This window comes from Nocardia sp. CA-107356 (assembly GCF_050946365.1).
Taxonomy (GTDB): domain Bacteria; phylum Actinomycetota; class Actinomycetes; order Mycobacteriales; family Mycobacteriaceae; genus Nocardia.
In genome coordinates this window covers 10144456-10201382 of record NZ_CP191992.1, presented here as the reverse complement: position 1 = coordinate 10201382, position 56927 = coordinate 10144456, and the positions used below count along the sequence as shown (strand labels likewise).

General features: G+C 65.4%; 53 protein-coding genes and 1 pseudogene (2 of these 54 only partly in view). 26 read left to right on the top strand and 28 right to left on the bottom strand.

What is annotated here, in order from left to right:
* The 3 genes from ACQP1G_RS45895 to ACQP1G_RS45885 all read right to left on the bottom strand — a co-directional run.
* Window positions 1-320 carry the 5' end (the start) of a cytochrome P450 gene (locus ACQP1G_RS45895; protein WP_433197021.1) on the bottom strand. The gene continues 1099 nt to the left of window position 1, outside the view, so only the first 320 of its 1419 coding nucleotides appear in the window; its start codon is at window positions 318-320; its stop codon lies off the left edge, out of view.
* A 16-nt stretch (window positions 321-336) separates the two neighbouring features.
* Window positions 337-1560, bottom strand: coding sequence for a serine hydrolase domain-containing protein (locus ACQP1G_RS45890; protein WP_433209441.1), 1224 nt, complete (start codon window positions 1558-1560; stop codon window positions 337-339).
* An 85-nt stretch (window positions 1561-1645) separates the two neighbouring features.
* Entirely contained in the window at window positions 1646-2233 is a 588-nt protein-coding gene (locus ACQP1G_RS45885) for a DUF6764 family protein (protein ID WP_433197019.1), read from the bottom strand.
* A gap of 223 nt (window positions 2234-2456) precedes the next feature.
* Between ACQP1G_RS45885 and lppU the strand changes: the two genes are divergently transcribed.
* Window positions 2457-3125, top strand: coding sequence for an LppU family putative lipoprotein (gene lppU, locus ACQP1G_RS45880; RefSeq protein ID WP_433197017.1), 669 nt, complete (start codon window positions 2457-2459; stop codon window positions 3123-3125).
* A 39-nt stretch (window positions 3126-3164) separates the two neighbouring features.
* On the top strand, window positions 3165-4616 hold the full coding sequence (locus ACQP1G_RS45875) for an MFS transporter (protein ID WP_433197015.1): 1452 nt from the start codon (window positions 3165-3167) through the stop codon (window positions 4614-4616).
* A gap of 49 nt (window positions 4617-4665) precedes the next feature.
* Here the strand turns inward: ACQP1G_RS45875 and ACQP1G_RS45870 are convergent, their stop codons facing one another.
* Complete coding sequence (locus ACQP1G_RS45870; RefSeq protein ID WP_433197013.1) at window positions 4666-5340, bottom strand: S1 family peptidase; 675 nt, start codon at window positions 5338-5340, stop codon at window positions 4666-4668.
* 632 nt (window positions 5341-5972) lie between these two features.
* On the opposite strand from ACQP1G_RS45870, the gene ACQP1G_RS45865 reads away from it, so the two are divergent.
* The 9 genes from ACQP1G_RS45865 to ACQP1G_RS45825 all read left to right on the top strand — a co-directional run bounded on the left by ACQP1G_RS45865 (window position 5973) and on the right by ACQP1G_RS45825 (window position 15510).
* Window positions 5973-6791, top strand: coding sequence for an MlaE family ABC transporter permease (locus ACQP1G_RS45865; RefSeq protein ID WP_433197011.1), 819 nt, complete (start codon window positions 5973-5975; stop codon window positions 6789-6791).
* 4 nt (window positions 6792-6795) lie between these two features.
* A complete protein-coding gene (locus ACQP1G_RS45860; RefSeq protein ID WP_433197009.1) occupies window positions 6796-7659 on the top strand; it encodes an MlaE family ABC transporter permease in 864 nt (287 codons plus the stop codon).
* 6 nt (window positions 7660-7665) lie between these two features.
* On the top strand, window positions 7666-9165 hold the full coding sequence (locus tag ACQP1G_RS45855) for an MCE family protein (RefSeq protein WP_433197007.1): 1500 nt from the start codon (window positions 7666-7668) through the stop codon (window positions 9163-9165).
* Window positions 9162-10205, top strand: coding sequence for an MCE family protein (locus tag ACQP1G_RS45850; protein WP_433197005.1), 1044 nt, complete (start codon window positions 9162-9164; stop codon window positions 10203-10205). Before ACQP1G_RS45855 ends, ACQP1G_RS45850 begins: the two co-directional genes overlap by 4 nt.
* Entirely contained in the window at window positions 10205-11200 is a 996-nt protein-coding gene (locus ACQP1G_RS45845; protein ID WP_433209438.1) for an MCE family protein, read from the top strand. Before ACQP1G_RS45850 ends, ACQP1G_RS45845 begins: the two co-directional genes overlap by 1 nt.
* On the top strand, window positions 11197-12318 hold the full coding sequence (locus ACQP1G_RS45840) for an MlaD family protein (protein WP_433197003.1): 1122 nt from the start codon (window positions 11197-11199) through the stop codon (window positions 12316-12318). The genes ACQP1G_RS45845 and ACQP1G_RS45840 overlap by 4 nt, the downstream gene beginning before the upstream one ends.
* On the top strand, window positions 12315-13421 hold the full coding sequence (locus ACQP1G_RS45835; protein WP_433197001.1) for an MCE family protein: 1107 nt from the start codon (window positions 12315-12317) through the stop codon (window positions 13419-13421). Before ACQP1G_RS45840 ends, ACQP1G_RS45835 begins: the two co-directional genes overlap by 4 nt.
* The gene (locus ACQP1G_RS45830; protein ID WP_433196999.1) at window positions 13418-14596 is read left to right on the top strand and encodes an MlaD family protein; all 1179 of its coding nucleotides are present in this window, start codon (window positions 13418-13420) and stop codon (window positions 14594-14596) included. The genes ACQP1G_RS45835 and ACQP1G_RS45830 overlap by 4 nt, the downstream gene beginning before the upstream one ends.
* Window positions 14597-14766: 170 nt before the next feature.
* Window positions 14767-15510 carry a hypothetical protein gene (locus ACQP1G_RS45825; RefSeq protein WP_433196997.1) on the top strand — a complete coding sequence of 248 codons (744 nt, stop codon included), beginning with the start codon at window positions 14767-14769 and terminating at the stop codon, window positions 15508-15510.
* Window positions 15511-15603: 93 nt separating this feature from the next.
* On the opposite strand, the gene ACQP1G_RS45820 is transcribed toward ACQP1G_RS45825, so the two are convergent.
* From ACQP1G_RS45820 to ACQP1G_RS45780, 9 genes are all read right to left on the bottom strand, one after another.
* Window positions 15604-16209, bottom strand: coding sequence for a ribonuclease H family protein (locus tag ACQP1G_RS45820; protein ID WP_433196995.1), 606 nt, complete (start codon window positions 16207-16209; stop codon window positions 15604-15606).
* A gap of 10 nt (window positions 16210-16219) precedes the next feature.
* Window positions 16220-16690, bottom strand: coding sequence for an SRPBCC family protein (locus ACQP1G_RS45815; RefSeq protein ID WP_433196993.1), 471 nt, complete (start codon window positions 16688-16690; stop codon window positions 16220-16222).
* A gap of 149 nt (window positions 16691-16839) precedes the next feature.
* Window positions 16840-18018 carry an L-2-hydroxyglutarate oxidase gene (gene lhgO, locus ACQP1G_RS45810; protein WP_433196991.1) on the bottom strand — a complete coding sequence of 393 codons (1179 nt, stop codon included), beginning with the start codon at window positions 18016-18018 and terminating at the stop codon, window positions 16840-16842.
* A gap of 18 nt (window positions 18019-18036) precedes the next feature.
* Window positions 18037-18660, bottom strand: a complete 624-nt coding sequence (locus ACQP1G_RS45805) for a hypothetical protein (protein ID WP_433196989.1) — start codon at window positions 18658-18660, stop codon at window positions 18037-18039.
* Between the two features lie 526 nt (window positions 18661-19186).
* Window positions 19187-19978 carry a TIGR03084 family metal-binding protein gene (locus tag ACQP1G_RS45800; RefSeq protein WP_433196987.1) on the bottom strand — a complete coding sequence of 264 codons (792 nt, stop codon included), beginning with the start codon at window positions 19976-19978 and terminating at the stop codon, window positions 19187-19189.
* 197 nt (window positions 19979-20175) lie between these two features.
* A complete protein-coding gene (locus tag ACQP1G_RS45795) occupies window positions 20176-21531 on the bottom strand; it encodes a hypothetical protein (RefSeq protein WP_433196985.1) in 1356 nt (451 codons plus the stop codon).
* 274 nt (window positions 21532-21805) lie between these two features.
* A complete protein-coding gene (locus ACQP1G_RS45790) occupies window positions 21806-23563 on the bottom strand; it encodes a bifunctional 3-(3-hydroxy-phenyl)propionate/3-hydroxycinnamic acid hydroxylase (RefSeq protein WP_433196983.1) in 1758 nt (585 codons plus the stop codon).
* Entirely contained in the window at window positions 23560-24609 is a 1050-nt protein-coding gene (locus ACQP1G_RS45785) for a VOC family protein (protein ID WP_433209435.1), read from the bottom strand. The genes ACQP1G_RS45790 and ACQP1G_RS45785 overlap by 4 nt, the downstream gene beginning before the upstream one ends.
* 23 nt (window positions 24610-24632) lie before the next feature.
* Complete coding sequence (locus ACQP1G_RS45780) at window positions 24633-25502, bottom strand: alpha/beta fold hydrolase (RefSeq protein ID WP_433196981.1); 870 nt, start codon at window positions 25500-25502, stop codon at window positions 24633-24635.
* Window positions 25503-25874: 372 nt separating this feature from the next.
* Between ACQP1G_RS45780 and lon the strand changes: the two genes are divergently transcribed.
* Complete coding sequence (gene lon, locus ACQP1G_RS45775) at window positions 25875-28232, top strand: endopeptidase La (RefSeq protein ID WP_433209432.1); 2358 nt, start codon at window positions 25875-25877, stop codon at window positions 28230-28232.
* 18 nt (window positions 28233-28250) lie between these two features.
* Window positions 28251-28460 (top strand): FAD-dependent monooxygenase, encoded by a 210-nt coding sequence (locus tag ACQP1G_RS45770; RefSeq protein ID WP_433196979.1) that lies wholly within the window; start codon window positions 28251-28253, stop codon window positions 28458-28460.
* A 152-nt stretch (window positions 28461-28612) separates the two neighbouring features.
* On the opposite strand, the gene ACQP1G_RS45765 is transcribed toward ACQP1G_RS45770, so the two are convergent.
* Window positions 28613-29344, bottom strand: coding sequence for a TetR/AcrR family transcriptional regulator (locus ACQP1G_RS45765; RefSeq protein ID WP_433196977.1), 732 nt, complete (start codon window positions 29342-29344; stop codon window positions 28613-28615).
* 45 nt (window positions 29345-29389) lie between these two features.
* Between ACQP1G_RS45765 and ACQP1G_RS45760 the strand changes: the two genes are divergently transcribed.
* Window positions 29390-29788 carry a hypothetical protein gene (locus tag ACQP1G_RS45760; RefSeq protein WP_433196975.1) on the top strand — a complete coding sequence of 133 codons (399 nt, stop codon included), beginning with the start codon at window positions 29390-29392 and terminating at the stop codon, window positions 29786-29788.
* Between the two features lie 188 nt (window positions 29789-29976).
* Here ACQP1G_RS45760 and ACQP1G_RS45755 read toward each other — a convergent pair whose 3' ends face one another.
* Together ACQP1G_RS45755 and ACQP1G_RS45750 are read right to left on the bottom strand one after the other, a co-directional pair.
* The gene (locus tag ACQP1G_RS45755; RefSeq protein WP_433196973.1) at window positions 29977-30972 is read right to left on the bottom strand and encodes an oxidoreductase; all 996 of its coding nucleotides are present in this window, start codon (window positions 30970-30972) and stop codon (window positions 29977-29979) included.
* Between the two features lie 134 nt (window positions 30973-31106).
* Window positions 31107-32192, bottom strand: a complete 1086-nt coding sequence (locus ACQP1G_RS45750; RefSeq protein WP_433196971.1) for a DNA polymerase IV — start codon at window positions 32190-32192, stop codon at window positions 31107-31109.
* A 138-nt stretch (window positions 32193-32330) separates the two neighbouring features.
* On the opposite strand from ACQP1G_RS45750, the gene ACQP1G_RS45745 reads away from it, so the two are divergent.
* Window positions 32331-32939 (top strand): DUF1707 domain-containing protein, encoded by a 609-nt coding sequence (locus ACQP1G_RS45745; RefSeq protein ID WP_433196969.1) that lies wholly within the window; start codon window positions 32331-32333, stop codon window positions 32937-32939.
* A gap of 18 nt (window positions 32940-32957) precedes the next feature.
* Window positions 32958-33158: pseudogene (locus ACQP1G_RS45740) on the top strand (PaaI family thioesterase); the annotation flags it as partial.
* A 187-nt stretch (window positions 33159-33345) separates the two neighbouring features.
* On the opposite strand, the gene ACQP1G_RS45735 reads toward ACQP1G_RS45740, so the two are convergent.
* Window positions 33346-35226: an ABC transporter ATP-binding protein gene (locus ACQP1G_RS45735; protein WP_433196967.1), complete on the bottom strand. Its 1881-nt coding sequence runs from the start codon at window positions 35224-35226 to the stop codon at window positions 33346-33348.
* Window positions 35227-35624: 398 nt separating this feature from the next.
* Here ACQP1G_RS45735 and ACQP1G_RS45730 point away from each other — a divergent pair, with 398 nt between their 5' ends.
* Both ACQP1G_RS45730 and ACQP1G_RS45725 read left to right on the top strand, forming a co-directional pair.
* On the top strand, window positions 35625-38543 hold the full coding sequence (locus tag ACQP1G_RS45730; protein WP_433196965.1) for an FAD-binding and (Fe-S)-binding domain-containing protein: 2919 nt from the start codon (window positions 35625-35627) through the stop codon (window positions 38541-38543).
* A gap of 335 nt (window positions 38544-38878) precedes the next feature.
* A complete protein-coding gene (locus ACQP1G_RS45725; RefSeq protein WP_433196963.1) occupies window positions 38879-39826 on the top strand; it encodes a DNA-3-methyladenine glycosylase family protein in 948 nt (315 codons plus the stop codon).
* Window positions 39827-40011: 185 nt separating this feature from the next.
* Here ACQP1G_RS45725 and ACQP1G_RS45720 read toward each other — a convergent pair whose 3' ends face one another.
* Window positions 40012-40218 (bottom strand): hypothetical protein, encoded by a 207-nt coding sequence (locus ACQP1G_RS45720; RefSeq protein ID WP_433196961.1) that lies wholly within the window; start codon window positions 40216-40218, stop codon window positions 40012-40014.
* Window positions 40218-40508, bottom strand: a complete 291-nt coding sequence (locus ACQP1G_RS45715; protein ID WP_433196959.1) for a hypothetical protein — start codon at window positions 40506-40508, stop codon at window positions 40218-40220. The genes ACQP1G_RS45720 and ACQP1G_RS45715 overlap by 1 nt, the downstream gene beginning before the upstream one ends.
* Before the next feature lie 471 nt (window positions 40509-40979).
* Here ACQP1G_RS45715 and ACQP1G_RS45710 point away from each other — a divergent pair, with 471 nt between their 5' ends.
* Genes ACQP1G_RS45710 through ACQP1G_RS45700 form a run of 3 tightly spaced genes read left to right on the top strand, consistent with a single transcriptional unit; the run spans window position 40980 to window position 42258 of the window.
* Entirely contained in the window at window positions 40980-41825 is an 846-nt protein-coding gene (locus tag ACQP1G_RS45710; protein ID WP_433209429.1) for a helix-turn-helix domain-containing protein, read from the top strand.
* Window positions 41822-42019 carry a DUF397 domain-containing protein gene (locus tag ACQP1G_RS45705; RefSeq protein WP_433196957.1) on the top strand — a complete coding sequence of 66 codons (198 nt, stop codon included), beginning with the start codon at window positions 41822-41824 and terminating at the stop codon, window positions 42017-42019. Before ACQP1G_RS45710 ends, ACQP1G_RS45705 begins: the two co-directional genes overlap by 4 nt.
* 14 nt (window positions 42020-42033) lie before the next feature.
* Window positions 42034-42258: a DUF397 domain-containing protein gene (locus ACQP1G_RS45700; RefSeq protein WP_433196955.1), complete on the top strand. Its 225-nt coding sequence runs from the start codon at window positions 42034-42036 to the stop codon at window positions 42256-42258.
* 122 nt (window positions 42259-42380) lie between these two features.
* On the opposite strand, the gene ACQP1G_RS45695 is transcribed toward ACQP1G_RS45700, so the two are convergent.
* Complete coding sequence (locus tag ACQP1G_RS45695) at window positions 42381-43058, bottom strand: DUF6461 domain-containing protein (protein WP_433196953.1); 678 nt, start codon at window positions 43056-43058, stop codon at window positions 42381-42383.
* A gap of 364 nt (window positions 43059-43422) precedes the next feature.
* On the opposite strand from ACQP1G_RS45695, the gene ACQP1G_RS45690 reads away from it, so the two are divergent.
* Window positions 43423-43620, top strand: a complete 198-nt coding sequence (locus tag ACQP1G_RS45690; protein WP_433196951.1) for a hypothetical protein — start codon at window positions 43423-43425, stop codon at window positions 43618-43620.
* 54 nt (window positions 43621-43674) lie between these two features.
* On the opposite strand, the gene ACQP1G_RS45685 is transcribed toward ACQP1G_RS45690, so the two are convergent.
* Genes ACQP1G_RS45685 through ACQP1G_RS45675 form a run of 3 tightly spaced genes read right to left on the bottom strand, consistent with a single transcriptional unit; the run spans window position 43675 to window position 47225 of the window.
* Window positions 43675-44421: a succinate dehydrogenase/fumarate reductase iron-sulfur subunit gene (locus ACQP1G_RS45685; protein WP_433196949.1), complete on the bottom strand. Its 747-nt coding sequence runs from the start codon at window positions 44419-44421 to the stop codon at window positions 43675-43677.
* 2 nt (window positions 44422-44423) lie between these two features.
* Window positions 44424-46364, bottom strand: coding sequence for a fumarate reductase/succinate dehydrogenase flavoprotein subunit (locus ACQP1G_RS45680; RefSeq protein ID WP_433196947.1), 1941 nt, complete (start codon window positions 46362-46364; stop codon window positions 44424-44426).
* 30 nt (window positions 46365-46394) lie between these two features.
* Window positions 46395-47225 (bottom strand): hypothetical protein, encoded by an 831-nt coding sequence (locus ACQP1G_RS45675; RefSeq protein ID WP_433196945.1) that lies wholly within the window; start codon window positions 47223-47225, stop codon window positions 46395-46397.
* A gap of 392 nt (window positions 47226-47617) precedes the next feature.
* On the opposite strand from ACQP1G_RS45675, the gene ACQP1G_RS45670 reads away from it, so the two are divergent.
* Complete coding sequence (locus tag ACQP1G_RS45670) at window positions 47618-48865, top strand: acetyl-CoA C-acyltransferase (protein WP_433196943.1); 1248 nt, start codon at window positions 47618-47620, stop codon at window positions 48863-48865.
* Window positions 48866-48992: 127 nt separating this feature from the next.
* Here ACQP1G_RS45670 and ACQP1G_RS45665 read toward each other — a convergent pair whose 3' ends face one another.
* The 3 genes from ACQP1G_RS45665 to ACQP1G_RS45655 all read right to left on the bottom strand — a co-directional run bounded on the left by ACQP1G_RS45665 (window position 48993) and on the right by ACQP1G_RS45655 (window position 51116).
* A complete protein-coding gene (locus tag ACQP1G_RS45665; protein WP_433196941.1) occupies window positions 48993-49280 on the bottom strand; it encodes a hypothetical protein in 288 nt (95 codons plus the stop codon).
* Between the two features lie 177 nt (window positions 49281-49457).
* Window positions 49458-50423, bottom strand: coding sequence for an alpha/beta fold hydrolase (locus tag ACQP1G_RS45660; RefSeq protein WP_433196939.1), 966 nt, complete (start codon window positions 50421-50423; stop codon window positions 49458-49460).
* A gap of 255 nt (window positions 50424-50678) precedes the next feature.
* Window positions 50679-51116, bottom strand: coding sequence for a hypothetical protein (locus ACQP1G_RS45655; protein WP_433196937.1), 438 nt, complete (start codon window positions 51114-51116; stop codon window positions 50679-50681).
* 501 nt (window positions 51117-51617) lie between these two features.
* On the opposite strand from ACQP1G_RS45655, the gene ACQP1G_RS45650 reads away from it, so the two are divergent.
* Entirely contained in the window at window positions 51618-52052 is a 435-nt protein-coding gene (locus ACQP1G_RS45650) for an ester cyclase (protein WP_433196935.1), read from the top strand.
* 57 nt (window positions 52053-52109) lie between these two features.
* Here ACQP1G_RS45650 and ACQP1G_RS45645 read toward each other — a convergent pair whose 3' ends face one another.
* Window positions 52110-54065: an acyl-CoA dehydrogenase family protein gene (locus ACQP1G_RS45645; protein ID WP_433196933.1), complete on the bottom strand. Its 1956-nt coding sequence runs from the start codon at window positions 54063-54065 to the stop codon at window positions 52110-52112.
* 283 nt (window positions 54066-54348) lie between these two features.
* Here ACQP1G_RS45645 and ACQP1G_RS45640 point away from each other — a divergent pair, with 283 nt between their 5' ends.
* Together ACQP1G_RS45640 and ACQP1G_RS45635 are read left to right on the top strand one after the other, a co-directional pair.
* Complete coding sequence (locus ACQP1G_RS45640) at window positions 54349-55728, top strand: protein kinase domain-containing protein (protein ID WP_433196931.1); 1380 nt, start codon at window positions 54349-54351, stop codon at window positions 55726-55728.
* A gap of 401 nt (window positions 55729-56129) precedes the next feature.
* Complete coding sequence (locus ACQP1G_RS45635) at window positions 56130-56552, top strand: peptidoglycan-binding domain-containing protein (protein ID WP_433196929.1); 423 nt, start codon at window positions 56130-56132, stop codon at window positions 56550-56552.
* Window positions 56553-56561: 9 nt separating this feature from the next.
* On the opposite strand, the gene ACQP1G_RS45630 is transcribed toward ACQP1G_RS45635, so the two are convergent.
* A protein-coding gene (locus ACQP1G_RS45630; protein WP_433196927.1) for an AAA family ATPase crosses the window boundary here: on the bottom strand, window positions 56562-56927 show its end. Its footprint extends 816 nt past the window's final position; the window shows 366 of its 1182 coding nt (coding positions 817-1182); its start codon lies off the right edge, out of view; the stop codon is at window positions 56562-56564.

The following is a 56927-nucleotide window of genomic DNA, read 5'->3' as shown; positions in this document are numbered from 1 at the left end:
CGATGCCGTTCACCAGCGGTCAGGATGAGCGAGGCGGCGCCGACCAGCGGTTCGATCGGATTCGGCCGCGGCGGTTCGAGCAGTTCGATCGGCGCGCGAAAGATTTCGCGGGCGCCAACGGCCGTGCCGGTGAACAGCACGGCACCCAATCCGGGAAACCGGACATAGAACGGATCACCCTCGCGCCCCCGTCGCCATCGGAAGTACCGTTCGAAATCGATGCCAGCGGCCAGCGCGTGCGCGATAGCCATCCGGGGCGTGCGCGGCGGCGGACGTACGGCGTCCGGCGCCGTTTCGGGTGGTGCGTCCGCCTGCTCCATATCTATAGCTACGAACTCACTGGTCGCCCGGTTCGACCACCCGCTCCGGTCTCGCCTTGCGCACCATGTGGCTGGCAATGGCGGCCAAGCGCGCGAGGCGGGCGTCCCCGAGCGCGGTCACCGCATTGCCGAGGCGATTGGTGACGAAGGCGATCGACATGCCGAGCTCGGGATCGGCATAGGCACCCGAACCGCCGAGACCGTAGTGGCCGAAGGCATTGTGCGGCTGCTGTTTGGACATCACCACCGGTCGGTGATAGCCGAGAGTGAATTTCAGCGGCAGTCCGAGTACATAGTCGCGACTGTCGGTCTGCTGCGTTTGGTTGATGAGCTCAATTGTCTCCGGTTTCAGGAACTGCACCGCGCCGATGCCGGGTCCGTCGCCCTCCGGATCCAACGCCTCGACCCGGCCACCATTCGCCAGTGCCCCGTACATCCTGGCCAGTGCGCGCGCCGAGAAGACGCCGTTCCAGCCCGGCATCACCGCATCGTGCACGCGCGGATCGCGGACCAATTCGTCGAAGTTCTCCGGCATGCCCGCCTCGGCGAGCCCACGGATCGGCCGTACCCAGGACAGCACCGATGATGCGGTATTCCAACGGATTCCGGGCGGGCTCAGATGCGGAAAGATCTTGGCGATCCGGTAGCGCTCGGATACCGGTACCTGGAACCAGAATTCTTGATAGCCGAGTGGCTCCGCGATCTCGCGCCGCACCAGATCGGTGAACGGATCACCCGTGACGCGCTGCACGATCTCGGCCACCAGCCAGCCGAAGGTTATCGCGTGATAGCCCGAAGTGCGGATCCGCCGCGGATCGGCCGGGCTCTCGGCCAGCGCCGCCACGACGGCATCGTAGTCGAGGATGCCCTCGCGGCCGGGGACCAGGCCGCGGACCCGATGCAGTCCGGCGCGGTGCGCGAGCACATCGCGCACGGTGATGTCGCCCTTGCCGTGCGCGGCGAACTCCGGCCAATACGTCGCGACGGGGGTGTTGTAGTCGATCAGTCCCCGCTCGGCAAGTCGGTGCACCACGGTCGTCGCGACGCCCTTGCCGGTGGAGAAGGTGAGCGCGACATTGGCGCCGTTCCAGCGGCGATCCTTGGCTGCCCAGCCCGCCCAGATATCGACGACGGGCCGACCGTCGAGGTAGATGGCGAGGGCGCCGCCGCCGCGCGTCGGCTGGGTGAACATGCCGAAGAAATGGTCGGCGAGCCGGACGAATCTCGGGTCGACGAGCATTTCCCGTGGCGCGGACGGCCACCGGTCCGGTGCCGGGATGGCAGAAACCACGGGCGCACCTCCTGCTGGGTAGCGGGCCGAAATCTCAGCCTAGCTCGGATCGCGGTGTTTGCCAGCGTCCGAAAGGCGTGGTCAGACAGGTTGTGCCGGTTGCCGAATTCCAGGCGAAGGCCGCCGTGCCGAGGCACACCACCGAACTGTCGGCGGTCGCGACCTGCGCCCGTGAGCCTTCGAAGGCGACCGATACCGCGAACAGCGGTGTGGCCGCCTGCGGCGGGCCGGTCTCGGAATCCGTTGTCGCAGTGCCGATCGTGGTCAGTGCGATCGCGTCCGTACCGAAGCCGAAGGCGATCGGAATCCCGCCGACCCCGTCGCTGGCGCCGACTCCGCCCGCCGCGCCGATGCCGAGTGCGGCTGCGCCGCGGGCGGCGTGCGCGTACCCGACCCCGTCGTATCCGGCCGCCCTGGCCCGGCCGTGGGTTTCCGCCACGGCCCGGCATGCGGTGCGTCCATCGATCACCGTCACATCCGTGCCACTGTCGGCTGCGCAATGCACATCGGTTGCTGATGCCATCGTCGGAAGGATCAGCGAGGTGCCGACCGCGGCGGTTGTACAGGCAATTGTGCTGATCAGCTTCACAGACGTGCTCCTCTCGCGCCGGAATCCCACCATACCCAGATCGTTTGCTGGAAGGTCGATTCCGCGGGTCCGTCGGCTCGAGGAAGTGATCGAGCCGACAACTCGGGCAGTGCTGTGGTTCTCCGGTGTGGATGCTGTCGACTCGACGCGCGAGCGGTCGGTGGTGTAAGCATTGCGTGGTATCACGCACTGCTAGATCAACTTCGGATTCCGACGGGGGTATGAGTTCGGAGCGTTACAGCCGGGAGGACTGTACGTGTCTCGTCAACTGATCTCGGGTCGCCTCGCGATGGCGGCCGTCGCCGCGGTCGCGGTGGTCGCCGCACTCTCGCTCGCGGGCTGCGGTAACAAAATCAGCGGCACCGCCCAGCCCGCAATAGGGGATGGGACCATTGATGCGGTCTCGTCCACCAATACTCCGAAAACCTCAGGGGCCAGGCCCACTTCGGGTCGGCCGACGACCAGCGCCCGCCCGTCCTCGGGCAAGCCGACGGCGACCACCTCGGCGACCAAGGGCGGCAGCACCGACTTCCAGGCCAGTGTCGGTGATTGCGTGACACTCGGCGGCACGACCGATAACGCCACCATCGCCAAGGCGTCCTGCGGCAGCCGGGCGTCGAACTACAAGGTGATCGGCAAGGCTGCGAGCAGTTCGCAGTGCGTCGCCGACCGCGACTCCGCCTACTTCGAAACCCTCAACGGCGCGCAGCAGGGCGCGATCTGCCTGGATATCGACTGGGTTGTCGGCGGCTGCATGGATATCGGCGGCGAGGACCCCAAGCGCATCGACTGCACCGAACGCGTCAGCCAGGGTGTGAAGGTGACCAATATCCAGCAGGGTGCCGACGATGCGGGCGTCTGCGGCAGCAGCAGCGGGTTCGAGTACCCGACGCGGCATTTCGTGGTCTGCGTCCAGAATCTCTGACCGCACCGAAAACCGGCCCGCGAAGGTTACGTTGGGCCAGTGAGTGCGCAAGAGTTACCCCGGCTCAATTCGGCGACCGGCCGCTGGATCCTGCTGGCCACCATCCTCGGTTCATCGGTGGCTTCGCTGGACGCCACCGTCGTCAATATCGCGCTACCGCGCATCGGTGAAGCCCTCGACGCCGATGTCGCGGGACTGCAGTGGACGCTCAATGGCTACACGCTGACCCTGGCCTCGTTCATCCTGCTCGGTGGTTCGCTCGGCGATCGTCTCGGTCGCCGCAAGGTCTTCGTGTGGGGCGTCATCGGTTTCGCCTTGGCCTCGGTGCTCTGTGGTTTCGCGGTGAATATCGAGATGCTGGTGCTCGCGCGGATTCTGCAGGGTGTGGCGGGTGCGATGCTCACACCGGGCAGTCTGGCCCTGATCTCCTCGTCCATCGATCAGCGTGATCAGGGTGCGGCGATCGGCCTGTGGTCCGGCTTCGGCGGTGTTGCGGGGGCGCTCGGGCCCTTCCTCGGCGGCTGGTTGATCGAGCTGGCGGGCTGGCAGTCCATCTTCTTCATCAACGTGCCGCTCGCACTGGTCGTCGTGCTCGTCACGCTGAAGCAGGTGCCGGAGAGTCATGACCCGAATGCCGCGGCGCGACTGGATATTCCGGGTGCGGTAGTGGTCGCGCTGTCGCTGGGCGCGCTGACGTTCGGTCTGATCGATACGATGCCGCTGCTGGTCGTCGCCGGTCTGCTTCTGCTCACCGCCTTCGTGGTGATCGAACTGCGCAGCGATCATCCGCTGGTCCCGCCGTCGCTGTTCGCCTCCCGGGTTTTCACGGCGGCCAACCTGGTCACCCTCGCGGTCTACGCCGCACTCGGTGGGGTCTTCTTCCTGCTGATCCTGCAGTTGCAGCTGGTGGCGGGGTATTCGCCGCTGCGCTCGGGGATGGCGACGGTCCCGGTCACGCTGATCATGTTGGTGCTCTCCGCGCCCGCGGGCCGCTGGGCGCAGGTGCACGGTGCGCGTATTCCGATGACGGCCGGTCCGCTGCTCGCCGCGGGCGGGCTGGTGTTACTGCAGCGCATCGGACCCGATGCCACCTATTCGACCGATGTCCTGCCCGGCGTGCTCGTCTTCGGTCTCGGCCTGTCGGTGTTGGTCGCTCCGCTCACCGGCGCCGTACTCGGCGCGGTGCCGTCGAGTGAGGCGGGTATCGCCTCGGGGGTGAACAATGCCGTCGCCAGGACGGCCCAGTTGCTCGCTGTCGCCGCGTTGCCCGGTCTCGCCGGAATCTCCGGATCCCTCGGCGACCCGGTCGAATTCGACCGGGGCTTCGGCGTCGCGATGTGGATCTGTGCCGGCCTGCTCGTGGCCGGTGCGCTGCTCGCCGCCGTACTGCTGCGCGCGCCACGGCACGCTCCGACGCTGGACAACGTCGACTGCATGCCGCAGTGCGGGGTGGCGGGACCGGCGCTGGCCCCGCTCCATACAACAGAGTGAGCGGGTCGTTCGACCCGCTCACTCGGCGTATCACTGATCAGGCAGTCGGCTAGATCGGATTGAAGCCAGCCCCGACGCTGCCACGGGCATTGATATCACCCATGATCGCGCTCATATTGGTGCCGACCTCGGGACCGAAGCAGGCGATGGCGAGATAGGCGTTCACCATGCCGACCAGGGTGGTGCCGACGACGACCGGCGCGCCGGAATCACCCTCGACCACGCACATCTGCGACCAGGTCTCCATATTCGTGCCGAAGATATCGCCGTAGGCGATGCCGCAGGTGTTGCCGGTGGTTCGGCCTTCCTTGCAGACGATCATCGGGAACTGGGCCGGGCCTCCGATCCCGGTGATCGTGACATTGCCGATCCGGTTGACCGGGGTGATCTTGCTGGGATCCAACTGGATGATGGCGTAGTCCAGATCGTGGTTGGAGTAGACGAACTTGCCGATCACGCCCACGCTGCGGTCCGCCTCGGCGTATACCTGGGCGCCCGGGTCGCCGCAGTGTCCGGCGGTCAAGCCGATCAACCGACCACCGCCGTCGTAACCGACCGTCGTGACAGTACATTCGAACTGATTATCGATGATGATTCCCGACCCACCGCCGACAACGGGTGGACCCGGCGCGGCATCCGCGATCCCGGACCCCGTTGCGACCAGCGCCGCACCAAGAGCTACGGCGAAGGCGGCGTTGGCCACCTTGGCGAGTTTGCTGAACATGTCCCTCCAGACGTCGGAAGTCCGCACGATATCAATCTGTCGCACCCATCGTGTCAGTATTCGGCTCCGGGCGCGTGTCGTATCCGTTGCGATCTCTGGCGGCTCGCTCGAAACGGGACCCATAGCGATCGCTTGCGGGTCGCTCGAACGGTCCGCTCTCTCGTGTCGATCGGGTCGGCGATGGCCTCACTTTTCGACATTTCTTATGTAGCGTCTCATTCTTCGCAATAGCGAAGCTCTATAACAGTGAACATCAAATGTGCGCGATAGTGTTTCAGTTCTGTCCGAATCGTCATCGCGCAAGCCATTCGTAACGTCACAGATTTTACATGAATATTATCCGCGTAATTGGCCGAACATGCCATATGCGGGGCTGATAGGACCTGGTCAAACTGTAACTTGTTCTAGAAGTATCGGGGTTAACTTTGGGACCTGTCCCAAGCTTCGCGCCACTGGTCATAGCGTTTCTCCAACAGTGACTCTGATCTATGACTGCAATCACACACAGATGGTGTGTTCTGCACTACTCCGTAGTAAGGTGCGTCAAGCAAACAAGTCGTCGGGGTTTGGTTACCGGCGTCGAGAGGGGTTAGCCAGTGCAGTCGACCGAGAGTCCACCAGCGCGTTCACGGATGAGTGACACAGTCGATTGGACGAAGGCCTACTGGGAAGACCATCCGAAGCGCTCATTGGAGACCTTCGGTCGGCAGATCACTATGGGGTTCGCGGCGGTCGCGGAGTTGTTCATCGCAATATTCCGGCGCCGGTTTCCCTACCGCGAGTTCATCCGCCAGTGCGCGTTCATGTCCAGCGTCGCTGCGGCACCGACGCTGCTGGTCGCCATCCCGATCGGCGTGATCGTCTCCATCCAGGTCGGTGCGGTCGCCGGCCAGGTCGGTGCGACCTCGTTCATCGGTGCGGCGAACGGCCTCGGCATCATCCAGCAGGGCGCACCGCTGGTCACCTCGCTGATGATCGCGGGCGCGGTCGGTTCGGCGATCACCGCCGATCTCGGCTCGCGCACCATCCGCGAAGAGATCGACGCGATGCGGGTGATGGGTGTGGATCCGCTGCGCCGCCTGGTCGCGCCCCGGCTCGGCGCGGCCATGCTGGTCAGTGTCCTGCTCTGCGGCTTCGTCGTATTCGTCGGATTTTTGACTGGCTACATATTCAACATTTTCGCGCAGAACGGCACCCCGGGTTCCTATGTCGGCACCTTCTCCTCGTTCGCCGTCACTATCGATCTTCTTGTCGCACTGGTGAAATCGTTGATCTTCGGGTTGCTCGCTGCGATCATCGCCTGCGATACCGGGCTCAATACCCGTGGCGGGCCCGGTGGTGTCGCCAACTCGGTGAACTCGGCAGTGGTCAGTTCCGCCATCATGTTGTTCGGCGTGAACTTGATCATCACCCAGATCTACAACGTTCTCCTCCCCCCACAGGTGGTCTGAGCCGGTGTCTTCAACCTATATCCCGCCGCTGCTGCGGCCACTTCAGCAAATAAAGAAGTCCGCGCAGGCCCCGGTGGAAATGGTTGCGCGCCTGGGTCACCAGGTGTTCTTCTTCCTGCGGTCGGTGGGCTCGATCCCGTTGGCGCTGCGGCACTATCCCAAGGAAGTCTGGCGACTGCTCTCGGATGTCACCTGGGGCAACGGCAGTCTGGTCGTCGGTGGCGGCACCATCGGCGTCGTATTGATCCTCAGTGCGTTCGGCGGCATGACGGTCGGCATCCAGGGCTACACCTCACTGAATCTGCTCGGCCTCAGCCCGATCACCGGCGCCATCTCGGCATTCGCGACGACCAGGGAATTGGGGCCGCTGCTCGCGGCACTGGCCTTCGCGGTGCAAGCCGGATGTCGATTCACCGCACAACTCGGTGCGATGCGGATCTCCGAGGAGATCGACGCACTCGAGTCGATCGCGATCCGGCCGCTGCCCTATCTGGTGAGCACCAGGATGTTCGCGGCGATGGTCGCCATCGTCCCGCTCTACTGCCTCGGCCTCGCCATGGCCTATATCTCGTGCTCGCTCACGGTCCAGCTGATCGGCAACACTTCGAGCGGTACCTACGCGCACTACTTCTATCAGTTCCTGATTCCAGGTGACGTGCTCTACTCACTGCTCAAGGCGATGGTGTTCGTCGCGATCACCACGTTCATCCAGTGCTACTACGGGTTCTTCGCCTCGGGCGGTCCGGAGGGCGTGGGTGTCGCGGCCGGTCGAGCCATCAAGATGTGCATCATTGTCGTGGTATTCGCGGACCTGTTCATGACATTGGCGATCTGGGGCGTCAATCCCGGCATCCGGATCTCTGGGTAGGACGAGATGATCATCGATCCCAGTGGGCGTGGGCCCACCATGCGACAGTTGCTGATCGCGGGCGTATGCGGACTCATCGTCTTCGCGCTCCTCCTCGGCTTCCTGATGGCCAGGTATCGCGGCTATTTCGTCCCCAAGGTGCATGTGGTCGCCGATCTGACCACCACCGGGGACGGGCTGCCGAGCGAGGCGGATGTGAAGTTCCGCGGTGTGTTGGTCGGCGCGGTCAAGGATGTCGAGGTCGCCAACAAGGGTGAGCTGCAGAAGGTGCAGATCGACCTGAAGCCGGAGTTCGCCAGCGACATTCCGTCGAACGTGACCGCGCGAGTGGTGCCGAGCAACCTGTTCGCCGTCACCTCGGTCGAGTTGGTCTTCAACGGTCCCGCGGACAAGTACCTGCACGAGGGCTCCACCATCGAGCAGGACAACAGCAAGGGCACCATCGCGCTGCAGGACACCCTCACCACCGTCCGGAGCATCCTCACCAAACTCGACCCGGTGCAGTTCGGCCGGGTGCTCGGCACGCTCTCACAGGCACTCGACGGCAGCGGCCGGATGCCCGGCTCCACCGTCGAGCGGTTGGACAGGTGGCTCACCTCGGTGGACCAATCCATCCCGGATCTCGGTGTGCTGCTCGATGATTTCTCGAACTCGTTCCACGCGCTCAACCAATCCGCGCCCGAACTGCTCGATGTGCTCGGCAGCTCGGTGAAGACCGCGCAGACCATCGCGGACCACCGCGCCGCCCTGGTCGCGTTGATCAGTGGCACGGCGGGCACCGTGGATACGGTCAACAGCCTGTTCGCCCGCAACGGCGATATCGGCAAGCAGATCACCGCGGGGACCGGCGATATGTTCGGTGCTCTCGCCTCGGACGCGAATTCGATCCCGGACACCATCGCCTCGCTGAACAACTCGCTGCGCAAGCTGGGGCAGACCTTCCACTGGGGTCCGCAGCGGCAGATGGTCTGGAACGCGGGTGTCACGCTCACCCCGTACCGGCCCTACGAACAGGCGGACTGCCCCCGTTACGGCAACCTGGCAGGCCCGAGCTGCGCCACCGCACCCGCGGTCTCAGATCCCGGCTACCTGCCGCAGTCGATGATGCCGCGTTCGCTGGACTCGGCGCAGGGTCTGGCGAAACTGCCACTGCCCGCAGGCTTCCCGGAGATCCCGGGTCTGACCTCGCCGGGTGACCCGCTCGCCGCGTCCGCGGGCGAGCCGAAGCCGGCCAGCCCGTTCGCCGGCACCCCGCTGGAGGGTCTGTTCCCGAATCTGGCGCCGTCCGCACCGGGTGCACAGCCCTCCGCCGGTCAGCCCGCGGCTCCGCCCGCGCCCGCACAACCGGCGAGTGCGCCCGCAACCGCCGGTCCGATTTCGTACGAAGGAGATGCCGCGATCGTGGCGCTGCTCGGTCGTCGGCCGACAGCGGCCGAATATCTGCTGCTCAGCTCGGCAATGCGCGGCGGCACCCTGCAGGTCGGCGAAAGCGGTGCCGCCAAATGAGCGTTCGTAAACCACTGATCGGCTTCGGCCTGTTCGCGATCGTCTCGATCCTGGTTACCGTGATCGTCTGGAATACGCTGGCGCGGGTGGTGGTCGGTGATACCAACACCTACACCGCGACGTTCAGCGATGTGCTCGGTCTGCGCGAGGGCGATGACGTCCGGATGGCCGGTGTGCGGGTCGGCAAGGTCGAAAAGATCGAGCTCACGCGCGATTCCAAGACCAAGAAGTCCGTCGCCAACGTGACCTTCATCGTGCAGCGCGACCAGACGGTGTACGACGACACCAAGGCGCTGGTGCGCTACCAGAACCTGATCGGCCAGCGCTATATCGCGCTGGCTCCGGGCAAGGCGGCGAGTCCGGCGGCGTTGAAGAACAAGGCCAGCATTCCGCTCGAGCGCACCGAACCGTCCTTCGACGTGTCCGGACTGCTCAACGGATTCCAGCCGCTGTTCCAGGTGTTGCAGCCCGAACAGGTGAACCGGCTCTCGGAGACCTTCATCCAGGCGTTGCAGGGTGACGGTGTTTCGTTGAGCGCGTTCATCACCCAGGCCGCGACCCTGGCCACAGATTTCCAGCGCAGGGACACGATTCTCGGCGATGTGATCACCAACCTCAGCGGCGTCATGTCCGGGTTGGCCAAGCGAGGTGATGAATTGGAGACCCTGGTTACCCAGACCCGGGCACTGATCGGCGGCCTGTACGACCAGGGACAGTCGCTGCAATCGTCCACGGAGCAGATCGCGGATGCGACCAGCGGCCTGGTCGCCATGCTGAGCAAGATCCAACCGAAGCTGGCGACCGCACAGGATTCGACGAGCGCCGCGCTGACGGTGCTGATCGCCAACGGCGCGAAGCTGGATCAGGCCGCGATCGACCTGCCCGCAGTGCTGGCCGACCTCGGCAAGTTCACTCAGGACGGCGCCTACGCCAACGCGTACTTCTGCAAACTGGATGTCTCGCTATACGGCGTCCTACTCCCGCGCGGCCTGCTCACCCAGATCGGCGGCAACGGACAGTCGGCGGTGTGCCGCCCATGATGACCAAGATCAAGGACAGGTTCAACAGCAACCGGTACTTCTGGTTGGGTGTCATCGGCGCCATCCTCGTCATCGCCCTGCTGATCGGCTCGAGTGCGTACAAGCTGATCGGCGTCGGTGAGCAGACGGTGAAGGCCGAGTTCGTGCAGACTGCCGGGGTCAAGGTCGGTGACAAGGTCAATGTGGCCGGCGTCCCGAGCGGGCACGTGGCCGGTGCGAAGCTCGAGAGCGGGCACATCCTGCTCACTCTCAGCCTGAACAACGACGTCGAGCTCGGACCCGATGCCAAGGCCTCGATCAAGATGGCGACGCTGCTCGGCGCGCGCTACGTCGATCTCGACCCGGGTGACGGATCGGGGCTGAAGGACAGCCGAATTCCATTGTCCAACACCTCGGTTCCGTACAACCTGGCCGATGTGGTCGAGTACGGCACCCCGAAGTTCGAGGCGCTCGACACCAAGCAGCTGGCCGCCTCGCTGGACCTGATCAATAAGCAGATGGGCGATTCGCCCGCGCTGACGACGCAGGCGCTGGACAGCGTCGGCGCGTTGGCCAAGGTGTTGGATTCGCGCAAGACGCAGGTCGACAGCCTGCTCAAGGATCTCGACCGGGTCACCAGGATTCTCGGCGACAACCGCAACAGCGTGCTGTTGGTGATCACCCAGGGCGAGGCCATCGCCAACCGGGTGATGGAGCGCCAGGGCCTGCTGCGCCAGCTGCTCGACAATGTATCGGCGCTGAGCCGTCAGCTGCAGGAGATCGGCGCGGCCAATAACAACCAGCTCGGTCCGACCATCGAGCAGTTGAACACCATGGCAGCGGGCCTGCAGAAGAATAAGGACAACCTCGACCGACTGCTGCAAATCATGCCGGTGTCGGTGCGCACCTTCAACAACGCGCTCGGCAACGGTCCATACGGTGAGGTCGGCACGCCGTGGGTCTTCCCCGACAACTGGTTGTGCTTCGCCCACATGATCGAGGGGTGCCAGGGATGAAACTGACGCGAATCAACCTGCGGCGGTCCAAACTTCGGCATCTGGCCAAACCGCTGATGATCAGCGCCGCGGCCCTGGCCGTCGGCAGTTGCTCGCTGGTGCCGAGTTCGGTGAACAGCGCACTGGGCAACACGATGACCATCACGGCGGACTTCGAGAACATCGCGGGTGTGTTCGAGGGCAATCCGGTCACGGTGCTCGGCCTGCAAGTCGGCAAGATCGACAAGATCATTCCCAAGGGCACCTTGGTCGAGGTGCACATGACGATCGATAAGGACGTGAAGATCCCGAAAGACGCGATGGCCGCGATCGTTTCGCCGTCTATCGTCACCGACCGGCACGTCGAACTCACCCCGGTCTACACCCAGGGTGAGAGCATGTCCGACGGCGCGCATCTGCCGAAGGCGAAGACCAAGACGCCGGTCGAGCTGGATACGATGCTCGAGACCATCGATCAGTTCGCCGCGGCGCTCGAGCCGGCACCGGGCACCGAGGGCATCGGTCCGCTCTCCGGCCGGGTGCTCTACCCGATGTTGAATGGCAACGGCGAGAAGATGCGCGACACCCTCAATGCGCTCTCCGGTGCGTTGAAGGTCGGCGTCGACAATAAGGACGCGGTCGCCAACATCATCGTCAAGTTGAACGAACTCACCACGATGCTGGCCGAAAACGACCAGTCCGTACGCGATTTCAGCAATCGGATGACGCAGCTGACCGGATTGCTCGCCGATCAGGCCCCTGGCCTGCAGGCCACGCTGCAGCAGCTCAACGACTTCCTGACCAATACGAGTTCGGTATTCGTGCAGTACCAGGATCAGTTGGGGAGTTCGCTCGCCGGTCTGACCAAGGTGACAGATCAGTTGCGCGCAAACGCCCGCGGCGTCACCGAGGTGGCCGACCTGACGCCGCTGCTGATGCAGAATCTGGACCGGACGATGAACCGGGAGCTGGGCTACGTCCGATTGCACGGCAACCTGCCGACCTTCCTCAACGGCGAACTGCTGAGCGTGTTCTGTGAACGGATTCAGATGCGCTCGGATGGCTGCCGGACCGGCAAGATCGAGGACCTCGGCCCCGACCTGGGGATTACGGCGGCACTGCTGGGGATGACCAAATGAACGACCGGTTCACGTTGAAAGCCCGCCGCACCCTGATCGCGCTGGCGGCGGCCTCCGGGGTGGCCATCACCTCCGGCTGTGGTCTCACGGTGGAGGACCTACCGCTGCCCAAACCGGGCGCGGCCGGTGAAACCTATACTGTGCATGCGAAATTCGAGAACGCGCTGAACCTTCCCGATCAGGCGAAGGTGAAAATCGGCGGCTCCGATGTCGGTGTGGTCTCCAATATCAAGACCAAGAACTTCGAGGCCATCGTCGATCTGAAGATCAGCAAGGACATCGAACTGCCGGTCGGCAGTACCGCCGAACTTCGGCAGGCCACCCCGCTCGGCGATGTGTTCGTCGCGGTGTCGAAGGCCAAGGCGAATCCGGGCGCGCCGGTGCTGCACGACGGCGACACCCTCGGGCGGGATAAGACCTCGGCGGGCGCCACCGTCGAGGAATTGCTGATCTCGGTCTCCATGCTGTTCAACGGCGGTGGCGTCGCCGCGCTGACCAAGCTGACCTCGGAGATGGACTCCATCGTCGGCGGTCGCGGTGATCAGATTGCCCATCTGATCACCGAAATGACCGGTGTCGTCGGCAGTTTGAACGCCAACAGCGAGCGGATCGACAGTGTGCTCGCCCAGTTCGGCTCGCTGGCCACCACCCTCGAGTCCAGGCATTCGGAATTGGGGCAGGTCGCCGATACGCTGCCGCAGATGATCGGCGCCGTCGCCGAGAACAACCGGGCCATCGGCGATCTGCTGCAGAAGATTGCGACGACCAGCGCGGCGCTCGGCGACTATGCCAACACTTCGAGCGACCAGCTGGGCGATCTACTCGACAATGTGCACAAACTGATGAACGCACTGTCGCAGACCGAGCAGAACTTCGGACCCGCGCTGGATGCACTGCACGAGATGCGTGGCCCGGTCGACGCGTCGTTCCGCGGCAACAGCCTCGCGGTCTACGGCACCATCACCAATATTCACAACCTCAGCTTGTTGTCGGATCCGGCACAGGGCAAGTTCTTCGACGGCCGTGATCTCTCGGACTTCGCGGGCAGCCTGATCACCGTCCTGCAGGCAATTCAGGGACGACTGCAGGGGGGGCACCGATGAGATGGCTCGGCAAACTGATGCGGCGCAAGATGCTGCTGTCCACCCTCGGCCTGGTACTGGTGTTCATCGTCGGCGCCAGCTATCTGCTGGTGAGCGTCATGCGGGTGAATCCGCTGAAGTCGACCTATGCCGTCACGGTGAACCTGGACCGCTCCGGTGGTCTGCAGCCGGGCAACGATGTGACTCTGCGTGGCTATCGCATCGGCAAGGTGACCTCGATCGAGTTGGTCGATCGCGGACAGTCCATCGCAGCCACGGCCGAAATCGACTCGAAGTACAAGATTCCGGCCGACACCAAGATCTCGGTGGGTGCGCTGTCGGGCGCCGGTGAGCAGTACATCGACTTCCGGCCGAATATCGAGCAGGCGCCGTTCCTGAAGGACGGCTCGGTCATCGAATTCGATGCGGAGAAGATCAAAACCCCGACCCCCATCTGGTCGGTGCTGGACAACTCCAGCGCGCTGATCGCCCAGATCGATCCGGATAAATTCAGTGTCATCCTGGCCAACCTGGACACGGCGCTGAGCGGTGGCCCGGATCAGTTGCGCGGCATGGTGAACGGCATCAGCCTGGCCATGGCCGGATTCGATAATCTGCTGCCGCAGACCCAGAATCTGATCACCAATCTGCGCACCATCGCGAACACCACCTCGAACGCGCAGCCCGATCTGGCGACACTGACCCGCAATTCGGGCCAGTTGTTCGATCAGTTCAACAATGCCAACACCGAATTGCAGTCGGTCCTGGAGAAGGGGCCGGGACAGCTCGCCAGTCTGGGGGCGGTGCTGGACAAGACGTCCGATCCGATCACCAGTCTCGCGGCCAACTTCGCGGCGATGACGCGGGCGGCACAGTTGCGGATACCCGCGCTACAGGCGCTGTTCCCGTCGCTGAATATCGGGTTGTCCGCCGCCGGTGTGCCGGCGCACGACGGTGAGTTCTACGCCGTCGCGGATATCTGGATTCGGCCGATCTGCCAGTACAGGCACGTACCGATCCGCAATGAGGTCGTGCAGGACGGCTCGTTGCCCAAGTGGAACTACTGCGAGAATCCGCCGCCCGGGCTGCAGGTTCGCGGTTCGGCGAATGCGCCGCGGCCGAATGTTGCGGATAACGGTGCGCAGATGCCGCCGGGCGCGGATCCGAATGACATGACCCCGCCGCCGCTGCGGTGAGTCAGTTGACACAGCGAGCGGTACGTATTCGACGGTGAGTTACCCCGGCCCGGCAGTGCTATCCGAGGCCGGGAATACTCGCCCGCAGAGTGCGAACGGTTCGCCCGGTGCGGACCGCCAAGGCAATATCGGTGCGCTCGAGTGCGCCGGGAAAGTGCAGGATTGTATCGATGGCCACTGATGATGTCGGCGCCGAGAACCAGAACTCGGCTGCCCCGAAAGAGGACGCCAAGGTAGACGCGCCCGCCGAGGACAAGACGGTCGAGATCGGGAAGGCGGGCGATGCGGTAGCCGCGGAGCCCACCCCGGCGGCCCCGACGTCCGAGCCGTTGCAGGCGACGGACACGCCGGCCAAGGGCGCGGCGCAGCCTGTCAGCCAGAATCGCGGCAAGGAGCGGGGCGCGATGGTGCCCGTCATCGCCGCATTTGTCGCCGGTGTGCTGCTCGTCGCGGCAGTCACCGCTGTCGTCGTCTTCTACCGGCAGGCGAGCAATCGCGGCGACGAGTTGGACGCGCACGCCGATGCCACCGCGGCAGCATGCGAATACGGCAAGCTGATCTCCACCTACGATCCGCAGACCATCGACGACTACCTGAAGAAGGTGGACGCCGCCTCGACCGGCGACTGGAAGGACCAGTTCGCCAAGCTCGGTCAGGACCTGAAGGGGGTGGTTGTCGATGCCAAGGCCAGCTCGTCCACCTACGACATGCAGTGCGGCTTCCAGTCCGGTGATACGGAAAGTGCGAAGGTGCTGGTGGTGATCGGTCAGACCACTACCAATGTGAATATCGTCGCCGCGAACAAGCCGCCGAGCAAGGTGGAACTCGTGGTGGTGGCCGGTCTGAAGAAGGTCGACGACAAGTGGCTCGTCGACAAATTCGACCTGCCCATCCTCAAGCAGATGGGTAACTGAACAACTGACGAAGGCGCCTCCGGGCGGGTGGGAATGGCACCACCCGCCCGGAGGTCTTTCCGGCGGCCTTGCGTCCGGTCGCGCCCGGCGGTCTCAGAACAAGGTCAATGCCTGAGCTGCTGGTGCGACCGGCTTCCCCGCTGACCGCGGTCGGGGGGATTTGTTCGCCCTGGCCGAATTGCCCAGGGCGGTGGTCTTTTCGGACTTGTCCTCGACTACCGGCGCCAGCTCGGGGAGTTCCGCGGTCGGCACCTCACCGGCGGCCGCGGAGGCCGCGGCCTGTCTGGCCGCCTCGCCCGCGAGGGTATCGGCCATCTCGTTGAAATAATTGCCGACATGTCCACGCACCCAACGGAACCGGACCGGGCCGGGCCGGGAGGAGATGGCCCGGTCGATCTGCTTGATGAGTTCGACGTTCTTCACTGCACCGCCGGTCGAGGTGCGCCAGCCGTTGGTGCGCCAGCTGGCGATCCATTCCGATGCGCATTTGATCGCGTAGAGCGAATCGCTCTCGATGAGCAGCGGTTCCTCGCTGGGATGGGCGACTATCGCCTCCAGCAGCGCGCGCAACTCCGCGACCTGATTGGTTCCGGTGGCGGCTCCCCCACTGCGCGAGCCGCCCTGATGATTGACCCAAGCCCAGCCGATTGCGCCGCCGGGATTGCGGAGGCAGGATCCGTCGGTGCTCACGATGATCATAGCTGGCACCCTACGCAATCCGACCGACAAGATCGGTACCGTGGAATTCCTCTATCTCCCTTCGCAACTGGGACTCGGTACGGCGCAGCGCCGAGCGCACGGCGGAATCCACCAAGCGCAGGCACAGGCGGCCGAGTAGCCCGCTCGGTGGAGCGTACTCCGCTTCCGAGGTCAGCACCGCGCGTCCGTAGCCGAGTGGGTCGAAGCGCAGGGTCAAAGTTGCTGACAACCGTCCGCTCAGCGTGTAGCCGATCACCACATTGCGACGGTATTCGGTGATCTCGCACACCATGGTCGACCGAAACGGCCCCAGCCTGGCCCGGGTCGTGAACACCGCGCCGAGACCCTGGTCGAGCTCGCCTTTCGGCTCGAACGCGGCGACACCGAACATCCAATCCGGCACGAACTGATGGTTGTCCGTATAGGTAAAGGCCACCTCGACCGGGGCTCCGACGTCGCTCGCGTACTTGATGTGGCCCATAGGCCCTCCCTGTTGGCTGCCGCCAAAAGTACTACAGATCTCCTCTTTATTGGAGGGGTTGCCCGGAATTTGGTTGGCCAGCTTTCCACATCAGCGACCGGGCGGTTGCTTGGTTTGCTGGGACGGTCGGTTCAGCTACCGAATCGGGTTCAGAGCCGGTCGACGATGTATTCGGCGATCGGCATGGCGGATGTGGCCGCCGGTGACGGGGCATTGAGCACATGGATCGAGCGCGGCGTGCGCTCGATCATGAAGTCGTGCACCAGGGTGCCGTCGCGCAGCACTGCCTGCGCCCGGATTCCCGCCTCGCGCGGTCGCAGATCCGCAACCGTCAGCTCGGGACAGTACCGTCGGCATTCGGCCAGATAGCCGCGCTTGAACAGCGAGTTGCGCAATTCGCGCAGCCCGGTACGCATATGTGCGCGGGCCACCCGGTGCAGCCCGGGAAAACCGAGTATCGCGCGGGCGTCACGGGCGTCGAAGCTGCCCTTGCGGTAACCCTCCCTGGCCAGGCCGAGCACCGCATTGGGGCCGACGGTCAGCGCGCCATCGATCGTCGGACTCAGGTGGACGCCGAGGAACGGGAGGGCGGGATCGGGAATCGGATAGATCAGCGTGTGCACCAGTCCGGCACGGCTGGCTGGTAGCTGGTAGTACTCGCCGCGGAACGGCACGATGCGGAAGTCGGTTTGCAGACCCGCGAGCGCGGCCATCCGGTCGGCCTGCAGACCCGCGCAGACCACCAGGGTGCGCGCGTTCCAGGAACCCGCGGGGCCGGATGCGGTGACCGCGTCTTCGGTCTCGGTGAGCGCGGTGATCTCGGCGTCGAGCACGATCTCGCCGCCCGCGGCCCTGACCTCCTCGGCGAGTGCGATGGTGACGCGGGTGAAATCGATGATGCCGGTGGCGGGTACGAACAGCGCGCCGACGCCGGTCACATGCGGTTCCCTGCGGGTGAGTTCGGCGGCGTCGATCAGTTCGACATCGACGCCATTGGCGACCGAGCGTTCGTGCAGCGCGCGCATCCGCTCGTGCTCACCGGCATCGGTGGCCACCAACAGCTTTCCGCAGACCTCGAACGCAATACCGTGCGCCGCGGCGAATTCCTTCGTCCACGCGGCGCCCTGCCTGCACAGACGTGCCTTCAGACTGTCCGGCGGGTAGTAGATGCCGGAATGGATGACACCGCTGTTGTGCCCGGTCTGATGGGTGGCCAATGCACTGGCCTTGTCGACGAGCACGAGGCTCGCGCCGCGATGGCGGCGCAGAATCCGATGCGCCGTCGCGACTCCGACGATTCCGCCCCCGATGACACAGAAGTCGTACATGGACGCAGAGTAGGCGGACTAGACCACGATGGTGGTGTTCGGCGTCATTGCGGTCGGATTCGGTGTCGCGTCGACCGTGATCGGCGCATCGGTGCCGGGCGCGGTCGAGTCGTCAACGCTCAGCGCATGTTTCGTGGTCGGCGCGGGACAGCACTGCAGGTGGAGTCCGTGTTCACCGAGGGTCGGATCCGAGAAGGCCAGTGTCACTTCGCCATTGCGCGTATCGACCTCGGTACGCAGCTCGGTGATACCGCCGGGATCGGCGCGGATGCCGATCCGTTCCCGAACCGGTTCGGCGAGCAGGAAATCCGCCAGTGCGGTGAGCGCGTCGGTATCCACGGTGAAGGCGACGGAATTCCCGCCGCCGGTGGCCACCTGCGCGCCGACATAGGCGGTACCGATACGCAGTTTGCCGCCGATTCCGGTGGGCGCCGCGGCCGGCGAATCGGCGTCGGCCTCCGCGGTTTTCCCGGTGACGTCCACGGTCTCGGCGGGAAAACGGGCGAATAGTGCGGGCAGATCGCGACTTCCGCCGGACAACAGGGCATCGGTGTGCGCGGGCCCGGAGTCGGTGCCGATATCCGGGATAGTGAGCGCGGGTGGTGCGGCGATATCGCCGGTGGTGTGCTGGGTTTCGGCCATCTGATGAACGATGTATGCGCCGGAGGCAACGGTGAGGCTGAGGCTGGCGGCACCCGCGAGGACGATGGCGGCATGCCGCGCGATTTGTGCAGGCCTATGTGCTGTGTTGGATCGGCGGCGCTCGCGGTGCCCTCCATGGTTACGCTGCGCTAGCTCCTCCGGGCCCGCCGCTGCCACGATGCGTTTCCTTCCCTCCGCCCCTGGTCCCCTCGTCGGCACGACCCGCATCGTTGGAAGTCGTACGAGTGTCCAGGTTACAGGGGCGGCCGCTGGTGGCGCCGCATGGGGGAGATCAGCATCACAATCCCCGGGTGACCGCCTCGATGGCGAACTCGGGCCGCTCGGCGTCTTTCATGTTTCTACCAGCTGACAAACGGGTAAATACCCTTAGCTGGCGAGCGTCATTCTCGACTGCCACATCGAGACACCCGGCCAACGGCGTCCGGCCGACACGAACGGCGCACCCAAGTGTGGCGCTCGCCCGCTCCGATTCCGTACTTGGATCGGGTGGTCGGGGTTCGGCGGGTCATTCGAATTGGCCCGCTGTCCGTCCCTCTCCCGTCGGTCCCGCGAAAGCCTGTGCGATGGTGAGCCATTCGGCGGCGTCGGCACCAACGGTTTCGAGCGCGAGGTCATCGCGGTGGCGGCGCTGCGTCACCAGTAGACAGAAGTCCAGGGCCGGACCGGTCACGCGTTGGGCTGCGTCCTGCGGACCCCAGGTCCAGAGTCCGCCGTCCGGTGCGGTGAGTTCGACCAGGAATTCCTCGGCCGGTGCGGACTTGCCGCGCACCGTGTAGGCGAAGTTCCTGGTCCGCGCGCCGATATGCGCGACAGTCCGCAGCCGGGCGGTTGGCGTCCTGGTCACGCCGAGCGCGTCGGCGATGTCCTGGCCGTGCGCGAAACTCTCCATGATGCGGGCGCTGACCATGGACGCCGCGCTCATCGGCGGTCCGAACCACACCACCTTGGCGCCGGGGGTGACCGCGCGCAGGGCTTCGATGAGACCCGCGCGGCCCCGGCGCCACCGCTCGATCAGTTCGGCGGTGGGTGCGGTGGCCGCCTCCTCGGCGGCCTCGTCGACGAAGGTGAAGGCCTTCGGAGCGGCATCCTCGAGCAGTTCGGCGAAACCGTCGGGGTCGGCGGTGGCCAGCGTGGCGACCTCATCGGTCCAGGCCAGATGGCCGATTTGATGAGCGATAGTCCAACCGGGCGCGGGCGTCGGCTTCGACCAGTCCGCCGGTGCCAGCGTGGCGACGAGCCGTTCCAGGTCGGTGCATTCGTCGGAGAAATCGCGCAGCAGTGCTTCGAGGTCAGCCATCGGTTTCCTGTCTCATTCGCGGCGTTCTCGAATCCCTACGCAGGCTGCCTCCTCCGGGCCCGTCGCTCGCGCCGCGGGCCCGTCGAGGCGCACTACTTCGTACGCCGTCGCGGTCCAGCATCGCAGCGGGACCAAAAAAATGCAAGCATGCGTGCTTGTATTTGAGGCGGGCTGCTTCGCCGCTCAGGTCGGGCCGGTTACCAGCCGAAAATCGTCAGGTGGACCGCGCCGACCACCAGGCCGAGCAGTGCACCGTGCAGGTACAACAGCCAGGCATCCTGTTCGACCGAGGCGTAGAACATCTCCATGAACTCCCCCGGGGTGAGGTCCTGGAGCTTGCGTGCCGCGAACTCATCGATCTTCTTGGCCTGTTCGAGGGTGAACTCCTCGTCCTCGACCAGGCTCGGGGCCAGACCGACCGCAGCGCCCGCCGCACCGACCTTCAGATTGTCGAACTGGCGTCGGCCGAAGGCGACGCGCACGATCGCGGTGGTCGGGCCGAGTTGGCGGTGGATCTCATCGGAGACCAGCCGCTCGATCAGCTGCCGGGTCTTATCGCCATTGGGTCCGTCGAGCAGTTCCTTGGACAGATTCGGCAGTGTGAGCACCTGGTAGGCGAGGATGTGCGCGAGATCGGTGGCTGCTTGCGGCTGTCGCTTGGCCAGCAGCGCCTGCTTCCACAGGTATTTGTAGCGCGGCTGTGGATCACCCGGTTCGAAGACCATTTTGACGGCGATGACATTGACGATCACGCCGATCGCCGCGGCGGCCAGCAGCACGATCACCCAGCCAGGCACCCAGCCCAACACCGGAATGGTGTGGTGTACATGCAAATACAGTGCGAGCAGCAGGCCGAACGGTGCGCCCAGCAGGCCGATCCGCACCATGAACCGCAACTCCGGGGCGGCGATGGTGGTCGTCAGATCCTTCAGGATGTACGGGTTTTCCCGCAGATAGCGGATGACGAAGGTTTTGATATCGATGAGCTGGTCGACGTTGTCGCCGAGCGATTCGAAGGCCCGCCTGGTCAATGCGGGCAATTCCCGATCCACCCGCTGATAGATGACCTGTTTCATGGCCTTCGGCACGCCGCGCCACAGATCCGGATTCTCCCGATACATCAACTCGTCGACCAGGGGCTGTACCTGCTTGCTCGCGAGTATCGCGAGGTAGTCGGCAATACTCTCCAGATCCAGTTCGTGGATGAAATCGCGTGGGCTGCCGATGCGCATGAGCGCCTTATCGACACAAATGCTGGCCATCTTCTCGGCGCGAGCCGGAATGAAGCCCTGGAATCCGAACCTGCGGCCGTCACCGGAGAATGTCGGCAGCACCTGGACCCGGCGCGGAAAATACGGATACAACACCTGCAGGCCCGGAATCCGGATTCCGCGAAATATGGCGGGCCAGAACAACATCAGCACACCGGTCCAGTTGGTGAGCCAGCCGGCGAGCGCGCTGAAGATAGGGAAGGTGATCAGATCGACGCTGAACTTGGACAGGCCGGTCAGCTCTTCCCAATCGATGAACACTCCGGCCCCGAGTGTTGTCATCGTGGGATCCCCCTACGTCGCCTGGCCGTAGCGACTGCGTGCAGGTCGCTCGAAAAGTGCAGCGGTGCGATATCCCGGTGCTGAGATATCCAGCTGCCAACATTCTCATTGGCTCCGACGGGGTGTCAATGCGGGTCCGCCGAACGTCAGGGGAATGAGCGCTGGTCACCCGCTGATTGCCGCCGCCGGCCGGGGAAGTTGCCGTAGCGGATTGTGGTGTTCGACCTGCATGCGCTGGTCGGCGTCGACGATATCGCTGAGACCGGGGCAGTTGTCATCGGGCCTGCTCGAGGCGCCGGTCGGAATCCGCCGACGGGTTGGGTTTCGCAGGGGATGCCATTGGGGTGAAGGGATGTAGGGCCGAACCCGTCAGCTGACGCATCAGTTCGGCGGTCAATGCGTTGCCGTGGCCGGGTTCGGCGGTGCCGAAGACGTATCGGTCCGGGCGCAGCAGCAACAGACCGCCGATGCCGACGCCGCCCTTGGCGAACCATCGGGCCAGCGCTCCGGTGTGATCTTCGATATCGGCGAAGTCGTCGCCGGTAGTGCGGCCGTCGCCCGGTTGGCCCTGCGGACGACCACCCAAGGGATAGACGGTCACGAATTGGGTTCCCAGTGCCCGCAATGCAGCCTGGTCCTCGGCGCTGATGGCGGTGCGTGGGTCGACGCCGTAGCCGAGCAGGGCGAAGCCGATGCCGAGGGCGTCGTCGAAGCGCTGATGGCGGCCGTTGTAGGTGCGCACGTCCGGTTGCGGGGCGAGCGTGCCCGCCACCCCGCGCAGTCCGCGCCGCGGCAGGCCGAGGTAGGCGCCGCGGCGGAAACGCGGCCCGGGCTTCATCTTCGCGCCACGCAGCCAGCCGCCCAGGCCCGGAACGCGCATTGCGGTGATGAGCGCGATATCGCGGGCCGCGGCGAGGAGTCTGTTGTCGATCGAGACCAGGCTCTTGTTCAGCACCGACAGATCGATCATCGCCTTGGCGTGTGGGCGGCGTTCGGACTCGTAGCTGTCCAGAACCGCCTGGCTCGCACCGTCTTTGATGATCGCGGTCAGCTTCCACGACAGGTTGTCCGCATCGCGCACGCCGGAGTTCATGCCCTGCCCGATGAACTGCGGAGTCATATGCGCGGCGTCGCCCGCGATCAGGATCCGGCCCTCCCGCCATCGGTCGGCGACGACGGCGTTGAAGGTGTAGACGAGCTTGCGCAGCACCTCGACCTCGTCGGGATCGACGAAGCGGGCGATGTGGCTGCGGACGGTATCCGAGTTCTCCATCTCCGCTGTGGTCTGGGACTCGCTCAGCATGAATTCGAAACGATGGTGGCCGTCCGGCTGCGGACACGACACGATCGGCAGGGTGGGATCGCAGACGAAGTTGAAGTACGGCAGGTGCCGGAAGGCGTCCACACCGTCGCGCGCCTTCAGGTCCACCACCAGCCAGCGTTCCGGGAAGCTGGTGCCGGTCATATCGATACCGAGTTTCGTGCGCACCACACTGCGTCCGCCGTCACAGCCGACCAGGAACTTCGCCCGCACCCGCTCGGCGGTGCGCGGATCGGTCTCCGACGGACGGTTGCCGTAGCCGGTGCCGCGGCATTCGGCGTGTTCGACGCTCACACCGCTGTCGTCCTGGTCGAAGTCGACGACCTCGCGGCCGCGGCGGACAGTGACGTGCCGATAGCGTCCCAGCGCTGCTTCGAGCGTGTTCTCCAGATACGGCTGGTACAGGAAGTTGGCCACCGGCCAGCCCAGTGGTCGGTCGGACTGGTTGAACTGCGCCAGCAGCCGACCATCACCGCGCACCCATTGCACGGTCGAGTCGATATTCATATCCGCGGCGAGTTCGTCTGCGGCACCGGCGGTTTGAAAGATCCGCATGCCTTCGTCGTCGGTGTACACCGCGCGTGCCAGCCCGTAGTACTCCGGCTCACGCTCGAGCACCAGCACGCTGACCCCGCGCCGCCCCAGCAGATTGGCCAGGGTCAGCCCGGTCGGGCCGAGGCCGACGACCACAACGTCGTAGTCGGTGTTCATCGCGAGAGTCCTCCCGTCAGTTCGGGGACGGTGATCTCGGGTGTGGTCACGGTCCGCAGCGCCTGGCGGAACTGCGTGAACTTGTCCAGCACCGTCTCCCCGACCGTTGAGTGCCCCCAGATGCTGATGCCCCGATAGGTGCTCGGCTCCCAAGTGGATTCGAGTTCGGGACCGATCACGATCGGATTCCAGCCGACCTCGAGTTCGAAACCGGACGGCGTCACGCAGTAGAAGGACAGTTCGCGGTCGTTGGTGTGCTGCCCGACCGACCACGCCATCCGGAAGCCCAGCTCCTTGACGCGCTGAAAGGACGCGAGCATGTCATCCAAGGTCGCGGACTGAATATTGATGTGCTGCACCCGAGTCCGAATCGGATCGATCTTCACCCCGCGCAGGTTGGCGATCGCGATCGAATGATGACGCTCGTTGACCCGCAGGAACCGGATCTTCATCTTCAGCCCGGACACGTTCTCATCGATGTAGTCGCTCAGTCGGGAGTCGAAAACCGTGTGGTAGTAGCAGCGCATTGCTTCCGGTTCGCGCGAGATGATCGCGACATGCCCCTGTCCGGCCTCCCCGGTCACCCAGCCGGAGCTGAGCATCCGCAGCGGTTGCGGTGTGGTCACCGCAGCCGTGAAGATCTCCTGCGCCATGCCTTTTGGGCCCGCGAAGCGCCACAACCGCTCCACCCCGCGCAGGGCCGCCTGCTCCGGCGTGCCCTCGGTGATCGGGACACCGCGATCGGTTACCCGGGCAACGATGCGGTCGAAGGTCTCGTGATCGTCGACGTGCCAGCCCAGGGCCATGACATCTTCGGCGGGGCCGCGCTCGACGAGGAAACGGCATGCGCGGTCGTCCAGACGCAAACGCAGTGCGTCGGTGCCGAGTTCGTCTACGTGTATGCCGATCGCGTCCGCGCCGAACCGCCGCCAGTCGGCGAGCCGATTCGATTGCACGACGACATAGCCCAGGTGGACGGCGCCGAACACCGAGCCGTCGGTGTTGGGCTGTAGGAACTCGCGCGTTGCCCGACCGCCACCCCTCATGGAATCGCTACGGGATGCCGCACTCATTGTTCTGCCTCCAGGAATGCGGTCGCCAGCGCGTTGAACAGCTCCGCGCGCTCCCACTGCACCCAGTGCCCGGTATCGGCCGCCAGAAACAGATCGCAGTGCGGCATCGCGTCGGCCAACATCCGGCCGCCCTCGGGCCGGTTGACCTTGTCCTCGGCACCCCAGATCACCAGTGTGGGCTGGGTAACCCCGCGCAGCCGGGCGTCGCGGGTGAAATCCATCCGCCACACCGTGCGCAATGCCGACGGACCGGACGGGCGGCGCAGCGGCGGATTCGCCACCACCTCGGGATCGATGCTGGCCCGATAGCGCTCGTCGATGACCTCGTCACCGACCGCGCTTGCGTCGAACACCAGATAGTCGCGAATGAACCGAACCAGTTTCTCCCGGCTCGGGCCGCTGCCGCCGTAATAGGCGAGCAATTCCTGCAGTCCCTTGGTCGGCAGCGCACGGGTGGTACCGATACCGCCGGGACCCATCAGGATCAGCCGATCCACCTTCTCCGGCCGATCCATCGCCAGCCGCAGTGCCGCCGCACCACCGTAGGAGTTGCCGACCACATGCGCTGCGGAAATACCGAGTACGTCCAACAGCCCTGCGACCGCGCGGGCGAGATCACCGAACGGATCGGAGTGATCGATCTGCTTCGACGAGCGCCCATAGCCGGGCAGGTCCGGCACGATCACCCGAAATCGCTGCGCCAGCGCGTCGATATTGCGCGAATAGTTCGATAGGCCGGACGCACCCGGCCCGCCACCGTGCAGCAGTACCACCGCGGGACCGTCACCGATCTCGCTGACGAAGATCTCGCGCTCGCCGACCCGGACCACCCGTCCGGCGCCGACGCCCTTGTCGATGCTTGTCATAGCTACCTCCACTAGGTTCTGATGAAATCATCAGTGACGATGGGATACTCTGTCAAGGAATAATGATGAAACCATCAGAAATGCTGCCTGTCACTGGCCGGAATCATCGACCCGGACCGAATCGGCATGTCGGGACATTCGCCGACCGGCGAACCATTACCCGTCTGCGGACGGTTCGCGTCGGTTTCCGTGGCGTGGCGAGCTGATCAACGGCACGGATTCGCCGAGAGCGAACGTGCGGCCGGGGGCGGAACAAACACGATCGGCCCGGGGTTGACTGGGCATCGCTCAACTTTTGGAAGGGTCGAACACGTGACTACACCACAGAACCTGCCGGTGCTGTTCCTGACCGATCCGATCGTGCTGCCGGGCATGGTCGTGCCCATCGAACTGGACGAATCGGCGCAGGCCGCCATCGACGCCGCGCGGGCCGCGAATACCGACGCGGTGCTGCTCGCACCCCGACTGACCGAGGGCTACGCCTCCTATGGCGTCGTCGCCACCATCGAACAGGTCGGCCGGATGCGCGGTGGCGCGCCCGCCGCGGTGCTGAAGGCCGAACGGCGCGCCAAGATCGGCCACGGGGTCACCGGACCGGGCGCCGCGCTGTGGGTCGAGGCCGAACCGGTCGAAACGCCCGCCGCCGACGGGCGCACCAAAGACCTCGCCGCCGAGTACAAGAAGCTGGTCGTTTCGGTGCTGCAGCGCCGCGAGGCCTGGCAGATCATCGATGCGGTCAATCAGCTGACCGATCCGTCGGCGATCGCCGATACCGCGGGCTACGCGCCGTACCTGACCGCCGACGAGAAGCGTGAGCTGCTCGAAACCCCGGATACCGCCCAGCGTTTGACCAAGCTGATCGAGTGGACCAAGGCACATATCGCCGAGGCCGAGGTCACCGAGAAGATCAGCGAAGATGTCCGCGAGGGCATGGAGAAGAGTCAGCGGGAATTCCTGCTGCGCCAGCAGCTCAACGCCATTCGCAAGGAACTCGGCGAGGACGAGCCCGACGGTGCCGACGACTACCGCACCCGGGTCGAACAGGCCGATCTGCCCGATGACGTGCGCGCGGAGGCGCTGCGCGAGGTCGGCCGGTTGGAGCGGGCAAGTGATCAGAGCCCGGAATCCGGCTGGATCCGCACCTGGCTCGACACCGTGCTCGAACTGCCGTGGACGGTGAAAACCACCGACAGCACCGATGTTTCGGCCGCCCGCGCGGTGCTGGACGCCGATCACCACGGGCTGGACGAAGTCAAGGATCGTATGGTCGAGTACCTGGCCGTGCGCTCCCGGCGCGCCGCGCGTGGACTCGAGGTCGTCGGCGGACGTGGCTCCGGCGCGGTGCTCGCGCTGGTCGGTCCGCCCGGTGTCGGCAAGACCTCGCTGGGTGAATCCGTCGCACGGGCCATGGGCCGCAAGTTCGTTCGCGTCGCTCTCGGCGGCGTGCGCGACGAGGCCGAGGTCCGCGGTCACCGGCGCACCTACGTCGGCGCACTGCCCGGCCGGATCGTGCGCGCCATCAAGGAGGCGGGATCGATGAATCCCGTTGTCCTGCTGGACGAGATCGATAAGGTCGGCTCGGACTTCCGTGGCGATCCGGCCGCGGCGCTGCTCGAGGTGCTGGATCCGGCACAGAACCACACCTTCCGCGACCACTACCTGGATCTGGATCTCGACCTGTCCGATGTGCTGTTCATCGCGACCGCGAATGTTATGGAGACCATCCCCGGCCCGCTGCTGGACCGGATGGAGCTGATCACCGTCGACGGCTACACCGAGGACGACAAGGTGGCCATCGCCCGCGACTTCCTGGTGCCCCGGCAGCTGGAGCGCAATGCGTTGACCGCGGAGGAGGTTTCGATCACCGACGAGGCTTTGCGTGAGGTCGCGGCCAACTACACCCGGGAAGCCGGTGTGCGGCAGATGGAGCGGTTGATCGCGAAGGCGTTGCGCAAGGCGGCGACTCGGCTGTCCGAGGACGCGAACGGCGCGGCAGCGGACGACACCGTGGTGTCATTGGGTTACGCCGCCGAGCTCGGCTATGACGCGCTGGCGAACTCCGAGTCGTTGACCATCGATCTGGGCAATCTGAAGGATTACCTGGGCCGTCCACGCTTCACCCCGGACTCGGTGGAACGCACCGCGGTTCCCGGTGTCGCAACGGGTTTGGCGGTCACCGGTCTGGGCGGCGACGTCCTCTACATCGAGGCCAATGCCGCCGAGGGCGAGCGCGCGCTCACCCTGACCGGCCAACTCGGCGACGTCATGAAGGAGTCGGCGCAGATCGCCCTCACCTACGTGCGCTCGCACCTGGCGGAGATCGGCATCGAACCGTCGGTGCTGGATCGCAATATCCACATCCACTTCCCGGCGGGCGCGGTGCCGAAGGACGGTCCGTCGGCGGGCGTCACCATGGTCACCGCCCTGGTGTCGCTGGCGCTGGGTAGGCAGGTGCGTGCGGATGTCGGCATGACCGGTGAGGTCACGCTGAACGGCCGGGTACTGCCGATCGGCGGTGTGAAGCAGAAGCTGATGGCTGCTCAGCGCGCGGGTCTGAAGACAGTGTTCATCCCGGCCCGCAATGAGCCGGATCTGGACGAGGTGCCCGCGGAAGTGTTGGCCGCCTTGGATGTTCGTCCCGTCGCTGATGTGGCCGACATCCTGGCCTACGCCATCGAGCCGGTCGCCGAACCGATCCTCGACGCTCCCGTCTTCGCCAAGAGCGCCTGATATCCGGTCGAACGGGCCGTGCACCTGTGCACGGCCCGTTTCGCCGACGAGTACCGGCGCGGCCGGGTGTTCCGCACCGGCGATGCCGCCCACCGGCACGCGCCGTGGGGTGGCTACGGCGGTAACACCGGTGTCGCCGATGCCCACAATCTGGTGTGGAAGCTGGCGGCCGCACTGTCCGGCGCGGCGCCGCCCGCACTGCTCGACACCTATCGGACCGAACGGTAGCCTCGTGCGATCAACGCCGCCGAACAGGACGATCTGGGCGCCGACTTCCGCACCCGGTACGGCATCGAAACCCCGGACAACGCAGACCGTTCGGCGCGCATGCTGGATTTCGGGGCGGTGCTCGAGTTGGCGCAGCGCGCATTCGAGCGAACTCACGTGTCGCGGCGCATATTCAAACCATCCAGGACCCGATCGAGGCCATAGGCGAACTTCCGGTCGCGCGCCGCGCCCGGATCCTGGTCCCAGTTCGCGGCGGCGGCATCCGAGCGCAGATGTGGGAAGTCCTGGGCGGCCTGTTCGGCGGCGGGGCGCAGGCCGACCATCAGTTCCTGTTCGGTCTGGCCGGTGCGGGCCAGCATGGTCAGCCAGGCCGCCTCGCTGATGCCGACACCGACGACGTACCCGACCAGCACACCGATGGCATCCCCGGCCTCCTCGGCCGCGAATCCACCGGTGCTGAACAGGCCGACCATCCGATCGGTCATCCGCATGACATTGGGGCCCAGGTAGGACAGGCCGACCTGACCGAGCGTCGAGGCCATCCACGGATGGCGCAGGATCATGGCGCGCAGGCTGGCGGCGCACTCCTGGGTGGCCTTGCGCCACTGCTTCGGGTCGGTGATCTCGGACACCCGGATCTCGCCGTAGACCTCGTCCACCACCAGTTCGATGAGTTCGTCGCGATTGGCCACGTGCCGATACAGCGAGGTCGCGCCCGCATTGAGCCGTGCGCCGAGCTGGCGCATGGTCAGCGCCTCCATCCCCTCGGCATCCAGGAGCGCGACGGCCTCCGCGACGATCTGCTCCCTGGTCAGCGCGGGCTGTTCCCGGCCCCGGCGCGGTCGCGTCCAGACCGATCCGACCTGCTGCTTTTCGACTGCCATATCGACTCCTTCCGTTGCGTCCAGTCTAGCGCACGATGTTCCCTGTTGCGTACGCTAAAAAATTGTGCGTACAGTGTTCGCATCGGGTCCGCGCTGAACGACACCATCCAGCAGGCGGGCGCCGCGCTCGGTATCGCGGTCCTCGGCAGCATCCTGTCCAGCAGCTTCACCGCTGCCATGCCGGATTCGGCGCCCGCCGTCGCCCGGCAGTCCATCGGAGACGCCTTGGCCGTGGCCGCGCAGACCGGTGACAGCGCACTGGTCGCCATGGCCCGTGACGCCTTCGCGACCGCGATGTCGGCCAGTTTCATCGCGGGTGCGGCCGGCGTTGTCGCCGCCGCCGTACTGGCACTGTTCGTCATGCGGAACAACAAGACCGCCCCGGTCGCCGAGACTGCGAACCTGGTCGAGGAATCCGCCCGCGAGATGGCGACCGTCGAATAGGACAACCGGATAGGCCGAAGCCCGACTCGATCATTCCGATCGAGCCGGGCTTCGGTCGTCGACGACGCCGATCGGGTGGCAGGCCCGTCGATATCGCGGACGGTCAGATCGGCCCCTATCCGCGACGCCCGCGACGCCATCTCCGATGGCATCGGGATCGATGTATTCGCGGGATACGGGCCCAGCGATCAGAATTCGCCAGCGACACCGAAGACGGTGCGGCCGGAATGGGTGCCGTGCAGGATGGCGCGCAGCACCTTTTCGGCGTCGGTGATCGGGGCGAAGTTCTCGATGGTCGAGAGGTGCTGGGGCCGCAGTTCGTTGCCGAGCCGGGTCCACAGCGCGCGGCGCTTATCGATCGGAACATAAGCGGAGTCGATGCCGAGCAGCGATACGCCGCGCAGGATGAACGGCATGACGGTGGTGGGCAGATCCGAGCCGCCGGTGAGGCCGCTGACCGCGACCGCGCCGCCATAGCCGACGGCACTGAGAATGTAGGCCAGGGATTTGCCGCCGACGCTGTCAACAGCTCCGGCCCAAGTGGCCTTCGACAGCGGGCGGAGTTTCGCGTCGGGATCCTGCGGCAGTCGGCCGATCACCTCATTGGCGCCGAGTTCGGCGAGCAGATCGCCCGCATCGGTTTTGCCGGTGGAGGCGATCACCTCGAATCCGAGACCGGACAGGATATCGATGGCCACGCTGCCTACCCCGCCGGTCGCGCCGGTGACCAGCACCGCGCCGGTCTCCGGAGTGAGTTCGTGATCGAGCAGGCCCTGCACGCTCAGTGCGGCGGTGAAACCGGCGGTGCCGAGTGCGGCCGCGTCCCGTGTGTCCAGACCATCCAGCTTGACCACCCAGTCGGCGGGCACCCTTGCGTATTCGGCGAAACCGCCGTTGTGCGAGACGCCGATGTCGTAGCCGTGCGCAACCACCAGGTCGCCCGGTGCGAAATCGTCGACCTCGGAGGAGAAGACCTCACCGGTGATATCGATGCCCGGGATGATCGGATAGTTGCGGACCACACCACCGCCCGCGCTGATCGCCAGCGCATCTTTGTAGTTCGCGCTCGAGTAATGCACCTTGATCGTGACCTCACCCGGCCCGAGGAAGTCCTCGTCGACCTGCTGCCGCGTGAGCACGATCCCGCTGTCCGATTCGTGTGCCACTAACGCCCAGAACTCCATGCCGACGAGCATACGAGCGCTGGCCCACACCCGTACGCATCCCGACAACACGCTGACGATCGATCCGGGCACCCCATGTTCAAGCCGGGCAATCCGTGTGTGGGGTGCCCGGTTGAGAGACGGGGTGCCGGGTACTAAGGCGAGTCGGGTGTGCTGGGGACGAGCTCTAGGCGGACGCCGAGGAGTCGGACTGGGCGGTCGAGTTCGAAGCGGTCGATGATGTGCAGGGCGGTTTCCACAATGGCCGTGATATCGGTGGTGGGCTCGGGGAGCTTCTCCTGTTTGCTGCGGGTGTAGAAGGTGTTGCTGCGCACGGTCACCGCGACGCGCAGCGGAACGCGACCGGCGGCGGCCATCTCCTCGGCCACCTCGGTGGCCAGACGCGCGACCTGGGCCCGGATCTCGACGGGATCGGTCAGGTCGTGCGGGAAGGTCTCGGATTTGCTGCGCCCCACCGGAACTCGCGGTTCGGTCGTCACCTCGGTATCGCCCTTGCCGTGCCCGAGGACCCACAGATACGGCCCGGTGTTCGGGCCGAACTCGGCGGCGAGGCGATGCCGGTCGGCGGCCATCAGGTCGGCGACGGTTTCGATGCCGAGTACGGCCATCCGGGCCGCGATCCGATTTCCGATGCCCCACAACGCATTTGTCGGACGATGTGCCATTACCTCGACCCAGTTCGCGGCGGTGAGCCGGAATATGCCCGCCGCGGCGCCGTCGGTATCGGCGGGTGCGGCCGATGACTTGCCCGCGGATTTGGCGAAACCGGTTGCCAACTTGGCCGTCAGCTTGTTGTCACCGATGCCGATGGCACACGTTAAATCCAATTCGGCTATGGCGCTGCGGATTTCGCGCGCCAGCTGCTCGGGATCGTCGGTATCGGCGGCGAGGAAGGCCTCGTCCCAGCCCCATACCTCGACGCGGCCGGGGAAGGTCCGCAGCAGTGCCATGACCTCCTCGGACGCCTCCTCATAGGTGGCCATATCCAACGGCAGGAAAATACCGTCGGGACATTTGCGTTTGGCCGAGCGCAGCGCCATTCCCGCACGCACCCCGAACGCTCTGGCCGGATAGGACGCGCAGGTCACCACCTTGCGCGGTTCGTCGGGATCGCCATTGCCGCCGACGATCACCGGCAGGCCGCGCAGCTCCGGATGGCGGCGGAACTCCACCGCCGCCTGGAACTGGTCGAGATCGACGTGCAGCAGCCACCTGGGCACATATCCGTCTTACCGCACGCCGGTGACATTCAGCGGAAATTCGCCACTATCGGGCAGCACGTTGCCTGTGGCAACGGCCCGGGTGCACCGGCGCGGACCCGTAGGATTTCCGGAAGACGAGTAAGGGGAGCACTGCGCATGACCGACGCACCGGATAACCTGCCCGCCGTGCCCGCGGTTAGGGTCGGCGATACCGACCGCGAGGTCGCGGCACGACAGCTGCAACTCGCCGTCGACGAGGGGCAACTCGACCTGCTCGAGCTGGATAAACGGCTGGTCGCGGTCTACTCGGCGCAGACAACGCAGGAATTGGTCGCCGTCACCGCCGATCTGCCGGTGGTCGCCGCAACCCGCGAACCGATCGAGCTGCGCACCGGAAGTGGGGCGCGCGTGAAGGACGGTGAGTGGATCGTCCCGGCCGAGATCATGGCCGAATGCAGTTCCGGCGGTATCAAAATCGACTTCACCCGGGCGCTGTGCGCGCATCGCGAGGTCGCGGTCCACGTCTCTGTTGGCTCCGGCACCGTCGTGCTGATCGTGCCGCGTGGCTGGCGGGTCGACCTCGATCGGGTGCAGGCCAAAAGCGGCGCCATCAAGAGCAAGGTGACCGAGGCAAGTCGGCCAGGGTCGCCGCTGATCCGGGTAGACGGCGAGATCGGTTCCGGGACGGTGGTGGCGAAGTATCCGCGCCCGCCCAGGCGATCGTTCCTGGCCTGGCTGCTCCGCAGGCCCCGTCCAACTGCCTGACCGTATGTCCTCACCGGAGGTTTCACCATCACCTACCTGCGTCCGGCGGCGGGCACTCGGCTGCGCGCCGAGGCCACCGTCACCGGATCGACCCGCCGGCAGGCGGTTGTTTCGTGCGAAATCTATGCCGAGAGTCCGGATGCGGAGCCGGTGCTCTGTGCGGTCGCCCAGGGGAATACGCGCTCGGTCGAGCGCGAACTCGGGGCCGACGGCAACTGACGATCGGCCCGAGAACCGATCAGGCCAGATCCGACAACCATCAGACCGGGCCCGCTGATTCCGCTCGGTCTACGGGCGGTCGAACTCGCCATCGCGATCGCCGCCAATGAAGGCGTCCCATTCGCCGGGCGTGAACTATGGCCGACGCAATCGATCTCGAGCCAACCGACCGCACCAACTGAGCCTGTCAGGCCGCGACTGTGACCGGTTCCTCCGCGAACTGCGTGCGGTACAACTCCGCGTAGCGGCCCTCGGCCGCCAGCAGCTGAGTATGTGTACCGCGCTCCACGATTCGGCCGTCCTCGAGCACCAGGATCTGGTCGGCGGCGCGAATGGTGGAAAGGCGGTGTGCGATCACCAGTGCGGTGCGGCCGTCCAGTGCCTCCGAAAGTGCTTCTTGGACAGCGGCTTCCGAGGTCGAGTCCAGTGATGCGGTCGCCTCGTCGAGAATCACCACGCGCGGTTGCTTCAGCAGCAGCCGGGCGATGGTCAACCGCTGACGCTCACCGCCGGAGAGTCGGTAACCGCGTTCGCCGACGACGGTATCCAGACCGTCCTGCAACGATTCGACCAGATCGCGTAACCGGGCCCGCTGCAACGCATCCCACAGTTCGGCCTCGGTCGCCTCCGGCCGGGCGAGCAGCAGGTTTGCGCGAATCGTCTCGTGGAACAGGTGACCGTCCTGGGTGACCAGGCCGACGGTATCGCGGATCGAGGTCGTGCTCAGTTCGCGGACATCGGTTCCGTTCAGCCGCACCGCGCCGCCGTCCACGTCATAGAGTCGGGAAACGAGTTGGGCCACCGTGGATTTCCCGGCGCCCGAGGAGCCGACCAGCGCGACGAGCTGACCGGGTTCGGCCCGCAGCGACACATTGTGCAGCACCTCGACCCCACCGCGGGTGTCCAGCGTCGCGACGTCCTCCAGCGAGGCCAGCGATACCTTGTCCGCCGATGGGTAGCCGAAGGTGACATTGTCCAGTTCAACGGCGACCGGACCCGCGGGCACTGCGACGGCATCCGGCGCGTCCTCGATGAGCGGCTTCAGATCGAGTACCTCGAAGACCCGCTCGAAACTCACCAGCGCGGACATGATCTCCATCCGGGCGCTGGCGAGCGCGGTCAGCGGTGTGTAGAGGCGGGTCAGCAGCAGCGAAAGCGATACCACCGCACCGGCATCCAGCTGTCCGCGCAGCGCGTACCATCCGCCGAGTCCGTAGACCAGTGCCAGCGCCAGCGCCGAAACCAGGGTCAGCGAGGTGACGAAGACGGTCTGCAGCATCGCCGTGCGCACCCCGATATCGCGCACCCGACGGGCCCGCAGCGCGAACTCGTCGGACTCCTGCTGTGGCCGCCCGAACAGCTTGACCAGGGTCGCGCCCGGTGCGGAGAACCGCTCGGTCATCTGCGTGCTCATGGCCGCATTGAGTCCGGCGGCTTCGCGCTGCATGCCAGCGAGCCGATTGCCCATCCGCCGCGCCGGAACCACGAACACTGGCAGCAGTACCAGCGCGAGCAGGGTGATCTGCCAGGAGATGCGGACCATGACGGCGAGGGTGAGCGCGAGGGTCACCAGATTCGTGACCACCCCGGAAAGCGTGTCGCTGAATGCGCGCTGCGCACCGATCACATCGCTGTTCAACCGGCTGACCAGCGCGCCGGTGCGGGTCCGGGTGAAGAATGCGACCGGCATCTTCTGCACATGATCGAAGACACCCGTCCGCAGATCCAGGATCAACCCCTCACCGATCCGCGAGGACAGCCAGCGAATCATCACCCCGAGTGCGGCATCGACCACCGCGAGCCCGCCGATCACGATCGCCAAGGTGACCACCACCCGCGGCGCGGCCCCGCCGACAATGTCGTTGACGACCCGACCGGCCAATACCGGCGTTGCCACCGCCAGCAATGCGGATACCACGCTGAACAGCAGGAATGCGCCGATCCGGCGGCGATGCGGCCCCGCGAACCGCAGGATGCGCTTGGCCGTAGCGAGCCGAAACGGCCGCTGCTCCTGCGGCGCGTTCGCCCGCCGATACATCTGGCTCCACGCCACCGATTCGATACTCACCTGGCTACTCCCTCTCGCTCCCCCCCCATAGAACTCCTGGGCACCGACACTAAGACCTCAACAAAGGTTGAGTGCAAGCCCATTCCGGCCCAGTTCCGCGCACAGCGAAACACTCGGACACCTGTGCGGGATCCACACAGACCTCGTTGCCGAATCGACTGTCGCCCCAGCGGCCGAAGGTGCGGCGGGTGCGCACCGGAGCTCGTTCGCACTCGCGAGACGCGCCGCAGTCGACCGGATCGCACCGGATCGACCGTAGCTTGCGGTGGAGTTTCGGCGGGTCCCCGCGCGAAACCTCAATTCGGCAACAGGCTCTGTGTGCCCCGCGACGAGTGCGGATCCCGAGAAGGGGTGCGCAGATCTCACCGTGGTGGCGTGGGCGTGCATAGGCTGGCGGGGTGGACGAGGAGCGGGTGGTCGAGGGGTTGCGGCGCGCGATCGCCGGTGCGGTCGACGCGTCCGCGCGCAGGCGGGCGGAGTACTCCTCGGACGCGTCGAACTATCGGGTGCTCCCCACCGCCGTGGTGTTCCCACGCGCAGACGAGGATGTGGCCCGCACTCTCGAGTTCGCCAGGGACAACGGGCTGTCGATTACCGCACGCGGTGCGGGAACCTCGGTGGCGGGCAATGCCATCGGCCCCGGGATCGTGCTGGACTTCAGCCGATATATGAATGCCGTGCGCGAGTTGGACCCGGAGCAGCGGGTGGCGCGGGTCCAGCCCGGTGTCGTCCTTTCGGAACTACAGCGTCGGGCCGGTGCACATGGGCTGCGGTTCGGGCCCGATCCGTCGACGCAGAATCGGTGCACGCTCGGCGGGATGATCGGCAATAACGCCTGCGGACCGCATGCGGTGGCCTGGGGGCGCACCTCGGACAATGTGCGTGAACTGCGCATCCTCGATGGGACCGGTGCGGCAAGGACGCTCGCGGCCGATCCGTCCGTACTTCCCGGGCTGCCCGAATTCACCAGGGCGAGTCTCGCGGTGATCCGCACCGAACTCGGTCGATTCGATCGACAGGCGTCCGGCTATGGGCTCGAACATCTACTGCCGGAACGTGGTTCGGCGGTCGCCAGGTCATTCGTCGGCACCGAGGGGACCTGCGGGCTATTGCTCGAGGCCACCGTGGATCTGGTCCCGCTGCCACGGGCCACGGTGCTCACGGTGCTCGGCTATCCCGATATCGCCACCGCCGCGGACGATGTCGCGGCCGTCATGGCTTGCGACCCCATCGCGGTCGAGGGCATCGATGCGCGACTGGTCGATATCGTGCGCGTGCACCGCGGCGCCACCAGCGGCGTGCCGGAACTGCCGCGCGGTAGCGGCTGGCTGTTCGTCGAATCCGCCGGTGACACCGCCGCCGAAGCCTATGCCGCCGCCGAAAAGCTCTGCCGCACTGTCAGTGCCCTCGACTCCAGGATCGTCACCGATCCCGGTGTCGCCGCGGCACTGTGGCGGATCCGGGCGGAAGGGGCCGGGCTGGCCGGCCGTACTCCGGACGGTCATCCGGCGTGGCCGGGCTGGGAGGATGCGGCCGTCCCGCCGGAGCATCTCGGCGCGTACCTGCGCGATTTCGATGCGCTGACCAGCGACTACAGGGTGGACGGTCTGCTCTACGGCCATATCGGCGACGGCTGTATCCATGTCCGCCTCGATCTGCCCATCGCCGACGCACCGCAGCGCTTCCGGGCGTTCCTGCACGACGCGACCGAACTGGTGGTCCGCTATGGCGGATCACTCTCGGGTGAGCACGGCGACGGCCGAGCCCGCTCGGAATTGCTCTCGGTCATGTACTCCCAGGACGCGCTCGATGTATTCGCCGGGTACAAGGCACTTTTCGATCCGGACGATGTTTTGAATCCGGGCGTACTGGTTGCCCCGCGTCCGATCGATGCCGATCTGCGGCTGGTCGGTGTGCGTCCGATCGAAAGTGCCGGTGGTTTCGCGTTTCCGGACGATAACGGTGATCTCGCCATGGCCGTGCATCGCTGCGTCGGCGTCGGCAAATGCCGCGCCGACACCCGCGCGACCGGCGGTTTCATGTGCCCGTCGTATCTGGCCACCGCGGATGAGAAGGACAGCACCCGCGGCCGGGCGCGCGTGCTCCAGGACGTCGTGCGCGGCGCACTCCCCTGGTCCTCCGATGCCGTCGACGAATCGCTCGATCTGTGCCTGTCCTGCAAGGCATGTCGCTCGGATTGCCCGGCCGGGGTCGATGTGGCGACCTATAAGTCCGAGGCGCTCTACCGCCGGTACCGGCACCGCCCGCGCCCGATCGATCATTACACGCTGGGCTGGCTGCCGCGCTGGCTTGCTGCCATGAGCCGAATGCCACGCGCGGTAAACGCATCCGCCGATATCGGATGGCTGCGCCGAATTGGTTTGCGTGCCGCCGGAATGGATCCGCGCCGCGCGGTTCCGAGGCTGGCGGACCGCAGCTTCCGCCGGATCTGGCGTGACTTGTCCGAGCAGGCGGACTCGTCGAGTCATCCTCGACCAGCGGAGCCCGCGATCGGTCGAGCGCCAGCAATCGCGTCGGCTGACATCGCCCGATCAGCAGAGTCGACCGATGGCCCGCCATCGCCTGGATCGGCGGACGACTCGCAGAGCGTTGCGTCGCAGGAGGTCCTGCTGTGGGTCGATACGTTCACCGACGTCTTCGACCCCGAAATAGGCTTGGCCGCAGTGCGATTGATCGAATCGCTCGGCTATCGCGTTCGGATACCGCGGCGGCGTGTGTGCTGCGGACTCACCTGGATCAGCACCGGTCAGCTCGATGGCGCTCGGGCTCGACTGCGCGCGACCCTGAACGAGCTGGATGAGCATGTGCGCGGCGGCGGCATCGTCGTCGGCCTCGAGCCGTCGTGCAGCGCGGTACTGCGCGCGGACCTGCCCGAACTGCTACCCGAGGACCCCCGTGCGGCCGCGACCGCCGCGGCGGTGCGCACACTCGCGGAGTTCCTTGCCGAACAGCCGAACTGGCGACCGCCACAGCGGAGCGGACAATCGGTGGTGGTCCAACCGCATTGCCATCACCATGCCGTACTCGGCTTCGACGCCGATCGCCGAATATTAGCCAGCATGGGTATGAATGTGACTGAGGTTACCGGATGCTGCGGCCTGGCGGGAAACTTCGGAATGCAATCCGGCCATTACGACATTTCGGTCGCGGTAGCCGAGAATGGTTTGCTCCCCGCGCTGCGAAACGCTGACGACGATTCGGTCTTGATCGCCGACGGTTTCTCATGTCGCGCCCAGGCGGCCCAGCTGAGCGGCCGCCGCGGGCTACACCTTGCGCAATTCCTGCTCGGCGAGTGAGTGTCAGCTGCCGAACGGCAGGGTGCCGGGCGGAATCTGGTAACCCGAGCTGCCCGCGGAAACCGCACCCCAGGCATTGAGCAACCAGTTGAGCACATTGGTGATCATTCGAAACCTCCGTTATGGCGACTGCCAGCCGTTTGCCGAACGCATCAATATCGCGGAGCCCATTTGTCGCGTTACAAAGTAGCGCAGATCTGCGATTATGCCGAACAGCTATCGCGGATCGCACATTCGGGCCGAAACTTCTGCGAGCCGTACAACATCCGACACGTGGCAAACATTCGACAGGAGGTCCGCGTTCACGCCGCACGCACGGCGGGCACAATGGGGCGGTGCGCAATCAGACGGCCGAGCCGGACCAGAGCCGGTCCGCTCTGACCAGGACGGTGACCGCGGAGGGGCCGATCGACCTCGCGACCACCCTCGCGCCGCTCTCCCGCGGTCGCGGTGACCCATGTCACCAGGTCACCTCCGACGGCACGCACTGGCATGCCTCCCGGATGCCGACCGGCCCGGTCACCTACCGCCTCACCCAAGCCGGTAACCATGCGGTCGACGCCCGCGCCTGGGGCCCCGGCGCCGCCGAATTCCTCGACGGCCTCGACCATATGCTGTGCCTGGACGAGGACCTGTCCGACTTCGCCCCGGAACATCCCAAAATCGTCGACGCGCACCGCCGTTTTCCCGGACTGCGCATGCTGCGCACCGGCCTGGTCTTCGAAGCATTGGTGCCCGCGGTACTCGAACAGAAGGTGCACACCGTCTCCGCTCGCGCGTCCTGGCGAAAACTGGTGCGACAGTTCGGCTCGCCCGCACCGGGGCCAGCGCCCGCCGGATTGCTGCTGCCGCCCGACGCCGACACCTGGCGCCGGATCCCGTCCTGGACCTGGCATCGCGCCAATGTCGGGCCGCAGCGTGCGCAGACGATCGTGCGTGCGGCTCGGCTGGCGGATGCGCTGGAGCGGGCGACCGCCGAGGAACCCGCGGTAGCCGCGCGGCGCCTGCGGACGGTGCCCGGTATCGGCGTGTGGACCGCCGCCGAGATCGGCCAGCGCGCCTTCGGCGACGCGGACGCCCTATCGGTCGGCGACTACCACCTCGCGGCCATCGTCGGCTGGACCCTACTGGGCGAGCCCATCGACGATGCCGCGATGGTCGAATACCTGGAACCGCTACGGCCACACCGCTATCGAGCTGTCCGCCTGCTGGAGATCAGCGGTCACGCGCACAAGCCGAAGTTCGGCCCGCGCACCCCGCTCACCGATCACACCTGGCACTGACCGGCTCCGGCGCTGGACAATACGTTTCGGCAGGCCGTCCTTCGTGCGGACGGCGGTATTGCGGCGATGCGCCAGCGACTCGGCCGTCACCCACCGCAGGACTCGCAGACAATCCAGCAGCACGTCCGGTATGCCGGGTTGGCGCGCGGTCACGACGATGGCCGTCGGCCCGGTGGCAGCCGCACTCATAACGGCAGCGCGCGCTCGTCCAGCACGCATTTGCCCGCCTCGACCAGTGTGGTGCGCGCGGCGCGGCGGACCCGGCACCGGTCGACGGTGCAGTCGATATGCAATTGCATTGCGGCGTGGGCTTGTTCAATTGTCAGCACACCAGGGTCGCGCCCGCAGGCTAGTAGTGCGGCAACATGCATGTTCAGGTTGGTGAGTTGCATCAGGCGACCTCCGCCCGGTGTCGCACCGAGCGGACATGTCGGTGGTAGCGGGAGACCGGTCCGTCGTCCCACGGGGCCTGCTGGATCGCCATCCCCAATGCCTCGAGTGGGGTGAGGCCGATCCCTTCGGCGAGACCACCAACTGCGCCGAGGAGTGCTGGCACAACTTCAGCAACCTGCAGTGCTGCCACCGCCTGGGCACAGGTCAGAGTGCGCCCGGGCAAATAGGAAACCACCCAGCTCTCCTGCCCGACGCTGCGGGCTCGATGCGGGGTCAAATCGCTGGTCATCAAGGACGACGCTATGACACTTACAGCCATGACTCCTCGTTCCTACGTGCGATTCCTGGTGTGTGCCCGGAGCTTCCACGGGAGGAGGGGAACGAACCGTGTGCACTCCGGGCACACTTCCAGCACACCACCGTGACACGTCACGAACAGTGTCCTTGGTGGATATCCAAAGATTTGGCGCGAATTCCCAGCACAAAACCCAACCGGGAAGGGAGGATTCTCCATAGTGGACGAAAGAGCCCTCTGCCCAAGCGAAGTGACGGGGAACCGAGCTTGTGGGGTCGCCCGGAGGCGCAAGCCTGCGTAACCACGCCGGCTTGCGTGAACGTCGCAATTGAATACAGAACGGAGCGTGCTGTGTCAGCGAGTTCGGCAAGAGCGTCAGTGAGTTCCCGAAATTCCTCCCGGGGGACAGAAACTTCCGACCGGCTATCCCCCGATAACGCCGCCTCTACCCTACCCCGACGCCAACTGGGCAGATATCTCCGGGACTGGCGCACCCAGGCGGGCCTCACCATCGCCGAAGCGTCCCGACTGATGGAATGGGGCGCAAGTACCCTGCAGCGCTTGGAAAAAGGCCAGGCAGATCGCATTCGTACCATCGATATCCAAGAGCTGTGCCGCATCTACGGCATCCCCGACGAACTATCCGACGGCCTGAAGGGCCTAGCCCAGCAGGCCGCCGTCAAGAGCTGGTGGCACGCCTACGGCGACCTCATCCCCGAAAACTTCGACGTCTACGTCGGTTTGGAGGCATCGGCCCAGCAACTCAACTCCTACCAATCCGAACTCGTGCTCGGTCTGCTCCAGACCGCCGACTACGCGAGGGCCCTCAATCGACTCGGCTATCCGGATGATTCGGATGCCGAGATCGAGCGCCGCGTCCAATTGCGGTTGCAGCGCCAGGCTTTGATCACCCGCAAGGCCGCACCGGCAACGGTGGATGTGGTGTTGCACGAGTCGGTTTTGCGCCGGGTGGTCGGTGGCGCCAAAGTGATGGCGGCACAGCTACGTCATCTCGCCGATATCAGTACCCAACCCAATATCTCCCTGCGTATCCTGCCGTTCGCGGCCGGTGTTCCACTCGGGGTTTCCACCGGACCGTTCACGGTTCTAGCGTTCGGAACCGATGGCAAGGGCCAACCGATCGAGCCGCCTGTGGTGTACGCCGAGGGCTTCACCGGGGACCTCTACCTCGAAAGACCTGCAGATGTGCAGCGGTACGATCGTGCGCACGAGTGCCTCCGGCGCAGCGCGCTGGATATTCAACCCAGTAGACATCTGCTAAGGCAGGTAGCGAAGGAGTATGTGGCATGAGTTTGGATCTGGTTGGCGCGCAGTGGTTCAAGAGCACCCGCAGCGGCGCGGGTAAGGACTGCGTAGAGGTCGCCTTCCTCGACAGTGGTCGGGTCGGCGTACGCGACAGCAAGAATCCGAGTGGACCCGCCCTGGTCTTCACCCCGGGCGCATGGGATGCCTTCACCGCCGGTGTGGCGGGTGGCGAGTTCTGAGGGAGTTGCGAGGCGTGAGCATCAATAAGGGCGCGAATGTTGATCTGACCGGTGCGATCTGGCGCAAGGCTGGTACTGGCGCCGGAAAGGACAGTGTGGAGGTGGCGCTACTGGAAGCCGGTCACGTCGCATTGCGCGACGGTAAGAACCCCGATGGGCCGGTCCTGATCTTCACGCCCGGTGAATGGGCCGCGTTCACTGCGGGTGTCCACGATGGTGAGTTCGACCGGCCCGAGTAGTGCGACCGACCCGGCGTGTAGGGTCTCAGAACTCGTGACGGAATCTCAGAATGAGTAGCGGTGATGTGGCGGATCCGCCATGGTTCTGAGATTCCGTACTCGTCGCTGCGGCTACTGGACGATCACCTGTACGCGACGGGTCCGACGAGCATCACACGATCGAGGATTTCCGGGATGAACCGCACTTGGGTGAGCTTCGCGGCCAAGGCGAAAGCTCTCGGCACGGCAGCAAAGTAGTCGGTGTCCCAATCACTCTCGTCCCAGTCGTACTCGTCGTCGCAATCATGCTCGTCGTCCCGCATGTCCAGCGGGCTGCCGAGTTCCCGCATGAACCCGTTGAGCCGGTCGGGCTCGGAGCCGTGTCGAAGGTGGGGGCACGTCAAGTTGTAGCCCGTGACAATCGTGCCGTCGATCGCGTACGCGAGGCTGTGCTCAGCGTAGTCGTGCCGAGTGATGGCCAGTACCTCACAATCACGCGACAATTCGGCCAGGACATCGGGGAGCGTGGCCATCCACCCGATCAGCTCGATTGCTACGCTCCACTCACCGACCTGCACGACACCCACGTTGCCTCCCCCGGATCCTCCGCCGGTTTTGAAGGAGTTCTCGCTGGCCTGCTCTGCGAGCTCATCGAAGCCCGATTCCTGGCCCTGGTCCTCGCCGCGGCTGAAGCGGCGCACCACCTCCGACGGGTCGAGCCCGCGGAAGAAGGTTACGGTGAAGATCTCGCCCAGCCAGCGGTCATCGCCGTTTTGAGCGCTGAGCCACTGGAACGGGGCCGACGGGTCGGAAGTCGTCATAGCGTGCATGATGGCAGGTGTTACCGACAATCGGCGGCCTCGTTTCTTCCTTCGCCAGAGGACAATTCGAGACCCCGCGCTCTGACCAACTCACACCAACCCAAGGAAATGCCGTCGAACTGAGACAAACCCTCACCGCGACGACCTGAGACAAACCGGAAACAGCGAGGTTAGCCAACCGGCGCATGCCACGAATTTTGAGACCCTACACGGCGGATATGCCCGCCGGGTCCGGTCAGGTCACGGCAGCGTCGGTCAGTGGGATCGATGCAGCGTGATCAGATGTGCGCGAAGATCACGAAATAGTGCAGATTCGACAACGAAATAGCGTTTGCCGAGGCTGATTACGGGTAGACCACAACTTGTGGACCGTGGGCTCAAGAGTTCCCATCCCCGGTACAAGAAATTGCGGCCGGGCGATTGGGTGGAATGGCTGATCGTGGCACTGCTTTTCGCGGTGTCGGCGGTCGGCGTGTTCGTTCTGACCGGCTCGTTCCTGTCGGCACTGTTCGTTGGAGTGCTGGTGTGGATGGTCGCCGTCGGAGTCGTCGCGTTGTTATAAAGGGTGCGCCGACCGGCCGGGCATCGAATCCCGGCCGGTGGTCCAGAGCTCGGGTCAGCGTCGGAAGAGCTTGTTGCCCAACCAAACCAGCGGATCGTACTTCTTATCCGCCACCCGTTCCTTCATCGGAATCAGGGCGTTATCGGTGATCTTGATATGTTCCGGGCAGACCTCGGTGCAGCATTTGGTGATATTGCAGAGTCCGAGCCCCTGCTCGTCCTGAGCCAGATCGCGGCGGTCGGCCACGTCGAGTGGATGCATCTCCAACTCGGCGATCCGCATCAGGAAGCGTGGACCGGCGAAGGCGGCCTTGTTCTCCTCGTGGTCGCGGACCACGTGACAGGTATCCTGGCACAGGAAGCATTCGATGCATTTGCGGAACTCCTGGGAGCGCTCCACATCGACCTGTTGCATCCGGTAGTCGCCCGGTTTCAGATCGTCCGGCGGCGTGAAAGACGGGATCTCCCTCGCCTTCTGGTAGTTGAACGATACGTCGGTCACCAGATCCCGGATCACCGGGAAGGCACGCATCGGCGTGACGGTGATCAGTTCATCCGGCTGGAACGTCGACATCCGGGTCATGCACAGCAGCCGTGGCCGACCGTTCACCTCGGCCGAACACGAACCGCATTTGCCCGCTTTGCAATTCCACCGCACCGCGAGATCGGGCGCCTGCGTGGCCTGCAGCCGGTGGATGATGTCGAGCACCACCTCACCCTCGTTCACCTCCACGGTGAAGTCGCGCAACTCGCCACCGTCGATATCACCGCGCCACACGCGGAATTTGGCGTCGTAACCCATTCTTACGCCTCGCCTTTCGTGGCTGTCACCGATGTCGCCGGATGGGAGGCGAGATCGGCTTGGTTGTAATACTTTTCGAGTTCGCCGAGGTCGAAGAGCCCGAGCAGGTCGTTCCGCATCGGGATCTGATCCTCCGGAGTGACACGTACGCCCGGCACCGGGCCGTCCGCATCGGCCGGATCGATCGCGCACACCAGCAACTTGTTACGCCATGCCGGATCCATGGCCGGGAAGTCGTCGCGGGTGTGCCCGCCCCGGCTCTCGGTGCGCAAAAGCGCTGCTTGCGCGACACATTCGCTGATCAGGAGCATATTGCGCAGGTCGAGGGCGAGATGCCAGCCCGGGTTGAATTGCCGATGTCCCTCCACCACGACACCGTCGAAGCGAGTGCGCAATTCGGCGAGACGCTCGATGGCCTCGCGCAGTTCGTGATCCTTGCGGATGATGCCGACCAGATCGTTCATCGCCTGCTGCAGATCGGTGTGCAGGGTGTAGGGGTTCTCTCCCGACCCTTCGGCGGGTGGATCGAACGGTGCCACCGCATCTTTCGCGGCCGTAGCGATATCGGCATCGGTGACCGCGGGCCGCTCGGACAGCTGCTCGACGTAGGTCGCGGCGCCGAGCCCGGCCCGCCGACCGAAGACCAGCAGGTCCGAGAGCGAATTGCCGCCGAGCCGGTTCGATCCGTGCATACCGCCCGAACACTCACCCGCCGCGAACAATCCGGGTACGGTCGCCGCGCCGGTATCCGGATCGACCTCGATTCCGCCCATTACGTAGTGGCAGGTCGGGCCGACCTCCATCGGCTCCTTCGTAATGTCCACGTCCGCGAGCTCTTTGAACTGATGGTGCATCGAGGGCAACCGCCGCCGGATCTCCTCGGCGGGCAGGCGCGAGGCGATATCCAGGAATACACCACCGTGTTCGGTGCCCCGGCCCGCCTTCACCTCCGAATTGATGGCGCGAGCCACTTCGTCACGGGGCAGCAGATCCGGGGTGCGGCGGGCGGAGTCGTTATCGCGCAACCACTGATCGGCCTCTTCTTCGGTTTCGGCGTACTGCCCCTTGAAGACCGGCGGGATGTACTCGAACATGAACCGCTTGCCCTCGGAGTTCTTCAGCACCCCGCCGTCGCCGCGCACACCCTCGGTGACGAGGATGCCCTTCACGCTGGGCGGCCAGACCATGCCGGTCGGATGGAACTGCAGGAACTCCATATTGATCAGCGTCGCCCCGGCCCGCAGCGCCAGCGCGTGTCCGTCGCCGGTGTACTCCCACGAGTTGGAGGTGACCTTGTAGGACTTGCCGATACCGCCGGTGGCCAGCACCACGGCCGGCGTCTCGAACAGCACGAAGCGCCCGGACTCGCGCCAGTAGCCGAATGCGCCGGAGATCCGGTCGCCGTCCTTCAGCAGTTCGGTAATGGTGCATTCGGCGAAAACCTTGATGCGCGACTCGTAGTCGCCGGTCTCGGCGAAATCCTCCTGCTGCAGCGAAACGATCTTCTGCTGCATGGTCCGGATTATCTCGAGTCCGGTGCGGTCGCCGACGTGCGCCAGCCGCGGGTAGGTGTGCCCGCCGAAGTTGCGCTGGCTGATCCGGCCGTCGGCGGTCCGATCGAACAGCGCGCCATAGGTTTCCAGCTCCCACACCCGGTCGGGTGCCTCCTGGGCGTGCAATTCGGCCATGCGCCAGTTGTTCAGGAACTTGCCGCCGCGCATCGTGTCCTTGAAATGGGTTTGCCAGTTGTCCTTTTCATTGGCATTACCCATCGAGGCGGCGCAACCGCCCTCGGCCATCACGGTGTGTGCCTTGCCGAACAACGACTTGCACACCACCGCGACGGAGAGACCGTGTTCGCGTGCTTCGATCACCGCGCGCAGTCCGGCGCCACCGGCACCGATGACGACGACGTCGTACTTGTGCCGTTCCACTTCTGGCATGGCCGCGAAACTCCTGGTTTGTGAGGGCGGTTAGTTGATGAACCGCAGATCCGAAATCGTGTCGCTGGCAACCAACATCACGTAGAAGTCGGTCAGCACGAGGGTGCCGAGGGTGGTCCAGGCCAGCGCCATATGGCGGGTGTTGAGCTTGGAGATCTGGGTCCAGAACCAGTACCGCGCGGGGTGCGCGGAGAAGTGCTTGAGCTTGCCGCCCATGATGTGGCGGCACGAATGGCACGACAGCGTGTACGCCCACAGCAGGATCACGTTGCCGGTCAGGACGATATTGCCGAGTCCGAAGCCGAACCCGCCGCTCTCACCATGGAATGCGTAGATCGCATCCCAGGTGTTGACCAGTGAAACGATCACCGCCACGTAGAAGAAGTAACGGTGCACGTTCTGGATGATCAGCGGCAGCCTGGTCTCGCCGGTGTACTTGGCGTGCGGTTCGGCAACCGCGCATGCGGGCGGCGAGAACCACACTGCGCGGTAATAGGCCTTGCGGTAGTAGTAGCAGGTCAGCCGGAACCCGAGCAGGAACGGCAGCACCAGGAAGCCGAGCGGCAGGATCGCCGGGATATGACCGAACCACGCGCCGAAGTGGCTGGAGCCCTCGACACAGTCGCTGCTCACGCACGGTGAGTAGAACGGCGTCAGGTAGTGGTACTCCGGAACCCAATATGCCGTTCGCACATACGATCTGATTGTTGCGTAGCTGACGAAGGCGGCCAGTCCGATGGCCGTCACTAGCGGTGGGATCCACCATCGGTCGGTGCGCAGTGTGCGCGCCGAGATGGCGGCCCTGGTCTTGCTGAAGACGCCGGTTCCCGTTTCCGGGGTGGCGGTCGGTGCGGCACTCACAGGTGGATGCCTCGCTGATCTGCTGTGCGGACGGTCCCCGTGACCTCCGCAATCGAATGTGATGCTGAGCACCATACGACACCCTCGCTATCGCGCAGCGGCGTCCCGCCAAACCTGACCCACCCTCAGGTCCGTGATTTCCGCCACATTCGATCGAGGTCTGCCTACCGCGGCCGCGGCGAACCGGCCACGAAGTCTCCGAACTCTCCTAGAACAGAACATGATTCGACCGAGCCGGTCCGCAAGGAAACCGGCGGCCGATTTTTCGGCCGTACGAACGTCACGCGGCGGCAACAAACGTGTGGTCACCTTTCTGGAGATTCAGCCGCTGACGTGCGCTGATGCGACCGTTGCAGGCGGATACAGCTTTGCCGGGGGAAGGAGGAACCCAGATGAGGAGAGCCGCGATTGTGGCGCCGGTCCGGACCCCGAGCGGGATCGAGGGTGGCGCGCTGTCCGGAATGCCGCCGGAATGGCTGGCCTCGACCGTCCTTTCGGCGGTGATCACACGCTCGGGCATCGATCCGCTGCGCATCGAGGATGTCGCGATGGCCTGTGTCGACAACCGAGCCAGCGCCCCCGAGCTGAGCAGGCTGGCCGCGCGTGTTGCCGGACTACCGTTCGCGGTGCCCGGATTCCTGACCGACCGTCGCTGTGGCAGTGGTCTGCAGGCGGTGATCACCGCGGCGATGATGGTGCAGACCGGTGCGGCCGATGTGGTGGTCGCCGGTGGGGTCGAATGTTCGGCCGCCAGCGATGGCGTGTCGACCCGCCACAGCGATCCGTACCGGACCGGCGAGCTGGCGAATATCGGAGATCTGGCGAATGCCGAAGAGCTGGCCCGCCACTACGGCATCAGCCGGGAAGCGGCCGACGAGTTCGCCGTCGCGAGCCATCGCAAAGCCGCCCGCGCCTGGCGGCAGGGCACCTTCTCCGCCGAGGTGATCCCGGTCGGGGTCGTCGACGATGCCAGGGACTGGGACGAATTCGATACCGCGGTGCGCCATCGGATCATGCGCGACGAAGGTGTGCGCGAGGACGTCTCCACCCGTACCCTGGCCGCACTGCGCCCGCTGATCTCCAGCGGTGTGGTCACCGAGGGCAATATGAGTTCACATCGGCACGGCGCGTCGGCCTGCCTGGTCGTGGCCGAGGACCGGCTCGACGAACTCGGCCTCGCGCCGATGGCCTATCTGGTCGGCTGGGCCGCGGCCGGATGTGATTCGGACACCGCGACTCTCGGCGCCGCCCCGGCTGTCGCCAAACTGCTCGGCCGCACCGGATTCACCCTCGACGATCTCGATCTGATCGAGGTCAATGAGGGCTTTGCGGTGGAAGTGCTTGCGCTGGCACGAGAATGGGAGCTGGATCCGCGTGAGCGGCTCAACGTCAACGGTTCGGCGATCGCGCTCGGCCATCCGGTCGGCGCCACCGGGCTGCGCATCATGACCACGATGCTGCACGAGTTGGCTCGTACCAACGGCAATTACGGTCTGGAGGCGATCGCGCTCGGCCACGACCATGGCATCGCGGCTCTCTTCGAATCGGCCGGCGCCGCCCCGATCCCCGAGACTCCCCGCGGCGCCCGCTTCCACGGCGTCCGCCCGTCCCGCAGGTCCGGTCGTCACCGCGCCTCCTGAGTGACTCCCGGGGCCGGCACACATGTGAGTTGTTCACCGCACACGTGCGGATGCGCGTGTGCGGTGCCGAAAGCGCGTGTGCCAGCTGCCGCGCCGACCTCTCCGGACGGCGCGCGGAACCGGGAAGCTACTTCGTGCGCGGGCGGGAGTGAAAGCCGAGGCCCTCGTCCTGTGCGCCCATCCAGGCCGCCTCGTCGGACTTGCTGTCCGGGACGTAGATGGTCTCCTGCGGGCGGCGGGTGATCTCCTGCGGCGGCGACTGCTCGAGGTCGTCGGCATCGATGGCGAGCCGCTCGAGGTCGTTCTCCAGTCGTCGCACCGAATTGGCGTCGCCGTAATGGGAGCGCAGTGCGCCGATGGATTGCCGGAGCTGGCCGACCGCGTAGCGGAGTTCCGCTATTTCGCTGCGTGTCATCGATACCTCCTGTGTTCCTTGGCGGACAGACGAACTCGGTGGGTAGCGGGTGGTTCCCTGGTCGGCCCGGGACCGCGCTTCACCAAGTCGTGTGACTCACCACACAACGTGATCTACAACACAGTACGCGAGGATTCGCGATTTGGCTCGGCTCCCCCGCCTGGCCGGGCCTTTTGTTCAGCTGACTGCCGCGTACCCGGGGCCCTGACCCTGCATGGCGGTGATCACCCGGTCGACCAGGCCGACCAGGTAGGAGGCCACCTCTTCGGCCCGCTCCAGGTGCACGCCGTGTCCCGCGCCCTCGAGTCGGACCAGTTCGGAGTCGGCGAGTTGCGAGGCGAGCACCACCGAATGTGCGAACGGCACAACGATGTCCGCCGAACCGGCCAGCACCAGTGCCGGAATGCCGCTGAGACGCTGCAGCGCCGCGGTTTCGTCGAAGGTGATCAGCGAGGCGAGGAAGCTCGACATGGTGAGCAGCGGGGTGTCGTTCATCATCGCCGCGGCGACAGCGACCATACGAGGGTTCGTCCGCTTGGTGCCCATATTCGCCTCGCGGGCGATCGGCTCGAAGATCCGGCGGGACAGGCGCTTGGATGCCTGCATGAACCGCGGCGCGCGCAGCACCGCGACCTGCAGTGAGTTCACCGCGCGCCGATTCAGGAAACGACCGAGCCCCACCTCGGTGATGCCGCTGGCCGCGCCCGCGATCAGACCGAGGCCGACCACCCGGGTACCGATCGCCGCGGGGAACAGCCGCGAGTAGGCCAGGGTCACCATCGCGCCCATCGAATGTCCGACCAGCACGATCGGACCGGTCGGCACGACCGCCCGCAGCACGGCGTCGAGGTCGTGGCCGAGGTGATCGATGGTGTAGGTCGAGTGATGGGCGATGCCCGATTCACCGTGTCCACGGTGGTCGTAGAAAACCATGCGGGTGTCCTTCGGCCACTGTCGCAGCAGGTGATCGCGCAGGTATGACCAGGACTCGGTGCGCAGGCAGTGACCGTGCACGAAGACGACGGTCAGGGGTGCGTCGTCGGCGCCGAAGGTGCGGACCGCGATCGGGGTGCCGTCGTCGGCCGACACCGTCATGCGATGGCCGTCGTAGTCGGCGGCCCTGCGGGCAATGGTCGTGGACATGAAGGTTCTCCTGTGCCTCGTGGGACACCCGTTCGGAGCGCTCTTGCCCGGATGTCGACTTGGATTCCCGCGCCGTTAACGCCGCATACCGTCCGTTATGTATGCGTTGTCCAACTGACGCTGGTGATCGACATCGCCGGGCGTACTGGCCCGGCGATCGGTGAATCCAAGAACCAGTAGGTCAGGCGCTAGATTTCGGCGGATAACCACGATCGACTGGTGTGTTGCCTTCTATTGGCTAGTCGATCGGATTTCCTAGAGTCCGCTAGATATTGTTATCGAAAGGTTATCGTAGCGCGATATCGTAAGTCTATCGTTATCTAGGAATTTTTCGAGACACCCGAATATTCGGCGATCGGGCACTGGGCCGGGCAGCCGGGCCCGGGTGGCCTCCGCTGCGCCGCGGATCGCGCGATGGAATCGGTAGGTCTTCGAAAGGTCAATGCCGCCGAGACCCTCCGACTCCATGCGGGCGTCCGGCTCGGGCAGCACCTCGATGGCTCTTTCGGGTTCGGGCGAATACTTGTCGAGCAGGGTGGTGACCGCAGTCTTCCGATGACGCTTCAGCTCATCGAAGTCGGCGATCTCGGTGCGGTGGTGCAGGGGATAGGGCATCCGGTCGCGACCGGATGCGGCCCAGAGCCGCCGCCCCGGCGGCCCCTGACCACGCCGCACACCATCGACGCGCGTCACCGTGCGCCGCGGTAACCGCCCATCGGATCTTCTGTGACGCCGACTCGGCCAAGCTTAGATTAACTATATATTAACCAAGACATCTCGTGCTGCCCGATCCTTGCGCCAACCCGCGCCGACGCCACCACGGCGTCCCCATCCGGGGTCTCTCGCGGTCGACCCTCAAATCAACTTGTTGAACTATAAAATCGCAGGTAGTCATCGTGCGAGCGCGGGACGGGCCCGCAGCAGCCTCCGTTGCGCCCTTACCTCACGCACGAAAGAGGCGCACAATGATGGCGGTATACCGGCTTCAGGGTTTGTGATCGGCGGGTAGCTGGATGCCTGCCGATAACATTCGGACGGTGATGACAGCGTCCACGTACCGGGTCGCGGCGCCTGGATCCACTGCTGGAATCGCGGCCGTGCTCCGCACCACAACTCAGCGCCGGGCACCGCGAATCCTGCGTGTAGCGACTACGGCCGCCCCGCCAGTTCGGCGCCCAATCGATAGGAAGCGCCATGTCAGAAGAGAACAAGGCCGCCTCTAAGCGCGTCTTCGACGCATGGAACAAGCGAGACCTCGGTGTATTCGACGAGGTGATAGCGGCCGACTTCATCGACCACGATCCACAGAACCCGTTCGCCGATGTCCATGGCCCCGACGGTCTCAAACGGCTCGCGCAGATGTATCTCGCCGCGTTCTCGGATCAACGGTTCTTGGTCAACGAACAGATCGCCGAAGGCGACTTCGTTACTACCCGATGGACGGCGACAGGCACCAACGACGGCGAGATGATGGGCATGTCCGCGACCGGTAAATCAGCGGTCATTCAGGGAATCACGATCAATCGGTTCCAGGACGGCAAGATCGTCGAAAGCTGGGCATGCTGGGACACGCTCGGGATGATGCAACAACTCGGCGTCGTCCCATCGGCGCACTCTGCAACAACCTGACTCGCAACCCCTAGCCGTCACCCGGGGGACCCGGGTGACGGCACTTCGGGTTCGCGTCTACGTCCCCACGTGACTACGGGTCGTCGGCAGGAACGGTCGCAGCAGGTTGGTTTCGGTCGACGGACCCATCTGCCATTCCGCGATCCACGGACCGGTGCCTTCGCTCGGATCGAAGACGCCCTCCTCCAGCCACTGGTAGCGGCCGTCGAGGACGCCGCGGGTGACGGTGCGATCGTCATCGTCGGTGTTATCCCACAGCGCGTCGAACAGCGTCTTCACTCGGATGCGCGCCTGTCGGCTGAAGGCGTCGGCGAGTTCCTCGGCGGCCTTGGCCTCCGGCGCGCCCGCGGTCCGCTGCGCCTGCGCCCGCACGCAGGCGGCCGAGATCGCGAACAGCTCGGCGCCGATATCGACAATGCGACCGAGGAAGTTCTGCCGGTACTCCAGACCCGCCTGCCAACGCGCCATCGCATACATCAGCGACCTGGCCTGCTTGCGGGAGCTGCGCTCGACAAAGCGCAGATGCCTTGCCAGCGGCCCGAATTCGGCATAGGTCGCCGGGACCGTGCCCGCGCCGACCGCCAATTGCGGGAACCACTTGGCATAGAAACCACCCGCGCCGACCGCGGCCTTGGCCTTGTCCTTGAACTCCGCGTTCCGGTCGACGAGCGCACCGGCGGCGGACATGTGGGCATCGGCCATCTCCCTGGCGATCAGCAATCGCATGATTTCGCTCGACCCCTCGAAGATGCGGTTGATCCGCAGATCCCGGACCAGTTGCTCGGCCCCGACGGCGCGCTCACCGCGGGCCCGCAACGAGGCCGCCGTCTCGTAGCCGCGTCCGCCGCGGATCTGTACGAGTTCGTCGGCGATCTGGCAGCTCATCTCACTGGCCCAGAGTTTGGCGAGCGCCGCCTCGATGCGGATATCGTTGCGGGCCTCGTCGCACATGGTGGCCGAAAGATCGAGTGCCGCCTCGAGTGCGTAGGTGGTGGCGGCGATGAAGGAGATCTTCTCCCCGACCGCGGCGTGCTCGCCGACCGGACGACCCCACTGCACCCGCTGGGTGCTCCACTCCCTGGCGATCTTCAGTGACCACTTCGAGGCCGCCGTGCACAGCGCCGGGATGGCGAGCCGTCCGGCGTTCAGCGTGGTCAGCGCGATTTTCAGGCCGTCGCCCTCACGGCCGACGAGATTGCGCTTCGGTACCCGGACGTTGTGCAGGCGGGTCACGCCGTTCTCGATGCCGCGCAGGCCCATGAACGCATTGCGGCGCTCCACCGTGATGCCCGGCGAATCGGCCTCGACGATGAAGGCCGAGATGCCGCCACGGTGTCCCTCGCTCTTGGGTATGCGGGCCATCACCACCAGCAGTTCGGCGACGACGCCGTTGGTGGTCCACAGCTTCACACCGTTGATCTCGTAGGCCTCGCCGTCCTCGGTCGGGGCGGCGATGCTGGCCATGCGGGCCGGGTCGGAGCCGACATCGGGCTCGGTGAGCAGGAACGCGCTGACCGCGCCCGCCGCACAGCGGGGCAGGAATTCGGCCTTCTGCTCCGGGGTACCCGCCAGCTTCAACGGTTCGGGCACACCGATCGACTGGTGCGCCGAAAGCAGGACGCCGAGGCTGGGGTGCGCGGAGCCGACCAGCATCAGTGCCCGGTTGTAGCCGACCTGGGAAAGACCTTGGCCGCCGTACTCCTGCGGGATCTTGAGGCCGAAGCAGCCGAGTTCGGCCAGGCCCTTGACGTACTCGTCCGGGATTTTGGCCTCCGCCTCGATGACGCTGCCGTCGAGCGATTCGCAGAACGGCCGCAACCGGGCCAGATAGGCCTCGGTGCGCGCGGCGTCCTCGTCGTTCGGCTGGGGGTAGGGGTGGATCAGATCGAGCCGGAACCGGCCGAGAAACATCTCCTTGGCGAACGATGGTTTGGCCCAGCTGGTCTCCCGGGATTCCTCGACCAGTGCGCGGGCCTGTTCTTCGGTGGCGTCGACTTTTGCGGTAGTCGCCATGATGTCCTCCTCGGACGTGATCAGGATCACATTAGAGTGTAGGAGGGTTTGTTACCGGCCGGTAGGGGTCGAGGTAGAGCGTTATCTATCAATCTCCAATGATCTTGATAGAGCGGCAAAGGCGCCGTAGCGATTGCCCGCAGGTCGCTCGACAGGGTCACCTGAGGCTTGCCGGACGCCGGGCGCGCAGGTTGTCTTGACACCGGGCCGCGAATGTGGGGTAGTGACTGAAACGTGCCAGGCGACGGCGACGACGTGGCCCGTATTCCCTTGGAGGGCAGGGATGTTATTACGGCCTGGGCAGGTATTCGCGGGGTATTCGATTGTGCGGCCCCTCGGTTCCGGCGGGATGGGGGCGGTCTATCTGGCCGAGGATCCGGCGTTGCCGAGACAGGTGGCGCTGAAGGTGCTCGCCGAGAACCTCGGCGCGAATCATCGCTACCGCAGCATCTTTCGCCGTGAGGCGGACCTGGTGTGCCGCCTGGACCATCCCAATGTCGTCTCGGTCTACAACCGGGGTGAGCAGGGCGCGGCCCTGTGGATGGCGATGCAGTACGTGGACGGCACCGATGCGGGTGAACTCATGCACAAGGAACCGACCGGATTGGAGCCGAATCGGGCGGCCCGCATAGTCTGCGAGGCCGCGAAGGGGCTGCACCACGCACATGAGCAGCATCTGCTGCACCGCGACGTCAAACCGTCGAACATCCTGGTCGCCGATGGTGACGACGGTGAACGCGTGCTCGTCGCGGATTTCGGGCTGGCTCGCACCATCGAGGATGCCGCGACGGTCACCGAAACAGGTTGGCGTGCTTGCACTCCCGCCTTCGCCGCGCCGGAGGTACTGGCGGGGCGCGCGGTGGACCGGCGGGCGGATATCTATTCCCTCGGCGCGACCTTGTCGGCGCTGCTCACCGGTTCGAATCCGAACGGCCGCGCGCCGACGCCGGGCGGTACCGAGACGGTGCGGGACAACCCGGCCTTCGCGCCGACCCGGGTGCGCCTGGATGTCCCGCCCGCTCTGGACGAGGTGATCGCCCGTGCGATGGCGGTTGATCCGGAGCGGCGCTATCGGACCTGCCTGGATTTCGCGCGTGCCGTCGAGGTGGCGATCAGCGATACCGAGCCTTGGCCACGACGATGGGGGATGACCCTCCGTGGCCGCCCGCCGCGCCTGCGCCGCGCCGTGGTCACCGGTATCGCCGCCGTGGTCGTGGCGGTGGTGGCGCTGGCGGTCTGGCTGGTACCCGAGCCGTCGCACGACGCGGGCCCGGCGAATGTGTCGCATCCGAGCAGCAGTCCGCCGACGGGCTTCCGGCGGTGCTATTGGCGCGTGCGGGTGCCGCTCGGCACCGGCTACTACCTCGAATTGCCCAGTGGGGCAGCTGATCACGATGATTCGAACTGCGCACTCAACGAGGGCGATCGGGGCGAATCGGTCGCTGCCCTGCGGCAGGCGCTGACCCTGTGCCATGGCATCGAACTGGCCGAGACGCAGGTTTACGACGCGCCGATGAAGCGCGCCATCCGGCATCTGCAGACCGATCACGATGCGGCGGTCGACGGCATCTATGGTCCGGAGACTCGGGCAAAAGCCGTGCAATGGCCGGTATTTCGGGTCGGCGACAGCAGCTTCGACGGTCGCTGCGTCGCAGCGCCATGACAACCCGCGCACCGATACCGGATGTAGGCATCCTCGGTCCGGTGCGCTGGTACGTCGATGGCCGACCGCTCGCCGTCGGTGGGCCACCGACCAGGGCGATCTCGGTCGCCTCGAACAGGCTGGAACCGAGGCCGGCACGGCATTCGAGATCGGCGATCACGGGCGTGCGACCGCACACTTCCGTACGCGGGGCATGGATCCGAGCGATCGGGTGGCAAGTCTGCAGCGCTGGTGCACTGTGACCGCATCCGGATCGGATCGGTGACGCTCGAGGTGCGGTGTCCGCTGGCCTGAGCTGTGCCGTGAGTTCTTCGTTGGTCCGCCATTGGTGGCGATTTCTACTGTGGCCACACCAGCTTCGACCAGCAGCGGTGAAGCTTTCACCCACCACAAGGAACAACATGTACACAGCACAGCTTTTCCGGGGTGAGCGGATTCGCCGGGCGATTGCCGCAGCGGCCATCGGGGTCGCCGCGGTGGCCGGAACCGCCGCCATCTCGGTACCCGCGCATGCCGAGGTCCAGTACCCGGCCTCGATCGGTCAGTGTCTGGCGGCCAAGCCGACATTGCAGGAAGGGGTGCGCAACCAGGGGCCGTGCGTCGCGGCGGTGCAGGCATTCCTCAGCTACAGCTATGGCAACGGTCATGTCGATGTCGATGGCAAGTTCGGGCCACAGACCAAGGCGGCAGTGCGGAACTTCCAACGGGCCGTTGGCATTTACGACGACGGGGTCGTCGGTCCTGCCACCTGGCGGTCACTGCAGAATGCCTGCACATCGCGGGGGAACTGCGACTATCAGTACCCATTCCCCTTGCCGTACTGAGTCCTGCGGCTACACGCTGCGCAGATAGCGACCGAAGTGCGGCACCGTGAACCCGATGGTGCCGCGCTCGGCCGAATAGATCAGGCCCTTCTTGATCAGCCCGTCGCGGGCCGGTGACAGCGAGGCGGGCTTGCGACCGAGTTCATTGGCCACCGCCGCGGTCGGCACCGGACCGTCGTCGCCCGCCAGATCGGCCATGGCGCGCATATATTCGCGTTCGGCGGGGGTGGCGCGTTCATATCGGGAACCGAAGAATCCGACCGCCAACTCCTCTTCGGCGCTCGGTGCCGCCACCTCGACATCCTCGGCGGTGATCGGACTCTCCGGCGCCTGATCCCAGGCCGCCTTGCCATAGGCCTGCACGAAGTACGGATA

What these genes read in the sequence shown, in the direction of transcription:
- ACQP1G_RS45820 (WP_433196995.1), bottom strand. Translation starts at nt 16,209, where the DNA reads ATGATCATCGTGAGCACCGACGGATCCTGCCTCCGCAATCCCGGCGGC.
- ACQP1G_RS45800 (WP_433196987.1), bottom strand. Translation starts at nt 19,978, where the DNA reads ATGGCTGACCTCGAAGCACTGCTGCGCGATTTCTCCGACGAATGCACC.
- ACQP1G_RS45650 (WP_433196935.1), top strand. Translation starts at nt 51,618, where the DNA reads ATGTCAGAAGAGAACAAGGCCGCCTCTAAGCGCGTCTTCGACGCATGG.
- ACQP1G_RS45635 (WP_433196929.1), top strand. Translation starts at nt 56,130, where the DNA reads ATGTACACAGCACAGCTTTTCCGGGGTGAGCGGATTCGCCGGGCGATT.
- ACQP1G_RS45765 (WP_433196977.1), bottom strand. Translation starts at nt 29,344, where the DNA reads ATGGCAGTCGAAAAGCAGCAGGTCGGATCGGTCTGGACGCGACCGCGC.
- lon (WP_433209432.1), top strand. Translation starts at nt 25,875, where the DNA reads ATGGTCGTGCCCATCGAACTGGACGAATCGGCGCAGGCCGCCATCGAC.
- ACQP1G_RS45815 (WP_433196993.1), bottom strand. Translation starts at nt 16,690, where the DNA reads ATGGGCCACATCAAGTACGCGAGCGACGTCGGAGCCCCGGTCGAGGTG.
- ACQP1G_RS45830 (WP_433196999.1), top strand. Translation starts at nt 13,418, where the DNA reads ATGAGATGGCTCGGCAAACTGATGCGGCGCAAGATGCTGCTGTCCACC.
- ACQP1G_RS45695 (WP_433196953.1), bottom strand. Translation starts at nt 43,058, where the DNA reads ATGACGACTTCCGACCCGTCGGCCCCGTTCCAGTGGCTCAGCGCTCAA.
- ACQP1G_RS45790 (WP_433196983.1), bottom strand. Translation starts at nt 23,563, where the DNA reads ATGAACACCGACTACGACGTTGTGGTCGTCGGCCTCGGCCCGACCGGG.
- ACQP1G_RS45795 (WP_433196985.1), bottom strand. Translation starts at nt 21,531, where the DNA reads ATGACAACACTCGGGGCCGGAGTGTTCATCGATTGGGAAGAGCTGACC.
- ACQP1G_RS45715 (WP_433196959.1), bottom strand. Translation starts at nt 40,508, where the DNA reads ATGACCAGCGATTTGACCCCGCATCGAGCCCGCAGCGTCGGGCAGGAG.
- ACQP1G_RS45685 (WP_433196949.1), bottom strand. Translation starts at nt 44,421, where the DNA reads ATGGGTTACGACGCCAAATTCCGCGTGTGGCGCGGTGATATCGACGGT.
- ACQP1G_RS45840 (WP_433197003.1), top strand. Translation starts at nt 11,197, where the DNA reads ATGAAACTGACGCGAATCAACCTGCGGCGGTCCAAACTTCGGCATCTG.
- ACQP1G_RS45870 (WP_433197013.1), bottom strand. Translation starts at nt 5,340, where the DNA reads ATGTTCAGCAAACTCGCCAAGGTGGCCAACGCCGCCTTCGCCGTAGCT.
- ACQP1G_RS45720 (WP_433196961.1), bottom strand. Translation starts at nt 40,218, where the DNA reads ATGCAACTCACCAACCTGAACATGCATGTTGCCGCACTACTAGCCTGC.
- ACQP1G_RS45780 (WP_433196981.1), bottom strand. Translation starts at nt 25,502, where the DNA reads ATGACAAGCATCGACAAGGGCGTCGGCGCCGGACGGGTGGTCCGGGTC.
- ACQP1G_RS45670 (WP_433196943.1), top strand. Translation starts at nt 47,618, where the DNA reads ATGAGGAGAGCCGCGATTGTGGCGCCGGTCCGGACCCCGAGCGGGATC.
- ACQP1G_RS45660 (WP_433196939.1), bottom strand. Translation starts at nt 50,423, where the DNA reads ATGTCCACGACCATTGCCCGCAGGGCCGCCGACTACGACGGCCATCGC.
- ACQP1G_RS45825 (WP_433196997.1), top strand. Translation starts at nt 14,767, where the DNA reads ATGGCCACTGATGATGTCGGCGCCGAGAACCAGAACTCGGCTGCCCCG.
- ACQP1G_RS45835 (WP_433197001.1), top strand. Translation starts at nt 12,315, where the DNA reads ATGAACGACCGGTTCACGTTGAAAGCCCGCCGCACCCTGATCGCGCTG.
- ACQP1G_RS45850 (WP_433197005.1), top strand. Translation starts at nt 9,162, where the DNA reads ATGAGCGTTCGTAAACCACTGATCGGCTTCGGCCTGTTCGCGATCGTC.
- ACQP1G_RS45645 (WP_433196933.1), bottom strand. Translation starts at nt 54,065, where the DNA reads ATGGCGACTACCGCAAAAGTCGACGCCACCGAAGAACAGGCCCGCGCA.
- lhgO (WP_433196991.1), bottom strand. Translation starts at nt 18,018, where the DNA reads ATGTACGACTTCTGTGTCATCGGGGGCGGAATCGTCGGAGTCGCGACG.
- ACQP1G_RS45640 (WP_433196931.1), top strand. Translation starts at nt 54,349, where the DNA reads ATGTTATTACGGCCTGGGCAGGTATTCGCGGGGTATTCGATTGTGCGG.
- ACQP1G_RS45745 (WP_433196969.1), top strand. Translation starts at nt 32,331, where the DNA reads ATGACCGACGCACCGGATAACCTGCCCGCCGTGCCCGCGGTTAGGGTC.
- ACQP1G_RS45755 (WP_433196973.1), bottom strand. Translation starts at nt 30,972, where the DNA reads ATGGAGTTCTGGGCGTTAGTGGCACACGAATCGGACAGCGGGATCGTG.
- ACQP1G_RS45705 (WP_433196957.1), top strand. Translation starts at nt 41,822, where the DNA reads ATGAGTTTGGATCTGGTTGGCGCGCAGTGGTTCAAGAGCACCCGCAGC.
- ACQP1G_RS45665 (WP_433196941.1), bottom strand. Translation starts at nt 49,280, where the DNA reads ATGACACGCAGCGAAATAGCGGAACTCCGCTACGCGGTCGGCCAGCTC.
- ACQP1G_RS45865 (WP_433197011.1), top strand. Translation starts at nt 5,973, where the DNA reads ATGAGTGACACAGTCGATTGGACGAAGGCCTACTGGGAAGACCATCCG.
- ACQP1G_RS45845 (WP_433209438.1), top strand. Translation starts at nt 10,205, where the DNA reads ATGACCAAGATCAAGGACAGGTTCAACAGCAACCGGTACTTCTGGTTG.
- ACQP1G_RS45785 (WP_433209435.1), bottom strand. Translation starts at nt 24,609, where the DNA reads ATGAGGGGTGGCGGTCGGGCAACGCGCGAGTTCCTACAGCCCAACACC.
- ACQP1G_RS45855 (WP_433197007.1), top strand. Translation starts at nt 7,666, where the DNA reads ATGATCATCGATCCCAGTGGGCGTGGGCCCACCATGCGACAGTTGCTG.
- ACQP1G_RS45890 (WP_433209441.1), bottom strand. Translation starts at nt 1,560, where the DNA reads ATGCTCGTCGACCCGAGATTCGTCCGGCTCGCCGACCATTTCTTCGGC.
- ACQP1G_RS45680 (WP_433196947.1), bottom strand. Translation starts at nt 46,364, where the DNA reads ATGCCAGAAGTGGAACGGCACAAGTACGACGTCGTCGTCATCGGTGCC.
- ACQP1G_RS45805 (WP_433196989.1), bottom strand. Translation starts at nt 18,660, where the DNA reads ATGGCCGAAACCCAGCACACCACCGGCGATATCGCCGCACCACCCGCG.
- ACQP1G_RS45885 (WP_433197019.1), bottom strand. Translation starts at nt 2,233, where the DNA reads ATGGTGGGATTCCGGCGCGAGAGGAGCACGTCTGTGAAGCTGATCAGC.